The sequence below is a fragment of the Halorubrum sp. LN27 genome (genome assembly GCF_016635065.1).
GTDB classification, from domain to species: domain Archaea; phylum Halobacteriota; class Halobacteria; order Halobacteriales; family Haloferacaceae; genus Halorubrum; species Halorubrum salipaludis.
This window is the reverse complement of sequence record NZ_JAEPET010000001.1, coordinates 1,502,686-1,559,045: the sequence shown is the minus strand read 5'-3', so window position 1 is coordinate 1,559,045 and position 56,360 is coordinate 1,502,686. Positions and strand designations below refer to the sequence as shown.

The following is a 56,360-nucleotide window of genomic DNA, read 5'->3' as shown; positions in this document are numbered from 1 at the left end:
AGCTCGTCGACCTCGCGCACGGGGACCGCGTCGGCCGGGACCACGGGCACGTCGTGGTCGAACAACACCTGATCGGCCACGTCCGAGAGGTTGCCGTCGCGGATCACGGCGCGGGGTTCCGTCTCGGCCAGCCGCTCGGCGGTCCTCCGGCCCGCGCCCGAGGCGTCGCGGAGGTAGACCACATCGCCGGCGACGAGGCCGTACGCCTCGTCGGCCGCCTCGATGGCGTCGAGCGTGAACTGCTCGACGACCTTCACGCTGGCGAGCCCCTGGTCCGCGGCCACGTCGTCGAAGTTCGAGTGGTCGAGCCGCCACAGCTCCTTCAGCGTCTCCACTTTCCCCTCGAGCTCCGCGACGGTCTCTCGGGCTTCGTCGCGCTCGCGCTCCAGCCGGTCGGTCTCGCGTTCGAGCCGCGAGACGGCCCGCCGGCTCCGCGCCTCGATTCGCTCCTCGCGCCGCGCCTCCTCAAGTTCGCTCTCCAGCTCCGCGATCCGCTCGTCGCGCTCGGCGAGGTCGGCCTCCAGCGACTCCGCGTGCGACTCCAGCCGCTCGACGCGCTCGCGGAGCCGCCGGATCGTCTCCTCCTCCTCGGTGCGCTCGGGCTCGGTGGGATCGGTCTCGTCGGTCCCGTCCTCGCCGTCGCCGCCGTCACCGCCGTCGTCGCTCAGATCCGCGATGACGGACTCCACGGATGCGTCACCCGCGACGACGCCCGCGATCACCGCCTCGCGGTCGAGCCGCGGCGGGGTCTTCGCCGCGATGCGCTCGAACTGGTCCTCGTGGTCGTCGTAGGCGTACAGCGCGGCCGCCAGCGCGTCGCGCTCGTGGTCGTTCTGGTAGCTCGCCTCGCGGGTCCGGTGGAGCTTCTCGTCGACCGGGAGGTCGGTCGTGGGGCGCCACCCGGCGGCGTCGAACGACCGCCGGAACTTCTCGACGGTCTCCGGCATCGGCTCCACGTCGGCGGCGACGATGATCGGGCGGCCCTGCTCGATGATCCACTCCGTCACGTCGGCGGTGTCGGCGGTCCGCGAGGAGTAGAGCGCGTGGACGGTGCCGTCGAGCCCGACGACGGCGGCCGCGGTCGTGGTTCCGGGATCGATGCCGACGATCACCCGGTCGCGCCGCTGTACGAGCGGCTCGTACTCGATCCCGTCGCGGCGCTCGCGCTCGACCTCGACGCGCACGTCCCCGGCCCGCGAGTTCGACACCGGGATCTCCTCGGGGCGCGCCTCGACCGTGAACGTCGCGTTCGCGTAGCCGCCGTACTTCTCGGTCACGTCGCGCTCGAACGATAGGTTCGCCTCCTTCAGCTTCGACTGGACCTGTCGGGTCCGCTTCCGGACGTTCCCGTGGATCCGCCGGGTGTAGCGGTCCTGGCTCCACCCGCCCTTTCCGGTCGAGCGCCCGCGGGACACCTTCACCCGCGTCTCGTCGGTGAACGCGGTCACCTCGTGGCCGACGTTGGCGGCCGCGAGTCGGGCCGACGCCTCCGCCTCCTTCATCGGATCCTTCCCGTACGGGATCCCGTGGCGCGAGGCGACCCGCGAGAGCGGTTCGGGGCGCTCCGCGCCGGTCACCTGCACGAGCCGCGTGCCGTCGGGGAGCGACCGCAGGAACCCCACGAGCTCCCCCTTGTCCGCCGCCAGCTCGTAGGCGTTGTCGGTGGCGACGTACAGGGGTTCGCGGTCGTCGATCAGCCGGCAGAGCTTCCGGAACGACACCACGTCGCGGGTGACCCGCGCCATCGGGCCGTCCGCGTCGGGGGCGTCCGGGTCGTCCTCGTCGACGGGGTCCAAGATGACGAGGGCGTAGGAGGGGTCGTCGCCGCGAACGTCGCCGCTGTGCACGTCGACGCCGAACACCGGCCGGTCGCGGGCGCGGATGGTCCGGGTTGTCACACACTCACGTAGGCCGTTGGCGCGTATATACCCCACGACGGGACTGAGACTGATCCTGATCGACAGCGGGAGTGAGCCTCGTAAGATGGTGGAGGTGTTATTTATAAGTCGGATTGTGGTGGTGCTGGCGGGTGTTTATAAGCGATTGGCGATGTTGCGGTGAAGACCTGCAAAGCCCCAGCCGCGAGGGCGGCGCACGCTCGCTGCGCGCTTCGGTCGCTCGCGTTGCTCGCTCCCTGCAGTGCTTACATCGTCATCAGAACGCGAAGCGTTCTGATTGGCTCACGAGAGCTCCGCTCTCGTGAACGCCTGCGCCCGCCTCGCGGCTGCCCCTTTGAGTCCCGCCCCGCACAACACCGCAGCCTCACGCCTCCCCAGCCTCGTCGGCCGGCGCTTATAAGCGCCAGCGACTCCCTCGCGCGTGCTGCTCGGCCGCAGGGCGGCCTCGCAGGCACGCGCCACCGCAATTTTGTTTATAAGTAGTGCTGCGCCGTCACTCACACTTGTTTAAATACTCTATCACCACCGCCGATCTGCGAGACCCACTCCCACTATCGTCCGTCACCGTCTCCCCGTCACACCGACAAACTACTTATCGGGTCGGCCGTAATCGCACCTATGCGACGGGTTCTCACGTTCTCGGTCGTCGTCGCCGCGATAGCCCTCCTCTCGTTCGGCGTCGGCGGGGTGGTCGCCGCCGGGCCCGCGACCGGACCGTCGGCGGCAATTTCGAGTGACGCGCCGGCCAGCGCGACCGCCGCGGAGTGCGACGCGGGCGCCGGCACCGACCTCGTCGGCTGCTGGAACGGGACTCACTACGAGGAGGATCTCTCGTTCAACCAGTCTGACGGCCTGACGGAGGCGGAGCTGGAAGCGCTGACCGACCTGACGATGGCCCGCGTCGAGCACGTCCGCGAGCGCCCCTTCCGCGAGGACGTGCCGGTCGAGACGGTCGCGCGCTCCGAGTTCATGAACGACTCCGCGGGCGGCGGCGCGGGCGGCTCCGGCGCCGAGTTCCAGCGCTGGAACGACCAGGTGTGGAAGGCGCTGTTCGTCGTCGGCGAGGACGAGAACGCCTCGGACGCGATTGACGGCGTCTTCGGCGGCGCGGTCTCGGGGTTCTACTCCCCGGCGGAGGACCGGATCGTCCTCGTCGTCCCGGAGGGCGAAGACCCGCAGATCGACCCGTCGACGCTGGCACACGAGCTGGTCCACGCGATGCAGGACCAGTACCACAACCTCTCGAACCCCCGCTACGTCGGCGCCACGCAGGACGCCGACCTCGCGGTCGACGGGGTCGTCGAGGGCGAGGCGGTCCACATCGAGGAGCGGTACGACGAGCGTTGCGCCGCCAACTGGAGCTGTCTCGCGCCGCCCGACTCCGGCGGTGGCGGCGGGACGACGCCCGACTACAACTTCGGCATCCTCCAGACCGTGCTCCAGCCCTACGGCGACGGGGCGCTCTACGTCGAACGGCTCGTCGACGAGGGGGGGTGGAGCGCCGTCAACGAGACGATGAACGAGCCGCCGGCCGCGACCTCCGAGGTGATCCACCGGGAGCCCGACTACGAGACCCGCGAGGTGTCGTTCGAAGACGCGGCCGAGGGCGGCTGGGAGACGTACCCGAACCAGGGCGTCGACGGCGCCGACACCGCCGGCGAGGCGTCGATGTTCGTGATGTTCTGGTACCAGAGCTACGAGTACCGGCACGCGGTGTTGGACCCGGACGCGACGATTCGGGAGAACGTCCAGATCCACACGCAGACGGACGAGCGGCTCCGGACCCGCATGAACTACAACTACGCCCACGAGTCGACCGACGGCTGGGCGGGCGACGAGCTGTATCCGTACCGGAACGGCGGGAACGCGACCGACGGCGAGGACGGCTACGTCTGGGTGACCGAGTGGCAGACGACCGCGGACGCGGCCGAGTTCCGCGAGGCGTACCTGCGCATGCTGACCGCCCACGGCGACGACGAGTACGCCGACGGCGTGGTGTACGAAATCGAGGACGGCGACTTCCGCGGGGCGTACGGCGTCGAGCGCGACGGGACCACGGTGACGGTCGTGCACGGCCCCGAGCCCGCGGACGTGCTCGAACTCCGCCCCGACGCCGGGTTCGACCTCCCCTCGACCGACGACGGTGACGGGGACGAGACTGACGGCGGCGACGAGACTGACGGGACCGACGGCGACGACGAAAGTGACGGGACCGACGGCGACGACACCGACGAGACCGACGACGGGAGCGACACCGGCTCCGACGGCTCCGGCGGCCCCGACGCCGCCACCGACGACGGCACGCCCGGGTTCGGCGTCCCGGTCGCGGTCGGGGCCCTGCTCGGGGCGGCCCTCGTCGCGCGTCGCGTGCGGTCCTGAACCGCCGGGCGACGACAGATACCTTTTGGCGACGACCGCGCATCCGCCGGAGGCGACCGCACAGCGGTCGAAGCGAAATCCCGCCCGACTCGGGTGGCTTTTCCTCCCCGGCGTCCGAACCGTCGGGTATGACCGAGTTCGACATCGTCGACGCGCCCGCGATCCGCGGGGGGCGGGCGACCGACGCGTACTTCGAGCGGACCGAGGCCGCCTTGGAACACGCGGGGCGGAACCCCCGCGTCGTCGCCGAGGTCACCGCCGACCAGTTCCCCGACGGCGACTTCGAGCTGTTCGCCGGGCTGAAGGACGCGGTCGCGCTCCTGGAGGGCCGCGACGTGGACGTCGACGCGGTCCCGGAGGGCCGCCTGTTCGACGGCGGCCCCGTGATGCGGATCGAGGGGCCGTACCTCGCGTTCGCCCGGCTGGAGACCTCCCTGCTGGGCTTCCTCTCGCACGCCTCGGGGATGGCGACCGCGGCCCTCGACGCCCGGGTCGCGGCGCCGGACTCGCAGGTCCTCTCCTTCGGCGCGCGCCACGTCCATCCGTCGATGACCGCGGCGGTCGAGCGCTCGGCGCTGGTGGCCGGGTTCGACGGGTTCTCGCACGTCGCCGCCGGCGACCTGATCGGCCGGGAGGCGTCGGGGACGATGCCCCACGCGCTCGCCATCTGCTTCGGCCGCGGCGAGCAGGAGGCGGCGTGGCGCGCCTTCGACGAGGCCGTCGACGAGTCGGTCCCGCGGATCGCGCTCTGTGACACCTACTCCGACGAGGTCGACGAGGTGCTCCGCGCGGTCGAGACGCTCGGCGACCGGCTCGACGGCGTCCGGCTCGACACCACCGGCTCGCGGCGCGGCGACTTCAGACACATCGTCCGCGAGGTGCAGTGGGAGCTGGACGCCCGCGGCCACGCCGATGTCGACGTGTACGTCTCCGGCGGGCTCGGTCCGGACGACCTCCGGGCGCTCCGCGACGTGGTCGACGGCTTCGGCGTGGGCGGCCACGTCTCGAACGCCGACCCGGTCGACTTCGCGCTCGACGTGGTCGAAGTCGAGGGGGAGCCGGCCGCCAAGCGGGGCAAGCTCTCCGGCGCGAAGGCCGTCTACCGCACCGCCGACGGCGCCCACGCGGTCGGGCTCGCGGAGCGTGAGGGCCCCGCGGGCGCCGAGTCGCTCATGGAACCGGTGATCCGCGACGGCGAGGTGGTCGACGGCGCGGCGTCGGCGTTCGACCTCGACGCGGCGGCGGAGCGCGCCCTCGCGGACGCGGAAGCGGTGGGGTACGGGGCAGTAGAGGGCGGCGAGTAGAGCGACTCAGGGACCCGCCGTCGGTCCCGCCGCTTTCTCGCTCCCCCCGCCGAGCGCCTCGGGGTAGTCCTCCCGGAGGGCCGCCGCCGCGTGCTCGCCGCTGATGAGGCACATCGGCATCCCGATCCCGGGCCCCGTGTACGAGCCGACGTAGTAGAGCCCGTCGAGCCCGGCGCGGTGGCCGGGGCGGAGCGGCCCCGTCTGGAAGAGGGTGTGCGCGAGCCCCAGCGCCGTGCCGTCGGGGTCGCCGAAGCGCTCGGCGAACTCGCTGACGCAGGCGGTCGTCTCGGAGACGATCCGCCCCCGGAGGTCGACGCCGGCGTTGGCGGCGAGGTCCTCCAACACCGTCTCGCGGTAGCGCTCGCGCACCTCCGGCCCGTCGTCGAGCCCCGGCGCGATCGGGACCAGTGCGACGACGGCGTGGTGGCCCTCGGGGGCGACCGTCTCGTCGGTCTCGGAGGTGACCGAGAGGTAGTACGCGGGGTCGTCGGGCCAGCGCGGCTCCTCGAAGATCGCCTCGAAGTGGTCCGACCAGTCGGTCGGCAGGACGAGCGAGTGGTGCGCGAGCGGGTCCACGTCGCCCTCGACCCCGAGGTACAGCATGTACGCAGAGGGGGCGTACGTCCGGTCGCTCCAGTAGCCCGGATCGCGGTCGCGGTCGCTCGGGTCGAGCAGCTCCCGCTCGACGTACGCCGGGTTCGCGTTGCTGACCACGAGATCCGTGCGGCGCGTCCCGGCGTCGGTCGCGAGCTCGAACGCGCCGACCCGGCCGTCGATCGATTGCACCTCGACGCCGGTCTCGATGTCGACGCCCCGTTCGCGGGCGAGTGCCGCGAGCCCGTCGACGACCCCGGCGATGCCGCCCTCGGGGTAGAAGACGTTCATGTTCAGGTCGACGTGGCTCATGATGCTGTACAGCGCCGGGGTGTTGTACGGCGATCCGCCCAGGAAGACGAGCGTGTACTCCAGGAGCTGCTTGAGCTTCGGGTGGTCGACGTACCGCCCGACGTAGTCGTCCATGTTTCCGAACAGGCGGTACCGCGGAGCCATCGGGAGCAGGTCCGTGTCGACGTAGTCGCGCAGCCGGTCGCGCCCCTCGTACACCACTCGGTCCATCGCCAGCTCGTAGTTGCGCTCGGCGCGGTCGAGGTACTCGGCGAGCGCGTCGCCGGCGCCCGCCTCGTACGACTCGAACACCTCGTGAACGTTCTCGCGGTTCGGGCCGATCGTGACGCGGTCCCCGTCCTTCCAGAACACCCGGTACTGCGGGTCGAGCCGCTCCAGCTCGTAGTAGTCCTCCGGCTCGCGGTCGAAGTGCCCGAAGAACCGCTCGAACACGTCGGGCATGAGGTACCAAGACGGCCCCGCGTCGAACCGGAACCCGTCCCGCTCGATGACTCCCGCGTGACCGCCGACCCGGTCGTGGCGTTCGAGCAGCTCCACCTCCCCGCCGGCGTCGGCGAGGTACGCGGCCGCCGCGAGGCCGCCGAACCCCCCGCCGACGACGGTGATCGTCGGGTCGTCGCCCGGCTGGTCCGCCATGTCGATCCCGAGGGGCTCTCGGGCCTTGTCAACGGGTCGCGTTCCCGGGGCGTGAGATTCCGCCCCGACGGGTTTTGTCACGGGGGCCGTAGGTGCCGTGCGATGTCCCTGCCCGTTCGGAAGCGCGTGTGGCGGTCGGTCGGCGGCGGGAGCGTTCACCCCTCGCTCGGGCTCTCGCGGGCGGCGCTCGCCGCGCTCGTCGTCGGGTTCGGCGCGCTCGCGCTCGCCGGGGTCGCGGTCCCGATCGAGGCGCAGATGGTGGTGTACCTCGTCGGGATGATCGCGTTGAACCTCCCCCACGGCGGGTACGAGCACTTCGAGAACCTCCGGCGGCGCCGCCCGTCGTTCCGTGGCCGGTACGTCGCCGCCTATCTGGCCGCGATCGCCGGGTTCGTCGGGCTGTTCCTGCTCGCGCCGGCCGCCGGGCTCGCGCTCGCGCTGGTCGTGGCGATGGCGAAAGGCGGGATCGGCGGGCTCAGCGTCCTCGACGCGACCGTCGGGACCGAGCACCTGCGGACGCGACCCCAGCGCGCCCTCGCCGCCGCGGTCCGCGGCGGGGCCGTCATGCTGGTCCCGATCGCCTTCCACACCGACACGTTCTACGCGTTCAGCACGCTCATGGTCGGCCTCGTCGACGCGGGGGCGCTGGCGGGGGTCGGCGAGCACCTCGATGCGATCCGGACCGCGGTTCTCGTCGGCTACGGCGCCGCGCTCGCCGCGCACGTCGCGCTGGGGTACGTCCGCGGCGGCGAGCGGTCGTGGCTCGTCGACGCCGGCGAGAGCGTCCTCCTCGCGGCGTACTTCGCCGTCGTCCCGGTGCTCGTGGCCGTCGGGCTCTACTTCCCGTTCTGGTACTCCGCCAGGCAGGTCGCCCGGACGGCGACCGTCGAGGCCGCCCCCGTCGGCGACGACGAGTGGGACCTCGCGGGCGGTGACTCCGCCTCGGCGACCGCGCTGCGGGCGTGGGCGCTCATGGTTGCCGGCGCGCTCGCCACCTTCGCCGTCGTCGCCGCGCTCTACTGGGCGTTCCCGAACCCGTTCGCGTCGTCCGGGCTGCTCCCCGGCGCGGTGGCGTTCTGGAGCGTCGCGATCAGCATCATCGCGCTCCCGCACGTCGTCGTCGGGGAGCTACTCGACCGAGAGCGGGGGATCTGGTACGTCCCGTGAGGCGTCGCGGAGACCGGACCCCGAGTTCGGGGATCCGTCGGCGAGGCTCGAGGTGAGAAGCGAGAAGTGAGTCGATCCGTCGGCGACCGGAAACCCGACCGGTCGCGCGTCCCGCCCGCTACAGCTCTTCGACGGCGCCGCCGTCGGCGCGCTCTCGGAACACCTGGCCCTCGATGAGCGTCACCATCGTCTCCTCGTCCTCCCACGCGTTCGGCGCGAGCTTGGCCTTCCGGCAGGCGCGCGAGAGGAACTCGGCGCCGGACCAGCCGTTCTCGACGGGGACCGTCGGGTAGAGCCAGCCGTGCGAGTTGCCGCCGTCGACGGCGACGCCGTGGGTGCCGACCTCGAGGTCGGCGAGGGGGTCGTTGGTGAGCACCGTGTTCGAGACGACGAACACGGAGACGGTGATGTTGTCGAGCTCCTTCGGCTCGACCTCGGAGCCGCAGGAGTCGTCGGAGGCGGCCTTGATGGCGGCCTCGACGATGGCGTGACCGAGCTGGTCGGAGGTCTCCCACGCGCCGGCGCAGCCGCGGAGCCGCCCCCGCCCCCTCGTGGACTCCAGCCGGACGAACGCCCCGGTTCGGGCGTAGAACGCCTCGCGCATGCTCCCGGGTTGTTCGCGCTGTCCGTGTCGGACGAACGACTCGACCGCCTCCCGCGCGAGTTCGACCGCTCGTGCACCGTCGTCGTACGACAGCTGAACGGTCTGAGCCTCGGACATGATAGTCCCTTACGTTGCTGACGACTTGAACGCTTCCCTTGCGAACCCGGCCGCTCGCCCCCGCTCGCCGGGGGGATCAGGCCGGCGGGTGAAGGCGATCGGCCCGGTGGATGAAACCGATCGGGCCGGCGGATGAAACCGATTGGGCCGGCGGGCGAGGGTGATTGGGCTGGCGAGCGATCGGGATAGAGGCGGTCACGCCCTTCCCGACCGAACCCCTTATTCGCGGGCGGCGGCTAGGCGCGACCGGACAGAGGGAGCCCGACTCCCGTGCCTCTGGCATGAGGAAAGTCCCCCCACCGGCCGGACGGGCGACCGGGCACACGCCCGGAGTCGGAGACGGCTGGCTCTGGAACAGCAACGACACCCCCCACCCCGACCCGTGATTCGCGCGAACCGACCCGCAAGGGAAGGGAGTTAACCCGATGAGGATCGACGGGTGGGAACGGATGGAACGGCGAATCCTCGCCGGTGCAAGTCCGCGCCACAAGGTAGTCCGGCCACGGCGCGGACGCTCAGCCGAATGTCGGGACGAACCGAAGGGGGCTTACTCCCCTCAGTCCGCTTGTACTCGGTAGCGACCGGTACATCGTGTTGTGTCGGCTCTTCGAGTTCGATCCTCGATATTCGGATGGCAGTGGATCGGCGACGAAGACCTCCAAAGCCCCAGCAGTTCGCTTATAAGCGGTTATCTGCGGGTTCACGGTGAAGATCTCCAAAGCCCCAGCCGCGAGAGTGGCGCACACTCGTTGCGCGCCTCGCTCGTTCGCATTGCTCACTCGCTGCGGTGCTTACGTCGTCTGCGCCACTCTCGCGGCTGCCCCTTTGAGTCCCACCCCACACAGCACCGCAGCCTCACACCTCCCCAACCTCGTCGGCCGGCGCTTATAAGCGCCGGCCGACTCCCTCGCGCGTGCTGTCTCGCGCCCTTATCAGGGCGCTCGCAGGCACGCGCCACCGCCTCTTTATAAGGTATCTATAAGGGCAGCAGCGACAGCGCCGCGGTCGCCTGTCCCGCGCCCTCCATCTCGGGGCCGTACGTGATGACGATGTAGCCGATCGTCAGGAGGAGGCTGTTGTACAGCCCGTGCATCACGGCGACGACGACGAGGTTCTCCGTGTACTCGTACACCGCGCCGAAGATCAGGCTCGGGACGAAGAGGAGACTGATCGTCGTCAGCATCGCGCTCACGCCCCCGGACAACGAGACGATGTGAGCGGGCGCAAACACGGAGGCCGCGAGGAGGATAGCCGGAACCGCGGAGAGCGTTTCCCGCGCGCGGCTCTGGATGACGCCGCGGAACAGGAGCTCTTCGCACGGTCCCACGACGAGCAGCATGGCGACGATCATGATCGGAATGATCGACGGGTTCTCCAGGGTGGTCTGGGCGCCCTGGTTCTGGGCCGGCTCCGGTCCGACCAGCAACACGACCGAGCTAACGACGAGCACCGTGACAATCACGAGTATCGGGCCGATCAGGGCGATCACGGATTCGACGATGCTCGGCCGCCGGACGCCGAGGTACGCCATTATCGCCTCGCGGTCGAGCCCCCGGTACCGAAGGTACCCGAGCGAGACACCGACGAACGCGACGACCTGCCCGACGACGAACGGCGCGACGAACGAACCGAGAAGCGACGGCTCCCGTCCGGTGACGGTCGAGACGAGGTAGACGACAGCCCCGGCGATCGTGGTGACGGCGAGAAGCCCGAGGATGCCCGCGATCCCCAGCCCGAAGGCGACGCCGACCGTTCGGAGCGGGGACCCCGTCTCCCGCCCGTCCGGCGAGTCGGCGGCGTCGACCATCGAACGGGCCTCGCCGGGCTCGCCCCCGTCGCTGGCCGCGGCGTCTCCCGGAGCGCCGCGCTCCCGCTCGCCGGCGTCTGACTCGGCGTCGAACTCGGAGGGATCGCTCATTGCCCCCCGTTCGAACCGATCGGTCAAAGGCCTGTCCGTCGTCAGCGATACAGCAGCTCGTACCACAGCACGGCGGTCACGGTCCGGCCGTCGCGGAGCCCCTCGTCGACGACGGCCTCGAGGAGGTCGTCGTACGGCACCGTCTCGACCGCGATCGACTCGTTGTGGTCGAGGTCCCGCTCGGCGGTCGGCTCGCAGCCGGTGGCCAGGAAGTGGTGGTGGACCGAGTCCGCCATCCCGTTCGTCGGCTCGACGGTCGTCAGGCGCTCGAAGGCGTCGGCCTCGTACCCCGTCTCCTCGGCGAGCTCGCGGGCGGCGGCGCGTTCGAGGTCGTCCGCGTCCTCCGGCTCCACCGACCCCGCGGGGAGCCCGCGGTTGACCCGCCCGACCGCCTGCCGCCACTCGTCGATGACGACCGCGTCGCCGTCGGGGGTGAGGGGAAGCACCACGACCGCCGGCGCCTCGTCGACGTAGTGGTACCCGTCGGTCTCGCCGTCCGGGAAGCGGACCTCGTCGCGTCGCACGTCGAAGCCGGGACAGCGGTAGTCGATCTCGGTGTCGAGCGTCTCCCACGCGAGCTCGTCGGCGGAGTCGGCGTCGTCCATGCGTCGGGGTCGGCGCTCGGGGACCTAAATCCCCGCACTCGGCCGGCGCCGGGGCCGACGTCGGCTCCGGCGTCGCTCCGTGGGCGCCCGCGGCCGCCTGACCGTCACCCGCGGAGTCGCTCGACCGCGATCGCGGCGAGCGTCCCGACGGCCCACGCGATCGTCCCCAGCGCGACGGCCTCGACGCCGAGGAAGACGAGCCCGTCGGGCGAGAGGAACGCGACGACGCGCTCGCCGAGCGACCGCCCCGAGAGGCCGAGCAGGTAGTGGTCCGCGGTGGAGCCGAGGAGCGCGCCGTAGACGCTCGCCCACGCGAGGACCAGCCCGCTCCGTCTGGCGGCGAGGACCGCGGCCGCGAGAACGCCGAGCGCGGCGGCGTCGACCGGGAGGAACACGACGCCGCCGGAGACCGCGAACAGGCCCACCGCGTAGGCGGCGAACGAGGCGAGGAAGACCAGCGGCGGGACGAGGAGCCGTCGTCGGTGCGAGCGGGTCCGCTCCGAGCCGAGGAGGACGCGGCGAGCGAGGGACATGCCTCCCGATGGTCGCGATACGGCAATAAAACCGGTCGCCGGTCGCGGCGCCGCCGACCGTCCCGGGGATCGGCGGCGGACGCCCTCAGGCCCAGTCGCCGAGCGACGCCTGGCCGTCCCCGCGCTCGCCTGTCCGTCGGCTCCCGTTCTCGTCCGATTCGTCCCCGTCGTTCGCCGGCGGATCGCCGCCGACCCAGTCGGTGAGCTTTCCGCCGTCGCCGGCCGCGGGCGCCGAGCGTCCTCCGGCCGTCCCGCCCTCCTCCCCCTCGGCCGCGTCGAACCCGCCGAGCGTCGCCTGGTCGCTCTCGGCGAAGTCGAGCTTCGAGACGCGCACCCCGAGCTTGCGGACCCGGTCGCCGGCGAACTCGTCGAGGAGGTCCAGCGCCGTCGACTCCACGAGGTCGGGGTCGTCGACGGGACCGGGGAGACTCCGGGCGCGGGTGTTCACCTCGTAGGGGGGCTCGACCGCCTTGATCCCGATGGTGCGGTACAGGCACCCCCGCTCGCGGGCGCGGCGGGCCACGTCGGCGGCCAGCGCGCGCACCGTCTCCCGCTTCGCCGCCTCGTCGGCGGTCGCCGACAGCGACGACTCCCGCGACAGGCTCTTCGGGAGCCCCGTGGGCGTGACCTCCCGGTCGTCCTCGCCCCGCGCCCGCCGGTACAGCTCCCGGCCGCGGTCCCCGAGCTCGTCGCCGAGCCGGTCGGGGTCGGCGGCGGCGAGGTCGCCCGCGGTCTCGATCCCCAGATCAGCCAGCGTCCGCTCCGTCACCGGGCCGACGCCGTGGATCTCCGCGGTCGGGAGGGGCGCGAGGAACGACTCGACCTCGCCCGGCGGCACGACGACGAGCCCGTCCGGCTTGTCGGCGTCGCTGGCGACCTTCGCGGTCGACATGTTCGGCGCGACGCCGACGCTCGCGGGCACGCCGGCCTCGCGCTCGATGCGCTCCTTGACGTGCCGGGCGTACCCCTCCGCCAGGGTCCGGACCTCCGCGGGGCCGGCCGCGGCGCTCGGCGGGGGGCCGGCGGGGTCGTCGCCGGAATCGGTCGGGCCCCCCGCGGCGTCCCACGCGGTCCGGTCGGTGACGTCGAGGTACGCCTCGTCGACGCTCACCTCGCGGAGGGTGTCGGCGCAGTCGCGGAGGACGCTTTTCACGTCGCTCGCGACCTCCTTGTAGTAGTCGAGGTCGACGGGGAGGTAGCGACCCGCCTCCTCCGGGTCGGGCGCGTCCGGGTCGTCGGGGTCGGCGTCGGCCCGCCGGGGGAGCAGGTCGAGCGCCTCCGAGATCGGCATCGCGCTCTCGACGCCGAACGCGCGCGCCTCGTAGCTCGCGGTCGCGACCGCGCCGATCGTCTCGCCCGCCTCGTAGCCCATGCCGACGACGAGGGGCTCGCCCGCCAGCTCGGGGCGGCGCAGGCGCTCGCAGGAGGCGTAAAAGCAGTCCATGTCGACATGGAACACGACGCGGTCGCTCCCCGCGTCCTCGTCCGCGTCGGTCCCGGGGAGGGTTCCGCCCGCCATCGCCAGAGGCTCCGCGCCGCGCGGCCTTAAGAATCAGCCACGCGCGGCGGTAGTGGAATCTCCCGGAATCATCCCGTGGTGAACCACCCGGAATCACCCCCGTCGTGAGCGGACGCCGGAGCGGCAGCGGCGCTCACGTCCTCAGAACTGATATCGGAGGCGGTATTCGTTTATCCGGGGGGGACCAAGACCGTGTCATGTCCGAACGGATCGACGTGTTACACGTCGACGACGACCCGTCCGTGCTGGACCTCACGGAGGCGTTCCTCGAACGCGAGCTGGCGTCCGTCGCGGTGACGAGCGTCACGGACCCGTCGGCCGCGCTCGACCGGCTCGACGACGGCGAGTTCGACTGCGTCGTCAGCGACTACGACATGCCCGGCACGGACGGGCTGGAGCTCTTCGAGACGATCCACTCGGAGCACCGCAAGCTCCCCTTCGTCCTCTACACCGGGAAGGGGTCGGAAGAGATCGCCAGTCAGGCGCTCAACGCGGGCGTCACCGGCTACTTCCAGAAGGGCGGCCCCGAGCAGCTCCGGCGGCTCGCGAACCGCGTCCAGCAGGCGGTCGACGAGCACCGGACCCGCGAGATCGCGGACCGCTACTCGACGGTCATCGACGCGCTCGGCTACCCCGTGTACGTCGTCGACGAGACCGGCGTCTTCCGGTTCGTCAACGAGCCGTTCGCGGAGCTGACCGGCTACGACCGCGAGGAGATAATCGGCAGCAAGCCGGGGTTCATCAAGGACGACGAGGCGGTCGCGGAGGCCGAGCACCGGCTCGGCCGGGTGCTGTCGAGCGACGGCCCCGACGTGGAGCGCTTCTCGGTCGACATCGTCCCGAAGGAGGGCGAGCCGATCCCCTGCCGGGACCACATGGCCGCGCTGCCGTACGAGGGCGAGTGCTTCGAGGGGAGCGTCGGGATCCTCCGGGACGTCTCCGACGAGCGCGCGCGCCGTGAGGAGCTGGAGACGAAGACGCGGGCGCTCGACGAGGCGCCGGTCGGCATCACGATCACCGACCCGGACCTGCCGGACAACCCGATGGTGTACGTCAACGACCGGTTCGTCGAGATGACCGGCTACGACCGCGGCGACGCGGTCGGCGTCAACTGCCGGTTCCTGCAGGGAGAGGACACCGACGAGGAGCCGGTCGCCCGGCTCCGCGAGGCGATCGACGCCGGGGAGCCGGAGAGCGTGGAGCTGTTGAACTACCGGAAGGACGGCACGCCGTTCTGGAACCGCGTCAGCGTCGCGCCGATCCGCGACGACGACGGGTCGGTCTCGGAGTGGGTCGGCTTCCAAGAGGACATCACGGCGTTCAAGCAGCGCGAGGCGGCGCTCCAGCGCCAGAACGAGCGGCTCGACGCCTTCGCGGGCATCGTCTCGCACGACCTCCGGAACCCGCTCAACGTCGCGCAAGGACGCGTGGATATGGCGCGGGAGCTGGCCGAGGACCCGTCGCACCTCGACGCCGCGGCCGACGCGCTCGACCGCATCGAGTCGATCGTCGAGCACACCCTCACCCTCGCCCGGGAGGGCGAGACCGTCGGCGACCCGGAGCCGGTCGCGATCGGGCGGATCGCCGCCGACAGCTGGGAGACGGTCGACACCGGGTCGGCGTCGCTGTCGAACGAGGCGGACGGCGAGGTGCTCGCGGACCCGGACCGGCTCCGGAACCTGTTCGAGAACCTCGTCCGCAATAGCGTCGAACACGCCGGCGACGACGTGCGGATCCGCGTCGGCGACCTCCCGGACGGGTTCTTCGTCGAGGACGACGGCCCCGGCATCCCCGATTCGATCCGCGACGCCCTCTTCGAGCCCGGGGAGAGCGGGATCGAAGGCAACACCGGGTTCGGGCTCGCGATCGTCCAGGAGATCGCCACCGCCCACGGGTGGACCGTCGAGGCGGTCGACGCGGCCGACGGGGGCGCGCGGTTCGAGATCCGCGGGGTCGAGCGGCCCTCGTAGCCGGAGCAGTCGAGCCCCTCCGACGGCTGAGGGCGCCCGGCGACGGAACCGGATCGATCCCCGCCGTTCGCAAACGCCTTTGTGCTCGCGGGCGAATCCGCCCTCGATGGGAGTTCTCTCGGGCATCGTCGACACCGACCGCCGGGTGATCGTGCTCGCGCTCGCCCGGATGGTCGGCGCCGCCGGCAACTCCTTTCTCATCGTCGTCCTCCCGCTGTACGTCGCCAGCGACCTGGTCGACATCGAGCCGCTCCTCGGGGCGTCGGTCGGCGTCGGCGCGGCGTCGGTGACGCTCACCGAACCGCTGCTCATCGGGCTCGTGCTCTCGCTTTTCGGGTTCCTCAACAGCCTCTCGCAGCCCCTGACGGGGCGTCTCTCGGACCGGATCGGCGTCCGGCGACCCTTCGTGCTGATCGGGATCCTCCTTCTGGGGACCGCCAGCGGGCTCTACACGGTCGCGGACGCCTACTGGCAGCTGATCGCGCTCCGGGCGGCCCAGGGGTTCGGGGCGGCGCTCATCATCCCGGCGACGGTCGCGCTGGTCAACGAGTACGCCGCGAGCGACGACGACCGCGGCGGCAACTTCGGCGTGTACAACACCTTCCGGCTGATCGGGTTCGGCTTCGGCCCGGTCCTCGCCGGCGCCGTCGTGGAGCGCGGTCCGTACGACCTCTCCGCGGTCGGCCTCCCGGTCCTCGACGGGTTCGACGCCGCGTTCGCGGCGGCCTGTTTCGGCGCGTACCTCAGCTTCGCCCTCGTCTTCCTCCTCGTTCGCGACGCCGCCGAGTCGAGCGAGGCGAGCGACGACCTCTCGATCCGGGTCCGCGGCGAGGGGCGCCTGCTCGACCCGGTGTTCGCGCTCGGGCTGGCGACGGTGGCGATGGGGATCTGCATCGCGCTGTTCGCGACCCTCCAGAACCAGGTGAACGTCCGGCTCGATCAGGCGCCGGTGTGGTTCGGGCTCCAGTTCGCGGCAGTCACCATCGCGAACGTGCTCCTCCAGGTCCCCGTCGGGCAGGCCAGCGACCGGATCGGGCGCCGTCCCTTCCTGTTGGCCGGATTCGTGCTGCTCGCGCCCACGACCCTCTTACAGGGGATCGTCACCGACCCGGTCGTGATGACGCTCGTCCGGCTGGGACAGGGGGTCGCCGTCGCGTGCGTGTTCGCGCCGTCGCTGGCGCTCGCGGGCGACCTCGCGCGGGAGGGCGAGTCCGGCACGACGCTGTCGGTGCTCACCATGGGGTTCGGCTTCGGCGTCGCGGTCGGGCCGCTGGCGTCCGGCTGGCTCGTCGGCTTCGGCTTCGTCGTCCCCTTCGCGGTCGGCGCCGGGCTCGCCGTCGTCGCGCTCGTCGGCGTCGTGACGCAGGTCGAGGAGACGCTCGGGGCCGGCGAGGAGGCCCCGGCCTCGTCCGCGGCGGACTGACGGTCGCCGGTACCCACGATCGGCGGGCGCCGACGACCCCCGCGGACTGAACCCTATAAGTCCCCGACGGCCGAACCGGCGCCCGTGCCCCGCGACCGCGTCCACTGCGTCGACTGCCGGGAGCCGATCCCGAGCGACGCGCGGATCTGCCCCCACTGCGAGACCGTCCAGCCGTCGCCGCTCCTCGACGTCGGTGTCGTCGTCGCCGGCGTGTTCGCGTTCGTCTTCGGCGCGATCCTCGCGCTGATGACGCTCGGAACGACCCGCATGCTCGGGTTCCTGCTGATCGTGGTCGGATTCGGCCTCGCCGTCGGCGGCTACACCAGGTACATCGACCGGCAGGCCGGGCGTCGGGGGCGGTGAGGACGCGGAGGCGGTGAGGACGCGGAGGCGGTGAGGACGCGGAGGCGGTGAGGACGCGGGGGCGACCGGCCCGCCGCGGCTGTCGTCGTTCTCGTCTCGCGACCTTTTAAGTCGGACCGCATAGCACGTGGAGACATGATCACGCCACTCTCCGCCGGGCTCGTCGTCGCGGGGCTGCTCCTCGCGTTCGTCGGGGCCGCGGTGTCGGTCTACGCCGTCACGCTGACCGGGGTCCTCGTCGGCGCCGGCGCGGGGTACCTCGCCGCGCCGAACCTCGCCGGACTGATCGCGGTCGACGGGCTGGTTCTGACCGGCGCGGCCGCCACGATCGGCGCCGCGGTCGGCGGGTTCCTCGCGTACGCCGGGCTCTCCTTCGCGGTCGTCGCCATCGGCGGGCTCGTCGGCGGCTTCGCCGGGCGGTTCGCGGTCGGCCCGATGTACGCGGCTGACGCGGCCGGGATCGAGGGGACGCTCCTCCTCGTCGGCGCCACCCTCGCGGGCGTCGCCGTCGGCGCGCTGTTCGGGTTCGTGATGAGCCGGACGACGCTGGTCGTCTCCACCGCCTTCATCGGCGCGGCGTTCGCGTCGCGGTCGATCACGCCCGCGACGCTGGACGCGGCCGCCGCGGAGACGACGGTCCAGCCGCTCCTGTTCGACGTGACCGCGCCCGCGTTCCTCGCCGTGTTCGCGCTCGGCGCGCTCTCCCAGCTCGGGCTGTTCAAGTTCGGCTACGTGACGAAGCTCGTCGCCCTCCTCCCCGGCGCGCGGCGGTGGACGGCGAGCGACGACGACGACAAAGGCGCAGAGGGCGCCTGACGCGTCCGACGGCGCCGCCTCGGCGAGAGCGCGCTACTCGTACTCGTAGAACCCCTTCCCCGTCTTCTTGCCGAGGTCGCCGGCCTCCACCTTGCGCTTGACGAGGTAGGCCGGCTTGTAGCGGTCACCGAGCTCCTCGTGGAGCGTCTCGCTGGCGTCCAAGACCACGTCGAGCCCGATGTGGTCGGCGAGCTCGAGGGGCCCCATCGGGACGTTCGTCCCGAGCTTCATCCCGCGGTCGATGTCCGCCCTGTCGGCGACACCCTCGTCGTACGCGCGGACGCCCTCGTTGATCCACGGCATCAGGATCCGGTTCGTGACGAAGCCGGGCTTGTCGTCCGACTCCCACGTCTCCTTGCCGAGGGCCGCCGCGAAGGCGTGCGCGAAGTCGACGACCCCCTCGGCGGTGCGCTCCCCGACGACGACCTCCACGCCGTCCATGATCGGCACCGGGTTCATGAAGTGGAGCCCGATCACGTCGCCCGCGCGGTCGGTGGCGCTCGCGATGCTCGTGATCGACAGCGTCGAGGTGTTGGTCGCGAGGACGACGTCGTCGTCGGTCACCGAATCGAGGTCGGCGAAGATCGCCTGCTTCACGTCGAGGTCCTCGACGGCGGCCTCGACGACCACATCCGCGGCGGCGAGGGCGTCGAGGTCGGTGGTGCCCTCGATCCGGTCGCGGATCGCCTCGGGATCCTCGTCGAGCCGAGCCTTCCCGTCGAGCCGGGCGAGGCTGTCGTCGATGCTCGCGAGCCCGCGCTCGACGTACTCCGGCTCGATGTCGCGCATCACGACCTCGTAGCCGGCGGTCGCCGCGACCTGTGCGATCCCGTTGCCCATCGTGCCGGCCCCCACAACGCCGACGGTCTCGATGTCGGATAGTTCCCGCATGCGAGACGCTGTCGCGGCGGCGGTGGTAAGTATTGCGACTCCGGTGGCGGCCCCGCGACCGATCTGGGAAGCGAGTCCGCGCTCGTCGACCCGCGGAGAGAATTAACTATTTGAGTAGTAATACTAGTGGATCGCGGATCGGTCGCTGGGGCGGTCGACGCGGGTGCTACACACCCGATATCGATCTCGGCGACCCTCCGAGTTACCATAGTGTTTTTTACCGATGTAACGGGAGTACGAACTGATGCTTCCTCACGCCGACGACGCCATCTCGCGGGACGGTAAGACGCTCATCCTCGCGTACGACCACGGGCTCGAACACGGGCCGGTCGACTTCGAGCCGAACCCGTCGACCGCCGACCCGGAGCGGCTCTTCGAGCTCGCCACCCACGACGCGGTCACCGCGCTGGCCGTACAGAAGGGGGTCGCGGAGGCGTACTACCCGGACTACGAGGACGACGTGAACCTCCTGTTGAAGCTGAACGGCACCTCGAACCTCTGGATGGGCGAGCCCGACAGCCCCGTCAACTGCTCGGCGGAGTACGCCGCCGAGCTCGGCGCCGACGCGATCGGGTTCACGCTCTACGGCGGCTCGAACCACGAGGTCGAGATGGCCGAGGAGTTCCGCGAGGCGCAGGAGGGCGCCCGCGACCACGACATGGGCGTCGTCATGTGGTCGTACCCCCGCGGGCAGGGCGTCAAGAACGACACGAGCCCCGACACCATCTCGTACGCGGCCCGGCTCGGGCTGGAGCTCGGCGCCGACGTGGTGAAGGTGAAGTACCCCGGCTCCGCCGAGGCGATGGGCGAGGCCGTCCGGATGGCCGGTCCCACGAAGGTCGTGATGTCCGGCGGCACGATGCGCGACGACAAGGCGTTCCTGCGGAACGTCGCGGACGCGATCGACGCGGGCGCGACCGGGCTCGCGGTCGGCCGGAACGTCTTCCAGCGGGACGACCCCGAGCGCATCCTCGACGCCCTCGAGGCCGTGGTCTTCCAGGAGGTCGACCCGGCCGAGGCGCTGGCGATCGCCGAGAGCGACGACTGATGACCGACGCGGACCCCGCCGCCGACGGCGGCGTCGCCCCGGGAGACACCGATCCCGCCGTCGAGGCGATCTTCGACGCGGTCGCGGCCACGGCGCCCGAGATCCGCGCCGCGCTCCCCGGCCGGCGCGTCGAGAGCGGGACCGACAACCCCTCCGGCGAGAGCGTGATGGCCGGCGACCTGTACGCCGATGAGCTGCTCGGCGACGCCATCACCGCGGTCGACGGCGTCGGCTCGTTCGTCAGCGAGGAGCGCGAGACCGCCGTCGACGCCGGCGGCGCGGTCGGGGAGGCGGACGGAGAGCCGCCGTACGCGGTCGCGATCGACCCCCTCGACGGCTCCTCGAACCTCCGGTCGAACAACGCGATGGGGACCGTCGTCGGGGTGTACGACGCCCCGCTCCCCGCGACCGGGCGCGACCTCGTCGCCGCCGGGTACGTGCTCTACGGTCCGATCACGACGATGGTCGTCGCCGACGACGCCGGGGTCCGCGAGGAGGTGGTCGAAGCCGACGCCGACGGATCCGTCTCCCGCACCGTCGTCGAGGACGACCTCCGGCTTCCCGGCGACCCCCTCGTCTACGGGTTCGGCGGTCGCGTCCCGGACTGGCCCGACGACTTCACCGCCTACGCCCGCGAGATCGAAGACGAGCTGAAGCTCCGGTACGGCGGCGCCATGGTCGGCGACGTGAACCAGGTGCTCACCTACGGCGGCGTCTTCGCGTACCCCGCCCTCACCAGCGCGCCCGAGGGGAAGCTCCGGCTCTCCTTCGAGGCGAACCCCATCGCCTACATCGTCGAGCGCGCTGGCGGGGCCGCGACCGACGGGGAGGTCGACATCCTCGACGTCGAGCCCGAGGGCGTCCACGACCGCGTGCCGCTGTACGTCGGCAACGAGGCGCTGATCGAGCGGCTGCAGGCGGCGCTGGACTGAGCGGATCGGGCGGATTCGATGTCGGCGGCCCCGTTAAAATCCGGTTCTTCAGACACAAACTACGCTGAAACAGCCGATCGCTGAAGGCTACGTACTTATCGATGAACATCACCACGTAAGGGCGTCCGGGAGGTCTCCGAACCCTTGGCCGTGGTATCGGTAGGCCGTCCACTCTGCCTTCTGCGCTCCTTCGATGTCGGCGTCGTCATCGCCGACCATCGCGTAGTCGTCTGCTGGGAGCCGTTTCTCGGCAAGACGGAACGGTTCGGGGTCGGGCTTGTGGCCATTCGCATCATAGGACGTGATAACGGCATCGAAGTATTCAGCAAGATTGTACGCTTCCAGCTTGTGTCGCTGCCACTCCTGTACCCCATTCGTCAGCACCCCCAGTTTGTAGTCTTCGCCCAGCCGGGCAAGGTCGGCCTCAGCATTTTTCGGCGGCTGGCAGGCATCAACTTCCCGAGTACGGAGGGCCTCGACAAGCGCCTCGGCGTCGGGGTCCTCCCCGACGGTGGCAAACGCTCGCCGGTATGGCTCAGGCCGACAGTCCATGAGAATGTCGAAAAACGTCTCGTTATAGGTGTCAATCCATTCGTCGCGGACCTCACCCTCGACCGTTCGGATTGCGTCGGTCAGAATAGCACGATACGCTCGGGTGTAATGGAGGGGGGTTCCGTCTAAGTCGAAAAAGATAGCTCTCGTACACCCGATTTTCACCCTGCCTCGAAAAGGCTTGGTACGTGTAGACTCTGTATTGAGCGATCCGTGAGTCCCCTGTACTGGCCGCAGGGGAGACGAACGCGTCCTCGCCCTGAACTTCAACAGATCTGTGTCGCCCAAACCCACATGGAAAACTGTTTAGGATCTACCGCAAATCTTGCGTCCATGAAAGTCCACGTCGGCGCGGCGGCGACGCCGGAGGAGGCCGAGGCGATAGCGAAGTCGCTCGCGGAGCACCTCGGGGTCGACGTCGACGTCCACGTCGGAGAGAGCGCGGAGCCCGCCGCGAGCGCGTCCCCGCCCGAAGTCGACTACCCCCTCGACGACGACCTCGGGCCCACGGACCGGGAGCGCGATCTGCAGGCCGAGATCGACGACATCCTGCAGGGGGGCCCCGAGAAGTACCGCGACCGGCTCCCCGAGCAGGGGAAGCTGTTCGTCCGCGACCGCCTCGACCTCTGGTTCGGCGGCGAGGGCGGGACGCGCGGCGCGGGCGACGCGAGCGCCGCGGACGGCGACCCGGCCGGGCTCCACTTCGAGGACGGGAAGTTCGCCGCGTTCGACGACTGGCACCCGAACGCGCCCGGGCGGGCCGGGCGGGGGGAAGACGGTGAGGACGGCGAGGGCGGGGGCGACGGCTCCGGCGACCGCCTCCCCGGCGACGGCCTCCTCACCGGCGCGGCCGAGTTCGAGGGGCGCGACGTCCACTTCATGGCCAACGACTTCACCGTGAAGGCGGGGTCGATGGCGGCGAAGGGCGTCGAGAAGTTCCTCCGGATGCAGCAGCGCGCGCTGAAGACGGGCAACCCCGTGCTCTACCTGATGGACTCCTCCGGCGGCCGGATCGACCAGCAGACCGGCTTCTTCGCCAACCGCGAGGGGATCGGGAAGTACTACTACAACCACTCGATGCTGTCGGGCGCGGTCCCGCAGATCTGCGTGCTGTACGGGCCCTGTATCGCCGGCGCCGCCTACACCCCCGTCTTCGCCGACTTCACCGTGATGGTCGAGGGGATGTCCGCGATGGCGATCGCCTCCCCGCGGATGGTGAAGATGGTCACCGGCGAGGAGATCGAACTGGAGGAGCTGGGCGGCCCGCGGGTCCACGCCGAGGAGTCCGGCTCCGCCGACCTGGTCGCCCGCGACGAGGAGCACGCCCGCGAGCTCGTCGCCGACCTGATCGGCTACCTCCCAGACAGGGCGGGCGAGAAGCCGCCGAAACGCGAGACGAAACCCCCAAAGTACTCGCCCGACGGCATCGACGAGCTGATCCCGGCGTCGCCGAACCGCCCCTACGACGTGCGCGACCTGCTCGACCGGATCGCCGACGCGGAGTCGGTCTTCGAGCTGAAGGAGGGGTACGGCGAGGAGATTCTCACGGCGTTCTGCCGGATCGACGGGCGGCCCGTCGGCGTCGTCGCCAACGACCCCGCGGTCCGGTCGGGCGCCATCTTCCCCGACGCGGCCGAGAAGGCGGCCGAGTTCATCTGGACCTGCGACGCCTACGAGATCCCCCTGCTGTACCTCTGTGACACGCCCGGCTTCATGGCCGGTTCGCAGGTGGAGACGGACGCCATCTTGGAGAAGGGGAAGAAGATGATCTACGCCACCTCCTCCGCGACGGTCCCGAAACAGACCGTCGTCGTCCGGAAGGCGTACGGCGCGGGCATCTACGCGATGGGCGGGCCCGCCTACGACCCCGAGAGCGTCATCGGGCTCCCCTCCGGCGAGATCGCGATCATGGGCCCGGAGGCCGCGATCAACGCGGTGTACGCCCGGAAGCTCGCCGCGATCGACGACCCGGAGGAGCGCGCGGCCGAGGAGGAGCGCCTCCGCGAGGAGTACCGCGAGGACATCGATATCCATCGAATGGCCAGCGAGGTCGTCATCGACGAGATCGTCCCGCCCTCGACGCTCCGCGAGGAGCTGGCCGGCCGCTTCGCCTTCTACGAGGACGTGGAGAAGGACCTACCGGACAAGAAACACGGGACGGTCCTGTAGTCGCACCCGCCCTCACAGCGCCGCCAGCGTCGCCAGCGCCTCGGCGCCCAGCAGCCCGAGGGCGCCGCCGAACCCGAGCGCCACCGCGACGCCGATCGCCGCGAGCGCGCCGACGTACGCGGCGGAGCCGACGAGCGACGCGGCGGCGAACCGCGGCGCGGAGACGGAGGAGGCGTTCGCGGTCGGGACGGCGAGCCACCCACGCGTCCCGGGGACCGCGTTCGAGGCCGCCACCGCCGGGAGCCCCCACCGGTCGAACCAGCGTCCCGCGCCGTCGAGCCCCCCGTCGCCGACCGGAACGAGGGGGAGCGACGTCGGATCCACGTCGAACCGACGGACGGCCGCGAAGATCGCTGACTGGCCGACGGTCGCGCCGATCACCGCCGCGGCGAACACCGGGAGGACCGCGACCGCCTCGACGCCGACGGCGACGACCGCGGCGACGAACAGCGTCCGCGCCGGGAGCACCTTGCCGACGAGCGCGCCCTCCAGCGCGAACACCACGAAGACCGCGAGGGCGCCGTAGCTGTCGACGAGGGCGAGCGCGGTCGCGGCGTGGGAACCGAACACGCCTCTCCTCGGTCGTCACCACGTAAAACGTTTACACCGTGAAACGTGCTCTCAGCCCCCATAACGAGATTTAATCGGATTTGTTTCCCGTGCGTGTCCCGTCGGGAGCGATCCGTCGGGCTCACCCCGCCGGGGGTGGGTATTTACCGGTCGCACGCGCATGTGTCACGCATGATAAACGTCGGCGTCAAGGCCCCCGACTTCATCGCGCCCGCGGTCGTCGGCGGCACGGCCACCGAACTGGAGCTGTTCCGGCTCGTCGACCGACACGAGGCGGTCGTCTGCTGTTTCGCGCCCGCGAACTTCGTCCCGACCTGCACCGCCGCGTTCGCCGCGGTCCGCGACGCGGGCTGGCACGACCGCGACGACCTCGCCGTCGTCGGGCTCACCGGCGACTCGCTGTACGCGGGGTTCGCCTACGCCGACCGGTTCGACCTCCCCTTCCCGATCGTCTCCGACTTCCACGGGGGCGTCGCGGAGTCGTACGACCTGCTGGCCGACTCGTGGGAGGGGCACTCGGACATCCCGCGCCGGGCGGTCGTCGTCGTCGACGGCGACTGGACGGTGCGGTTCGCGGAGGCGACGACCGACGCGCTCGACCGCCCGGCGCCCTCGCCCGTCCAGAACGCGACCGCGGCGCTCCGTGAGGTCGGGGTCGACGTCGACCGGCCGCGGGTGAACTACGACGGCCCCTGGTAGCTCCGTCGCCGGCTCCGTACCGCCGTTGTCGAGGTTATTTGGCGGTCCCCGGCCGAGGGTCCGACATGGAAGCCGACTTCGCGGAGTACCTCGACGAGTTCGCGCGGCGGGACTGGGAGACGCTCGATCCGGACGCCGTCACCGACCCCGTCCGGGTCGCGGTCGTCGGCCTCGGCTGGTTCGCCCGCGACTGGGCGCTCCCGGGGATCGCGCGGTCGGCGTACACCGAGGCGACCGTCGTCACCGACATCGACGCCGACGCGGTGGAGGCGGTCGCCGCCGAGCACGACCTGACCGGGGTCACCCCCGACGAGTTCCGGTCGGGCGCCGCCGCGGACGCGTACGACGCGGTGTACGTCGCGACACCGAACGCGACCCACCTGGAGTACGTCGAAGCCGCCGCGGAACAGGAGAAGGCGGTCCTCTGCGAGAAGCCCCTCGAGGCGACCCTCGACCGCGCTCGCCGGCTCGTGGCCGCGTGCCGGGACGCGGACGTTCCCCTGATGGTCGGCTACCGGATGCAGACCGACCCCGCCGTCCGGCGGCTCCGCGAGCTCCTCGACGCCGGCGTCGCCGGCGACGTGATCGGCGTCCACGCGACGATGTCGCAGACGATGCTCGGCGAGCTCGGCGGCGAGGCGGACCAGTGGCGCCTCGACCCGGAGCTGTCCGGCGGCTGCGCGCTCATGGACCTCGGCGTCTACCCGCTCAACACGACCCGGTTCGTGCTCGGCGCCGACCCGGTCCGCGTGTCGGGTCGGACCCAAACGAACCACGAGGCGTTCGCCGGCGTCGACGAGCACGCCACGTTCCGGTTGGAGTTCCCCGGCGGCGTCGACGCGCTGTGCTCGGTGAGCCAGAACGCCCAGCACGCGAGCCGGCTGGAGATCACCGGCACCGACGCCAGACTCATTCTGGACCCCGCCTTCTACGAGCGCGAGGACCGCGGGTTCGCCGTCGTCCGCGACGGCACCCGCGTCGACGTCGACTTCGACCAGGTCCACCAGATCGAAGAGGAGTTCGCGTACTTCGGCCACCAGCTCTTGGCCGGCGAGCCGTTCCACCCGGACGGCGAGCACGCCCTCGCGGACGCCCGCGCGCTCGACGGCATCTACGAGTCGGCCGAGACCGGGCGGCCGGTCGACCTCGGGGACGGCGACGCGGCCTGAAGAACGGGGGTCGCTACTGTTCGATCCCGTACACGTCGCTCGTCCAGTCGCGGGCCGGCGTGTCGTACACCGGCTCGTTCCGGTCCCGCTCGTCGAGCCGCCGGCGGTCGGCCGCGTCGAGCTCCCAGTCGAGGTCGGCGTTGGCCCGGACGTGGTCCGGGGTCGACGACCGCGGCAGCGCGACCACGTCGTTGTCGAGCGCCCACCGGAGCACGACCTGCGCGGGATGTTTGTCGTACGTCTCGGCCAGCTCGGCGACGACCTCGTCGCCGAACACGTCCGTCCGCGCGAGCGGCGCCGCCGCCTCGATCACGGTGTCGGACTCGCGGCAGTAGTCGACCAGGTCGGGGCGCTGGAACCACGGGTGGTACTCGATCTGGTTGACCGCGATCGGCACGTCAGAGACGTGGTGCGCGCAGCTCAGCTGGTACGCGCTGAAGTTCGAGACGCCCACGTCGCGGACGAGCCCCCGATCGCGGAGCTCGGCCATCGCCCGGAGGGTCTCGCGCAGCGAGATCGCGGGGTTGGGCCAGTGGATCAGGTACAGGTCGAGGTAGTCGGTGCCGAGCCGGTCGAGCGACGCCTCGCACGACTCGATCACCGACTCGTAGTTGAGGTTCTTCGCGAGCACCTTCGAGGTGAGGAACACGTCGTCGCGGTCGTACTCGGCGAGCGCCTCGCCGATCGCCGCCTCGTTGTGATACCCCTCGGCAGTGTCGATGTGCGCGTACCCGGCGTCGAGCGCCGCGCGGACGCTGTCTGCCGTCTGGTCGCCCAAGTCGTACGTGCCCAGCCCGAGCGCCGGTAGCTCCGCGCCGCTCGGGAGCGTCTTCGTTGGAACGGTCACACCGCACGGTTCGGCGGATCGCCGATTGAAAGTACCGGTCGGGGAACCGCGCCGCTGCGGACACCTCGATACGGACCCGGCAGCGATCGGTAGCGGGAGTGAGTGTTGCAGATCGGTGGTGGTAAGATGGCATTTAAATAACCGTGAGAGACGGCGACGATCGCTTATAAAACCGGGCGGTGGCGCGTGCCTGCGAGCGGTCGCCCTCGGCGACCGCGAGACAGCACGCGCGAGGGAGGCGGCCGGCGCTTATAAGCGCCGGCCGACGAGGCTGGGGAGGTGTGAGGTGCTGTGCGGTTCCGGGTGGGAGGGACTCAAAGGGGCAGCCGGGAGGACGGCTTAGGCGACGCAAGCACCACAACGAGGGAGCGGTAGCGACCGAGTGAGGAGCGTGGTTCGAGACGCCTCTGGCGTCTCGTCATCGCCAGAAATCGGAGATTTCTGGCTAGCAGTCAGAACGCTTCGCGTTCTGACGACATCACGAAAGGCGCTTCGCGCCTTTCGAACGACAGCAAGCGTAAGCCGTCCTCCCGGCTGGGGCTTTGGAGGCGTTCACCGTCGATCCGCAGTCAACCGTTTATAAGTAAACGACTGGGGCTTTACAGATTCTCACCCCATATCCGTCGATCACGTATAAACACTCGCCAGAAACACCACAATCCGACTTATAAACAACCGACCCACCGAAATGATTCACCTACTCCCGATATCGCTCACCTGTACGTCCGTATCGCACCGAAAAAGCCGCGTCGCGGATCGCTCGTTATCGACGCCGATCCGGCCCGTCTAACACTCCGACCAGCCGCACGACTCGCACGTCTTGCAGCCTTCGGAGTAGTAGAGGTTCATCCCGCCGCACTCGGGACACTCGGGCGACTCGCCCGCCGCGATCAGCTCCTGCATCGCGTCGTCGGCGCCGGCCGCGTCGTCCGCGGCGTCGGGGCCGCCGGCGCCCGAGACGTCCGTCGCGGCGCCCGCATCGACCGCGCCGCCGTCGGTCTGGCTCGGCGTGTCGACGGCGCCCTCGACGTCGTCGAGGCTCTGCTGTTGGGGGATCCCCTTGTCGATCTCGTCGTCGAGGTAGCGGCGGAGCGCGGTGCCGATCGCGTCCGGGATCGACTGGATCTGCTCGCCTTTGTCCCACGCGACCTTCGGGCTCCGCGTGCCCTGCAGCTCGTCGACGATCTCTTCGGGGTCGACGCCGGAGCGGAGCGCCGTCGAGATGACCTTCGCGAGCGCCTCCGTGAAGGAGTTGGTGTAGCCGCCGGAGTGGCCGATGTTCGCGAACAGCTCGAACGGCAGCCCCTTGTCGTCCTCGTTGATGGTGACGTACAGCTTGCCGTAGCCTGTCTCGACCCGCTGGGTGACGCCGTTCAGGGAGTCGGGGCGCGGACTGCGCTCGCTGTAGTCGATCCGGGGCTGCTCGCTGGCTTCGAGCAGGTCCGAGATCTCCGCGTCGATCGCCGCCTGCACGTCCTCGTTGTCGAGGAACGACTCGATGCCGCCGAACACCTCGCCGATCTGCTCGACGATCGCCTCGGCCGCCTCGCTCTCGTCGGCGAACTCCGTGTTCTTCGCGCGCGTCGTGAGCACCTGCTTCGAGCGGGTGCCGTCGCGGTAGACGGTGACGCCCTTCCCGCCGTGGTCGTAGATGTAGCGGTACACCTCTTCCATCTCCTCGGCGGTGGCGTCGTTCGGGAAGTTACACGTCTTCGAGATGGCGGAGTCGACGCCCTCCTGGCAGGCGCACTGGACCGCCGCGTGCTGTTTGCCCGAGAGGTCGCCGGTGACGACGAACAGCTCGCCGATCGCGTCCGGGACCGTCTCCAACCCGTCCACGCCGTCGAACTCGTTTTCCGCCATCTGCTCTTGGGCCTCCGCCTTGACGGCGTCGACGTCGACGTCGTTCTCCTCTAGGGTGCGCAGGAAGTAGTCGTCGAACTCGACGAGCATCTCGTCGCCCTGCACGTCGTCGGAGACGTTCTTGTAGTAGGCGACGTTGTAGATGGGCTCGCAGCCGCCGGTGGTGTTGCCGATCATCGACGTCGTGCCCGTGGGCGCGATCGTCGTCGTGTTGTGGTTGCGTACGGGGAAGCCGTCCTCCCACTCGTCGGCGTCGAGACCGGTGTAGTGCTCGAACCACTCGCGGTACTCGGTGGGGTTCGCGTACTTCGAGTCCTCCCAGTCGTTGAACGTCCCGCGCTCCTGCGCGAGCTCGTGGGAGGTCTGCTTCGACGCGTGGTTGATGTGGGTCATCAGCTGGCGGGCGACCTCGTTGCCCGGCTCGGTGCCGTACTGGATCCCGAGCTGGATGTACAGCTGCGCGAGCCCCATGACGCCGAGCCCGATCTTCCGCATGTCGCGGACCTTCTCTTCGATCTTGTCGACCGGGAAGTCCGACATCGTGACCACGTTCTCGAGGAAGCGGGTCCCGTAGTCGATCCGCTCGTCGAACTCCTCGAAGTCGATCGCCTCCTCTAAGAACGCCGACATGGCGGCCTCCTGCGAGTCGTACTCGTCGGCGTGCTCCGCGGACCAGACCCGCCAGTCCGGCGCGTCCTGCGCCGCGAGCGTCGAGAGGTTGATATGACCGAGGTTACACGCCTCGTACTCTTCTAACGGCTGCTCGCCGCAGGGGTTCGTCGCGAGGATCCGGTGGTCCGGGTTCTCTTCCACGTCGAACGAGTGCTCCTTGTTGACGCGTTCGAGGTAGATGACGCCCGGCTCGCCGTTCTCGTGGGCGCCCTCGATCATGTCGTCCCACAGCTCCTGGGCCGGGATCGACAGCTCCTCGCCGACCTCGACGTGCTCGCCGAGGCCGAACATGTCGTAGATCTCCTTCGTCTCCGGCGTCGCGATGTGAGGCTCCTCCGTGCGCGGGTTGGTGAAGGTGAACTCCTCGTCGTTGTACAGCGCCTCCATGAAGTCGTCGGTGACGCCGACGCTGATGTTGAAGTTCGACAGGTGGCCCTCGACCGCGTTCCGGAGGTGTTCGGGCACCTTCCCGTCCTCGTCGATGAGGTCGCGGGCCTCCTCTAGGGCGTCCGCGAAGGAGTTGTGCGTGAAGTCGTCGGGGTCGTTCAGCCGCAGCGAGTGGGCCAGCGAGACGTCCTTGTTCTTCGCGTGGATGAACTGGATCACGTCCGGGTGCGAGACGCGCATGACGCCCATCTGGGCGCCGCGGCGCGCGCCGCCCTGCGCGATCGTCTCGCACATCTGGTCGAACGTCCGCATGAACGTGATCGGGCCGGAGGCGATGCCGCCGGTCGAGCCGACGGAGTCGCCGTAGGGGCGGAGCTTCCAGAACGCGTACCCCATGCCGCCGCCGGACTGGAACACCTCGGCCGCCTCCTTGGCGGTCTGGTGGATATCCGTGATGTCGTCGTCGGGGGAGTCGACGAAGCAGGCGGAGAGCTGCTGGAGCTCGTCGCCCGCGTTCATCAGCGTCGGCGAGTTCGGCATGAAGGAGAGCGACTCCATCCCGTCGCGGAACCGGTCCGCGGTCGCCTCGACGTGCTCGCGCACGCTCTCGGGGAGCTCGGGGACGACCGTGTCGTACGCGAACTTGTTGACGTTCCGCTCCGTGAGCGTCGTCTCCGCGTCGTCGTCGGCGGTGGTCCCCGCGCCGAAGACCTCCGCGGCGAGCTCGTCGCGCCGCGGGTGATCGGGCTTGAGCTGGTCGGGCGTGACCGTGACCTCGACGTCCTGTTTCTCCGCCTCGAAGACCGCCTCCGCGAGCGCGACGTTGCGCGCGACGCGGTCGAACAGCTCCTCGGGGTCCTCGATCGGCTCCCCGTCCGCGTTCTTCCGGAGGTAGCGCGCGGGCAGGATGTTGTGGTAGGCGTTGGCCGTGAGGCGCTCCTCCATCGTCTCGCCCGTGGTGCGTTTGATCGGCAGTTCGAGTTCGTCGGCGGCGACGCCGTCGCTGCTCATTCGACGGCCACCCCGCTCGGTTTGCGTGGGATACGGATCATCTGTAGTGTTGGTGTACTGGCGAGGCGGGCCCTTGTACGTTCGGATGTTCGGACCCGACAGGCGTCTATATGTACGATTCGTTATGCAACGTCGGTTCCGCGCGTCTGACGCTGGATTCCGGTACGTCGGCAACGAACGGACTCCGGACACATAAGCGTAGCCAGACCGGAGTGAAACTGATCGCTGATCGACGAAACCGCATCACAGAGGCGTCTCCCCACCGGAACAGAAGGGGGGTCGATCGGCGGCGATTCGGGCGGCAGCCGCGGGCGTCGGCGCCCTCGGGGCGATCGCGCCGGTGATCGATCGTCTGACTTCGCCGCGGTTCTTGCCGTGAACCTATCAAAATTCGAGAACCGGTCGGCGCCCCCCGCGTCCGCTCCGTCCTCCCACAAGCTTATGCCCGGCCTCACCGTGGGCCCGGACATGACCGCTTCGCTCGCCGCGCTCGCCGCGTCGGTACCGCTTCAGGCCGGCATCCTCGCCAGCCCGACCGGACAGCTGCTCGTCGCACTGGTCGCCGTCGCGGTCGTGATCGTCCTCGGGAAGTTCGTGTTGAAGCTCGCGTGGCGGCTCGTCACGATCGGGATCGTCGTCGTCGCCGCGCTCTACCTGCTGTCGACGCTCGGCGTCGTCTGAAAAAAACCGCGGCCGCACCGGTTCGACTCCGGCCGGCGATCCGACCGCTACCGGCGGTCCGTCGCTCCGACTACTGGAACGCCGTGCCGGGCTCGGTCTCCGCGCGGTCGACCTCCGACCGCCGGAACTGCTTTTCGATCTCCTCGTAGCGCTCCCGCGTCTCGGGGGTGACGCTCGGATTCACCTCGCTCAGGGCGTCCTCGAAGTGCTGCATCGTCACGCGGACGTTGCCCACGGACTCGCCAACCTCCTCGCGCGAGACGCTGCCGATGAACTCCCGGGAGGCGTTCATCGACGCCTCGCGGGCCACCGCCTCGATGTCGGCGCCGACGTAGCCCTCGGTCTTCCGGGCGATGGCGTCGAGGTCGACGTCGTCGGCCAGCGGCTTGTTCCGGGTGTGGACCTCCAGGATCTTCCGGCGCGCGTCCTCGTCGGGCACGGGGACGTGCACGTGGCGGTCCAGCCGGCCGGGGCGGAGCAGCGCCGAGTCGATCAGGTCCGGGCGGTTCGTCGTCGCGATGACGACCACGTCCTCCAGCGATTCGAGCCCGTCGAGCTCGGTCAGCAGCTGGGAGACGACCCGCTCGCCGACGCCGGAGTCGCCGGAGTTCTGGCCGCGCTCGGTCGCGATCGAGTCGATCTCGTCGAAGAACACGATCGTCGGCGCGTTCTCGCGGGCCTTGCTGAACACCTCGCGGACGCCCTTCTCGGACTCGCCCACGAACTTGTTCAGCAGCTCGGGCCCCTTGATCGAGATGAAGTTCGACTCGCTCTCGTTGGCGACCGCCTTCGCGAGCAGGGTCTTCCCCGTGCCCGGCGGGCCGTACATCAGGACGCCCTTGGCGGCCTGCATGTCGAGCTCCTCGAACACCTCGGGGTACTCAAGCGGCCACTGGATCGTCTCGCGGAGCCGCTCTTTGGTGTCCTCCAAGCCGCCGACCTGGTCCCAGCTCACGTCGGGCACCTCGACGAACACCTCGCGGAGCGCGGAGGGTTCGATCCCCTTCATCGCCTCCTTGAAGTCCGTCTCGGTGACCTGGATGCTGTTGAGCACGTCGGCGTCGATCTCGTCGGATTCGAGGTCGATCTCGGGGCGGATGCGCCGCAGCGCGTGCATCGCGGACTCCTTCGCCAGCGACTCCAAGTCCGCGCCGACGAAGCCGTGAGTGTTCTCGGCGTACTCGTCCAAGTCGATCTCCTCGACCAGCGGCATGTTCCGCGTGTGGACCTGCAGGATCTCCTTGCGGCCGTCGCGGTCGGGGACGCCGACCTCGATCTCGCGGTCGAACCGGCCGCCGCGCCGGAGCGCGGGGTCGATGGCGTCGACGCGGTTCGTCGCCCCGATGACGACGACCTCGCCGCGCTCCTCGAGCCCGTCCATCAGCGAGAGCAGCTGGGCCACGACGCGGCGCTCCACGTCGCCGCCGGCCTCCTCGCGTTTGGGCGCGATCGAGTCGAGCTCGTCCATGAAGATGATCGCGGGCGACTCCTCGGACGCCTCCTCGAACACCTCGCGGAGCTTCTCCTCGGACTCGCCGTAGTACTTCGACATGATCTCCGGACCGGAGATCGTGTGGAAGTTCGCGTCGATCTCGTTGGCGACGGCCTTGGCGATCAGCGTCTTCCCCGTGCCCGGCGGACCGTGCAGGAGCACGCCCTTCGGCGGGTCGATGCCGAGCCGCTTGAACAGCTCCGGGTGCCGCATCGGCAGCTCGATCATCTCGCGGACCTGTTCGAGCTCGCTGTCGAGCCCGCCGATGTCCTCGTAGGTCACGTCGGGGCCCTCGCTCGCGCCCTCGCCGGCCTCGCTCCGTTCGGTCAGCTCCTCGGCCGGGACCTCCGAGATCTCGATCTCGGTGTCGTCGGTGATGACGACGGTCCCCGAAGGGGTCGTCGAGGCGACCTTCATCGGCACCGCCTGCGACTGGCCGCCCATCAGCCCGAAGCCGAGCGACGTGCGGATCGTCTGCCCCTCGGTCACCGGCTGGCCGGAGAGCTTGTCGCGGATGAACGGGGCGATCTGCCCGCGGACGCGGAGCTGGCTCGGGAAGGCGATAGTGACCGACTCCGCCCGCGAGACGTCGACGTCCTCGACGGTCACGCGGTCGTCGATCCCGACGTTGGCCTCCTGACGGAGGCGGCCGTCGATACGCACGACGCCGGTCCCGTCGTCCTCGGGGTAGCCGGGCCAGACGCGGGCGATCGCGGCCCCGTCCGGTCCCTCGACGCGGACGATGTCCCCGCCGGAGAGCCCGAGCTCCTCGGCGGCGACGCGGTCGATCGCCGCGAGGCGGCGCCCGGCGTCCTTCTGCTTGAGGGGCCTGACCGTGAGCTTCATCGCTGCCCCTCCACGGTGACCACGCCGTTCTCGATGGCGACCGCGTCGGCCTCGCCCGGGAGCTCGAACTCCGACTCGACGGGCTCGCCCTCGCCCTCGATCACGACGATCGCGGTCTCGCCGACGGTGTCGACGGAGACGTTCTCGGCGTCGGCGCCCAGATCGGCGGCGACGACCCACCCGTCCTCGTACTCGTACCGGCGGAGCAGCGCGCCGTCGCCGGTCGATCGGGTCTGTTGGTGATTCATGCTAACTACAAGTTAGGCGCGAGAGTATATAAATCTGTCGCCAAAAATCGCATGACGTGAGATACCGGCGGCGTATCGGTGGTGTTGCGGTTCGGGGGAAGGCAGCGGGAAGCGGCGGCTCGCGGGACGGCGGAAAGCGGCGGAAGCGATCGCGGTGCGGCGGCGACCTTTATGAGCTCGCGCGGGGGAGCAACGCCCATGGAACTGGTCACCCACCACGGCCGCGACACCGCCTACCGTGTCTCCGACCGCGGCGGCGACGGTCCGACCGTCTGTTTCGTCCACGGGAGCGGCGGGAGCAAGGACATCTGGAAGGCGCAGGCGCGCGTGAGCGACCGGTTCCCGGTCGTCGCGCTCGACCTGTCGGGCCACGGCGACAGCGGCGATCTCGACGACAGCAGCCATCTCGACGACATCGAGAGCGACACCGGCGACAGCGACACCACCGCCGCCCCCGGAGCGCTCGACGCGTACGCGGACGACGTGGTCGCGGTCGCCGAGGAGACGGGCGCGACCGTGCTCTGCGGCAACTCGCTCGGCGGGGCCGTCGCACTGTGGGTCGCCTTAGAGCGCGACCTGGCGCTCGACGGGCTCGTGCTCGCCGGGACGGGCGCGAAGCTGGCGGTCGCCGAGCCCCTCCGCGACGCGCTCGCGAACGACTTCGCGGAAGCGATCGACCTGCTCCACGAGCCCGACCGGCTGTTCCACGACGCGCCCCCCGAGTACGTACAGCTGTCGCGCGCAGGGATGCGCGACTGCGGACGGGCGGTCACCGAGCGGGACTTCCTCACGTGCCACGCCTTCGACGTGCGCGACCGGCTGGGCGAGATCGCGGCCCCGGCGCTCGCGGTCGTCGGCGAGCACGACGCGCTCACGCCCGTCGAGTATCACGACTACCTCGCGGACGGGATCGACGACTGCGAGCGCGCGGCGATCGAGGGCGCGGCGCACCTCGCGATGCTCGAGCGGCCGGCGGCGTTCAACGCGGCGCTCGCGGCGTTCTGCTCGCGGATCTCGACGGCGTCGACGTAGCGGTCGCTCGTCGCGCGTTGTGCGTCGTGCGCTTTCGGTCGCTCCGCCGTCCCACGTCGTCTTAAAAAGCTGCGGCGAGCGAAGCGGTCGTCCGAGGCGCGTCCCGAGACGGGGACGCGACCCGTGCCTGGAAGCCGGTTGGACAGAACTCGATTCGATGCGACTCGGTCGTCGGCCGCTGTCGGGTTCGGTCCTCGATGTCTGCTGTACTCACCTCGTGTTATGCGTTAACACACGACAGTACTTAAATCGTTCGGCGATCGCTGGCGTCGGTACCCGAGACGACCGGCGTCGATACCGCGGACAACGGATCCCGACCGAGCGGGAGCGTCCCCCCTTTCCACACCTTTTTCGCCGCGGCGACCGTATCCGTGTCCATGTCAGCGTTACGCGACGCGCTCCGGGACCTCCCGGACGCGGTGTTTGCGGACCTGCTCGAATCCGACGAGGGGTACGTGCTCGTCGTCGACCTCCCGGGCGCGACCGCCGAGACCACCGAGGTCCTGGCGGAGGACGGCCGGATCGTCATCGAGGGGCGCCGCGAGAAGGAGGTCCCCGAGGGGTTCCGGTACGTGCGCGAGGACCGGCCCCTGTTCCTCGACGCGGAGCTCCCGCTCCCCGGCGACGCGGACGGCAGCGGCGCCGACGCCGAGATGGACCGCGGGGTGCTCGAAGTGACGATCCCCAAGCGGACCGGGGGCGCCTCCCGCACGATCCCGGTCGACGAGGCCGAGGAGGGGACGGAGGGCGACGGCGGCGCCGCGGCCGAGAGCGATCGGGACGACGACGGGACGCCGAGCGACGGTGACGAGGCCGGCGCCTGACGGGTGGTCACGCTGGTCAACCTCCGCGCCTACTGGCGATTCTTCGTGGTCATGCGGCGCTTCTCGCCGCTGATCGTCGCCTACTGGCGAGACCGGAAGCGGTACTTCCTGTTCGGCGGGGGCCGCGAGGTCGACGCCGAGACCCAGCGCGAGCGCGCCGCCGTCCTCCTCGACATCCTGCTCACGCTCGGGCCCACGTTCATCAAGCTCGGCCAGATCCTCTCGACCCGCCCAGACATCCTCCCGCCGGCCTACATCGAGGTGTTGGAGGGGCTCCAAGACGACGTGCCGCCCGCCCCGTGGGAGGAGTCGAAGACCGTCCTCGAAGACGAGCTCGGCCCGGTCGGCGAGACGTTCGACGACTTCGACCGGGATCCGATAAGCGGCGCGAGCCTCGGGCAGGTGTACACCGCCCGCTACGAGGGGACGGACGTGGCGGTGAAGGTCCGGCGTCCCGGGATCGAATCGCTCGTCGAGGCCGACCTCCGGACGATCCGGTGGTCGATCCCGCTGGTCCGCCAGTTCATCGGCAGCGGGCGGGCGTTCTCCTTAGAGAACCTCGCCGACGAGTTCGCGAAGACGATCCGCGAGGAGATGGACTACAAGCGCGAGCGCGAGATGCTCGAGGAGATCCGCGCGAACTTCGCCGACGAGGACCGGATCCGGATCCCGACCGCCTTCGAGGCGGTCTCCGGGCCCCGCGTGCTCACGATGGAGTACGTCCCGGGGACCAAGATCAGCGACGTCGACGCCCTCGACGAGGCGGGGCACGAGCGGAACGCCATCGCCGAGACGCTCCAGGAGGTGTACCTCCAGATGATCATCGAGGACGGCGTGTTCCACGCCGACCCGCACCCCGGAAACCTCGCGGTCGACGACGCCGGGGCCGTGATCTTCTACGACTTCGGGATGGCGGGCCGGGTGGACCCGTTCATCCAGGAGAAGATCGTCGACTTCTACGTCGCGGTCGCCCGCCAGGACATCGATGGGATCCTCGACACGCTGATCGCGATGGGCACCCTCTCGCCGGAGGCCGACCGCGAGGTGATGGGCAACGTGATGGAGCTGGCCATCGCGGACGCCAGCGGCGAGGACATCGAGCAGTACCAGGTGAACCAGATCATCGAGCAGGTGGAGTCGACCATCTACGAGTTTCCTCTCCGGCTCCCGCCGAACCTCGCGCTCGTGTTGCGCGTCGCCACCGTCGTCGAGGGGGTCTGTGTCACCTTAGACCCCGAGTTCGACTTCATCTCGACCGCGACGGAGTACCTCAAGGAGGAGGGGTACTACGAACAGACCGCCCGCAACCTCGCCGAGGACGCCGGACGGCAGGCCCAGAAGACCGCGGAGGCGCTGTTCACGGTCCCGCCGAAGGCCGACGACTTCCTCGAGCGGGCGAACCGCGGCGACCTCCACGTCGACGTCACGATCGACGACGGCTCGAACGTCCTCGATAAGCTCGCGATGCGGATCGCCTACTCGGTGCTGCTCGCCGTCGGCGTGCTCTCCGCGACGATCCTCTACTCGTTCGCCCAGTCGTGGCGGCTCGCGGCGATCGTGCTCCTGCTCGCCGCCCCGCTCGCCGTCGCGCTCTACCGGTCGTTCCGGAAGAAGCGCGGGATCCGGGCGACGCCCCAGTTCACCAGACAGGGGATGAAAAAGCGGCGCGAGGACTGACGCTGCTGTCAGCACCGCTCACGCCGAGACGACCTCGATCGGAACGAGGAGGAAACAGAGCGCGCCGACGGCGAACGTCCCGAGCCCAATCGCGAGCCGCGGCCAGCCGAGCCGCTCCTCGTCGGCCGGGTCCGCGGGGCCGTTGAACGCGATCACGAGCGCGAACACGCCCCAGAACGCCCACAGCCCCACCGACTGGTCGAGCCCGAAGCCGCGCCAGAAGTAGAGGTACCCGGCGATCGAGAGGAGCGCGCCCGGGACCAGCGCCGCGATCGTCTCCTGTCGCGGACCGACCATCGCCCGGACCATGTGCCCCCCGTCGAGCTGGCCGACCGGCAGGAGGTTGAGCAGGGTGAAGAACATCCCCACCCAGCCGCCGATCACCACCGGATGCGCGGTGAGGCTCGGGTCGTCGTACGCCGTCGGCTGACCGAGGAGATCGGCGATGATCCCGAGAAGCGGCGGGTTGTTGAACCGGATCATCGTCCCCCCCGACGCGTTCGCGATCTCGGCCGGAACCCGGAGCGGGTCGAGCGAGAGCCCGATTGCGGTGACGGCGACGGTCGCGACCAGCCCCGCGATCGGGCCGGCGACGCCGATGTCGAACAGCGCCCGCCGGGAGGGCATCCGCCCACGCATCCGGATGATCGCCCCGAGCGTCCCGAACGGGAAGACGAACGGGATGACGTACGGCAGGGAGACGTCGACCCCGTGGTACCGGCCGGCGGCGTAGTGGCCGAGCTCGTGGGTCATCAGGACGCCCAACACCGCGGCCGTGAACGGCCACGCCCGCAGCATGACCAGCGGGTTCGCCGCGATCTCCTCCCAGCCGATGTAGTACCACCCGTACGCGCCCACGAACAGCGTCGACAGGACCGTCGCCGCGAACATGGCGACGTTGACCCACGGGATCCCCTCGCGCCCGCGGTCGAAGGGCGTCGCGACGACGACGTGGCCGTCTTCGACCGTCTCCACGTCAACGTCGTACCCGGCGTCGCGGAACTTCGGGACCAGCTTCCGCAACAGCGTGCGCTCCGGGACGTACGACTCCCCGACGTACCGAACGCGGCCGTTCTCCCGGCGGACCTCGTCGATCCGGAAGAACGTCCGGAGCGGCTCCGGACGCGGAACGTCGGACCCCCCCGACAGCTCCCCGTCCTCGTGTTCTGGCATCGTCGGTCGTAGCTGGTCGGCGAGTATAAACCCCGCGTCGGGCGGAGCGCCCGCGGATCGCGTCGGACGAGAGCCCGACCCGCGGATCGCAAGGTATTGTCCGTCAGCGAGACCGGACGGAGGGGCCGGTCGTCAGCGGAGAGAAGGGGACCGGAGGGCAGTCGTGGGCCGGTTCGAGTGGGAGTCGTGGGCCGATGCAAGCGGGAGTCGGCGGAGCGGTGCGGGGACACGCGCGAGCGCGTCGTCAAGCGGCGGTTCTTCGGGCGTTCAGGGGGGGGCTAGCGGCGCTTCGGGCGGTCAGGCGGGCTCGACGCGCCAGGTCGTCGCGCCCGTGTACGACCACTTCTCGACGGTGAGCTCCGTGGCGGAGTCGCGGAGCTTCACCATCAGGGCGCCGATCTCCTTCGGCGAGAGGTCGACGTCCTCGGAGATGAACTTCCCTTTGAAGTACATCTCGCCGTCCTCCGCGCGGTCGAGCAGGTACCGCTTCAGCCGCTCTTCCTTGCTGAGGTCGTCGGTCGGTGTCGCGGTCGTGGAGGGGTTCGCAGTCGCGCTCATGGTACACTCACCGCTTGCCGCCGGAGGGTGTTATAAAGGTACCACCGTTGGGTGACGTTCAGGGGGTTTCAGGGCGTTTCACGGTCGGTCGGCGGGCTAAAACGTGTCTGACAGACGTTTCATAGAACCCTCAGAAACCGCTAGACGTTTTATAATTGATTCTAAAGAGTTTCTGGATGGCGTCGAATCTTCGAACGGTCACCGACGGTCAGCCCATTGATCCGGCAATTTTTGACACAATCATGTCGGAGTCGCGCGCATCCGCACGCGACGACGCCGCCCCCGCGGCCGAGAATCTCGTCTCGCGCGCCAACGGATCGCGGCTCCTCAGTCCCGGCGATGGACCCAGAACGTCTCCGATTCCGTCGCCTCCTTTTTGAAGATCGGCACCTCGTCTTTCAGGCGGTCGATTCCGTCTTCGACGGCGCGGAACGCCTCCCGGCGGTGCCCCGCGAGCACGACGACGAACACGATGTCCTCGCCGGCCTCGATCACGCCGGTCCGGTGGTGCATCCGCACGTCGAACACCCCGTCGCGGTCGGTGATCTCGTCGGCGATGGCGTTCAGCCGGTCCTCGGCGACGCCCTCGTACTTCTCGAACGCGAGGTGCGTCGTCGGGTCGTCGTCGGGCGCGTCCCGCGCGCGAACGCGGCCGGTGAAGCTGGCTATCGCACCCGACCGGTCCGCGTCCGCCGACGCCTCGACGCGCCGCACGAGCGTCTCCCGGGTGATCCACGGCTCCGCGTCGGCCAAGTCCGCGACGAGGCGGTCGAGGTCGACCCCGTCGGGCGCGTCGGCGGCGGCGAGGACCGACCCGGGAACGTCCGACGGCTCCGCGTCCGCGCCGAGCAGGACCGTCGGGACGCGCAGACGCGACTCGCCGACAGCGACGAGGTAGTCGTGCTCGGGCGCGAGCCCGTCGAGGAGGTCGTCGAGCCCGTCGACGCGCCCCCGACCCGTCCACGAGCCGTCGGGGCCGAGCGCGAGCGTCGTGTCGGCGGCCGTCGCCGTCCGCCCCGTTCGCTCCTCGCCGTCGGGGTCTCGTTCCAGCGCGACGCCCCCGTCGGTCGCCTCGGAATCGGCCGTGCGGCCGGCGGCTCCGTCTCCCGCGCCGGCCGCCTCGCAGTCGACGACCGCCACCCGCCCGTCGAGCCGGTCCGCGAGGGGTCCCGCGAGGTCCGTCGCCCCCGGGCCGACGATCGATATCGGTTGCATACCCGAACGCGGGCTGCGAGGGGCTTAGGCGTTTCCCGGGTGCCGCGGGCAGCCGGGAGAGTCCGGTTCCGCTTGATAATCCTTAAGAGCGCGACAGGGGTATTCGACCGTAATGAGAGTCGTCGTTTCTGTCGGCGGGAGCGTGCTCGCGCCCGATCTGGACTCCGGCCGGGTGGCCGCGTACGCCGAGGCGATCGAGCGGCTGGCGGCGGACGGCTGCGAGCTCGGCGTCGTCGTGGGCGGGGGCGGCGTCGCGCGCGAGTACATCGGAACGGCGCGCGAACTGGGAGCGAACGAGGTCGAGCTCGACCAGCTCGGCATCGGGACGACCCGGCTCAACGCCCGGCTGCTGATCGCCGCGCTCGACGGGGCCGCGAACCTCTCGCCGGCGACGGGGTACGACGAGGCGGCCGCCGCCCTCCGCCGCGGAGAGGTGTCGGTGATGGGGGGCGTGACTCCCGGCCAGACCACGGACGCGGTCGCCGCCGCCCTCGCGGAGTCGATCGACGCCGATCTGCTCGTCTACGCCACGAGCGCCGACGGCGTGTACGACGCCGACCCCAACGCCGATCCGGACGCGACCCAGTTCGAATCGCTGTCGCCGTCGGAGCTCGTCGACATCGTGCTCCCGATGAGTCGGGACGCGGGGTCGTCGGCGCCCGTCGACCTGCTCGCGGCCAAGCTGATCGACCGCGCCGGGATTCGCTCGATCGTCCTCGACGGCACCGACCCGAGCGCGGTCGTCGACGCCGTGCTCCGCGGGGAACACACCGGGACCGACGTGATTCCGACCGGCACGGACGAGCCGACCTACTGGACGGGGGCGAGCGACGCGTGAGCGCCGACGACGACGCCCCGGACGCGGAAGCGGACTCGACGCCCGCCGACTCGCCCCACATCCTCTCCGAGCAGGCGCGCGGGGCCGACGGCGAGGCGGGCGCCGGAGACGAGACCGGCGAGGGCGGCGGCGAGGGGTTCCGCGCCTTCTGGGCCGACGTGGTCGCCGACGAGATCGAGGCCCGCGACCCCGACGAGCCGATCGTGATCAAGGGCGGCGTCTCCCCCTCCGGGGTCGCGCACCTCGGGAACTTCAACGAGATCATCCGCGGCTACTTCGTCGCGGCGGTGCTGCGCGAGCGCGGCCACGAGGTCCGGCAGGTGTTCACCTCCGACGACAAGGACCCGCTCCGCAAGCTCCCGCGGAAGCTGGCGAACGCCGACGGCGAGATCGTCGGCCTCGGCGAGGTCGACGCCGGCGCGCTCGGCCGGAACCTCGGCAAGCCGTACACCGCGATCCCAGACCCGTTCGGGGAGCGCGAGTCGTACGCCGCCCACTTCGCCGCCCTGCTGAAGGCCGACGCCGACCGGCTGTCGATTCCGGTCGAGATGGTCTCGAACACGGAGCTGTACGCCGACGGCGCCTTCGACGAGGTGACCCGGACCGTCCTCGCTGACCTCGACGGCGTCCGCGAGGTGCTCTCGGAGTACCAGGACAAGGTCGACGGCGAGTACGTCCCGTTCAACCCGGTGTGTTCCGAGTGCGGAAAGATCACGGAGACGGTGACGAGCGTCGACCTCGACGCCGAGACCGTCGAGTACGTCTGTACCGACATGGACGTCGGCGACAACACCATCGAGGGCTGCGGCCACGAGGGCACGGCCACGTTCCGCGAGGGGAAGCTCCCGTGGCGGCTGGAGTGGCCCGGCCAGTGGGACGTGCTCGGCGTCGACTTCGAGCCGTTCGGGAAGGACCACGCCGAGGGCTCGTGGCCCTCCGGCGTCGATGTGGCGCGGAGGGTCTTCGGGACCGAGCCACCGGTGCCGATGGTGTACGAGTGGTTCACGCTCAACGGCGAGCCGCTCTCCTCGTCTGCGGGGAACATCGTCACGGTCCCCGAACTCCTGGAGCTGCTCGAACCCGCGGTGCTCCGGTACTTCTTCGCGCTCCACCCGAAGAAGGCCCGAGACCTGGACATCGAGCGGCTCGACCAGCTCGTCGACCGGTTCGACCGGTTCGAGCGCGCGTACTTCGGCGAGGTCGACGACGAGGATCTGACCGCCTTCGCCGAGCGCGCCTACCCGTTCGTCGTCGGCCGCGCCGACGACCCGCCCGAGGAGAAGCCCGTGCGGCTCCCGTACACCTTCGCGGCCGTGCTCGGGATGGTCGACGACCCCGACTTCCGCGAGCGGCTCGCCCGCGACGAGGGGCACATCCCCGAGGACGCCTCGGACGAGGTCGTCGAGGCCGCCTTGGCCCGCGTCGAGAAGGCGCGCAGCTGGGCGGAGCGCACCGGCAACGAGTACGACTACCGGCTCCAGACGGAGCTGCCCGACGCCGACTTCGACGACGACGTCGCGGCCGCGCTCGACGACCTCGCCGACTTCGTCGCGGCCGGCCACGACGGCGACGCGATCCAGTCGGAGATGTACGAGACGGCGCGCGCGCACGACGTGGAGGTGAGCGACTTCTTCGCCGCGGGCTACCGGCTCTTCTTCGACGACACGCAGGGGCCGCGGCTCGGCGAGTTCCTCGGCGAACTGGAGCGCGACTACGTCGTGGCCCGGCTCCGTCGGGAGGCGTAGATGCCCGAGGACCGCTCACTCGACGAGTTCGGGGGGTCGGACGCGGCGACCGATCGCGTCGAAACCGAACCCGCGGAGACCGATCCCGGCGAAACCGAACCCGCGGACGACGACTCGGCGGCCGCGGAGTCCGACGGCGACGCGGTCGAGGGCGGTGATGGAGACGACGGTAGTGACCGCCACGAGGGCGGCGACGGCGACGAGGTGACGCCCGCGACCGCGACCGCGACGTGGACCGCCGGGGGCGCCGACTGCGAGCGGTGCGGCGACCGCGTCGAGCGGCGCTGGCTCGACGACGGGGACCGCGTCTGCCCCGACTGCAAGTCGTGGTGATTCCTGTCAAAGTTTAATACGTCTCGGAGACTGCCGTTACGTACGCTAAAAATCGGCCGAGGATTAGTGAAATATAAATGAAACTAGAATCCGCTCTCGTCTTCGACCGCTCCCCCCGAGAGATCGCCGTCGCCTACCTGTGTCTCGGGGCGTCGTTCGTCGTCGCAGCCGATCTCGCGGTGGCGTCGGCGGTCGGGACGCTGTCGGCGTGGACGCCGGTCCGCGCCGTCGGCGGGTGGACGGTCGTCGCCGCCTCGTCGCTCGTCGTCTACGGCGCGACCGCGCATCACCGACGGCGAGCGGCGACCGCCCGGAGCAATCTCGAGACGTCGAACCAGCAGCTCCAGGTGTTGAGCCGGGTGTTCCGACACAACGTGCGGAACGACCTCAACATCATTCAGGGGTACACGGACCTGCTCGTCGACCGGGTCGACGACGAGCGGAGTCGAGAGTGCCTGGAGACGATCCGGGAGACGACCGACGACGTGGTCGAGATCAGCGAGAAGCTGCGCGTCATCGAGGACGCGTCGCCCGCCGCACCGGAGGGGCGGGTCGACCTCGTCGACACGGTCAACGAGGCGGCCGCGGAGATCGACCGCGCCGACGTCGCGCTCACCGTCGACGCGCCCGCCGAGGCGTGGGTCCACGCGGACGAGTCGATCGAGTACCCGGTCCGCGAGGTGTTCGAGAACGCCGTCACGCACAACGACGAGTCGGTGCGTCGGGTCGACGTCCGGATCACCGAGACCGGGTCGACGGTCTGTCTGGAGGTCCGCGACAACGGACCGGGGATCCCCGAGGACGAGCGGGCGGTGTTGCGTGCCGAGGAGGAGACGCCGCTGTCGCACGCGAGCAGCATCGGGCTGTGGCTCGTCAAGTGGATGTGCGAGACGCAGGGCGGCACCGTCGGGTTCGAGACGAGCGACGGCGGGACGACGGTCCGCCTCCGGTTCGAGTCGTTCGACGATCCGACGGAGGCGGGAGCCGACAGCGCGCCTGCGAGAGAGAGTGGGCGAGAGGGATCGCGAGCGAGCGGAACCCCTGAGGGCGACGCCGTCGCGGACGGAATCGGTAAAGGGGCAGCCGACGACGACTGAGGAGAAAACGCAGTCGGGCCAAGACGGAGGGACGGTGAGACGGGGGAGGGCGAGCCGCGACGCTAGTCGAGCTCCGTGATCGTCACCGCGTACACCGCGCCGCAGTTCCCGCATTCGACGTGAACCCCGCGGCTCGTCTCGCCGCGGGTGAACTCGGAGATCTCCTCCGAGCACGAACACTCGAACTGAACTTTCATTACTTCCAATAGCGCGTACTAGTATTTAAAAGAACCCGTCTCAAAATCGCGTCTGAAAATCGGTGTGGCGCGACCGGATCCGATCGCCGGAGACCGACGGCGATCGCCCGGTGGCGGCGATCAGTTGGCGGTAGCGATTGGTCGGTGACGCTCAGTCGTCGTCGACGATCACTTCGACCGGCTCGTCGTCCGCGGCCGCGTCGTCGTCGGACGCGCCGCCCGCTCCGGCCGACTGCGTCTGCTGGTAGTAGAGCCCGCCGGCGACGGCGAGGACGATCCACGACCGCCAGTTCGCGAGGTTCAGCGTGTAGCCGATGCCGAACGGCTTCTCCACCAACATCCCCTTGCCGGGCTGCCAGTACGACGAGAGCAGCCGACCGAGGCTCGGCCGCTCGAAGTTGTACGGGATCCCGAGGATCTCCCCCGAAGACGGTTTGTCTGCCATACCGGCACATCGCCCGCCGGGCATATAAAGCGTGGCGCAACGCGGCGTCGCTCGGGAGGGCCGGCCACCCAGCTCCCCCGCCGACCGCTCACCGATACCGTCCGCGGCCCTGCACGTCGCGGAGCCGGTCGAGAACGTCGTCGTCGCCGAGTTCGGCGTAGCCGGCCTCGAACGCCTCGATCAGCGGGTCTGGATCGGTTGCGGTCGCCCGAACGGACCCCTCGAACACGTGGAGGTCCATCGCGTGGTCCTCGACGTGACCGGTGTGGTAGGCGAGGCCGAAGTCGATGAGCGCGGCCCGGTCGTCGGGGGCGAACACCTCCTCCCCGGTCGTCGCCCTCTCCTCGGTCGTCGCTCCCTCCCCAAGCGCGTCGGTCCACACCCGCGCGTTCCGCGTCGTCGGATCGCCGTGAACGATCCCCGCGTCGTGGAGCCGCGCGAGGTGCCGGCCGACCGCGGCGGCGCGCTCCGTCCCGTCGTCGAGCGCGGCGGCGAGGTCGCGGTCCCCGACGTGCTGGAGGGTCAGCGTCGCGTTCGGCACGTCGGCGTCGTACACCAGCGGGGTCGGCACCCCCGCCCGGCGCGCCTCGCTCGTCAGCCGGGCCTCCGCGACGGTCCGGTCGCGCCTGAGCGTCCGGTCGAGCTCGGGGTGGCGGTACTCCTTGGGGACGCGGCGCTTGATCACGCGGCGGTCGGCGGCGTCACCGTCCTCGGCGCCGGCCCCGGCCTCGGCGCTGTCTCCCCCCGCCGCGACGATCTCCACCGTCGCCTCGGCGCCTCGCCGGTCGGCGTCCGTCCCGTCGTCGCTCCCGGGAGCGCGCCCGCGAGCGACCGACTCGCCGTGCCGCCACGTCACGGGCACCTGATCCGGGCGGAAGTTCGGGTCGATCGCGGACTCCCGGACGGGGAGCGTGTCGCCGGCCGCCGCCATTTTCGCGCCCAGCACGGCGATCATCCCGGCGTTGTCGCGGAGGAACCGCGGCTCCGGAGCGTGGAACCGCGCGCCGCGGGCGTCGCACATCGACGCCAGCATCTCGCGGAGCCGGTCGTTCTGCGCGACTCCGCCGCCCAACACGAGCTCGTCGGCGCCCGTGAGCGAGAGGGCGCGCTCCGAGACCTCCGTCAGCATCGCGAACACGTGCTCCTGCAGCGAAAAGCAGATCTCGTCGACCGGAACGCCGTCGTCGTACGCGTCGTTGGCGGCGGAGCTGATCCCGGAGAACGAGAAGTCCATCCCCTTGACGACGTACGGGAGGTCGAGGAGGCCCCCCAGCCCGTCGCTCCCCTCCGCGTACCGCCGCGCCGCCGCCTCGACCTTGGGGCCGCCCGGGTGGTCCCAGCCGACGTGGCGGGTGAACTTGTCTATCGCGTTGCCGACGCCGGCGTCCATCGTCTCCCCGAGCACGCGGTAGCGCCCGTCGTGGTAGCCGAGCAGGTGGGCGTTCGCGCCGGAGGCGTTCAGACACACCGGGTTCTCGAAGCCTGACCGGTGGCGACCGATCTCCAGGTGCGCCACCATGTGGTTGACCCCGACGAGGGGCACGTCGAGCGCCCCCGCGAGCGACCGGGCGGCGGTGCCGACCGTGCGGAGACAGGGACCGAGTCCGGGACCCCTGGAGAAGGCGACCGCGTCGACCGCGTCCGGCCCGTACTCCTCCTCGGCCGCGGTCAGCGCCGCGTCGACGACCTCGGGGATCGCCTCGGACATGTGCTCGGCGGCCTCGCGCGGGTGAATGCCGCCGCTGTCCGGCTCGTAGGGGTTCGATTCGATGAGAACGGAGTCGGTCTCGGCGTCGTACAGGGCGGCGCTCGCGCACCACGCCGTCCCCTCGATGCCGAGAACGCGCATTCGGCCGTTAGGCTTCCTCGGCGTCCGCGTCGCCCTCGCCGCCGATCTTGTTGCGTTCGAGCATGTGCTCCTGCTCGACGTCGAGCGCGTCCTCCGCGCTGTCGTACACCTTCGCGTAGCCGACCGTCTTCCGCATGCCGAACTTCGTGTCCAGCTCGTGAACGACGACCTCCTCGGAGGCCTTGTCGAGCTTGGCCGCGAGGGAGTCGCGGACCGACAGCCGCGAGGGGGTCGCCTCCTCGTGGGTCGTCTCGAAACGGATGTCCGTGCGGTGCAACATCGGGTTCTCCTCCTCGGAGATGATATCGACGTCCATGGTTCAGTTAGGGGTATATCCCCTCGAAAGCTGTAAAAGGATTTCGAAGCGGGGGTGTCGTCGGCGACGAGCGTCCGGCGGTCTCAGCCCGATCCTCACCGATCGTCGTCCGGGATCCGACCGAGCGCCTCGTAGGCGGCCTCGACGTCGCCGTCGAGCGCCTCGAACAGCTCGCGCGCCTCCGCGCGAGATTCCGGCGTGACCGGGACGCGGACCATCCCCTCGCCGGGCTGGCCGTAGACGACGCTCGAACCGTCCGGCGCGGCGAGGATCGCCGGCAGGGCGGCCAGGTCCTCCTCGCCGGTCACCTCGATGATGACCGGGTCGGCGTCGGCGAGCGCCGCGGCGAGCGCGGAGAGCAGCTCCGCCGACAGGGACGCGGCGGGGTTCTCCACCCGTATCCGGCGGTCGTCCGCGGCCGCGAGTGCGGACTCGATCGCGGCGTCGACCGCCTCGCGCTCGGTCTTCCCGTCGATCAGCGCGACGTCGGGGACGCGGCCGGCCTCCCGCAGGTGGTACGTGACCACGTCGCCGACCGCGACGATCGGGGCGTCGGGCGCCACCCGCTCGCCGCGGGTCTCCGCGGCGCCGGCGAGCAGTTCGGCGGCGTCGGTCGTCACCGGACCGAGCGGCTCCTTGAAGGCGTCGCGCAGGGAGTCGGGGAGCGTGAGCATAGTGTGGGTCGGGGACCTCGGGGGAACCGCTTCTGCGCCGTCAGCGGACCTTCAGCGCGTACGAGCCGGGCTTCGTGACGTTCATCTCCTCCGCGATCTGGCTCTCCTCGGGCTGGGTGATGATGACGTAGCCCGCCCAGTCCTCGGTGAGCGACGACGACCCGCAGTGCTCGCAGGTCTGGGAGTCCGGGTCGTTGACGTGGTGGCACTCACGGCACGCCAGGCGGTCCTCGGCCATCAGTCGGCCTCCTCACCGGTCTGTTCGCGGTGTTGTCGCTGGCCCTCCAGCCACTCGTGTTTGCCGAGCCCGGGCTGTTTCGCGGTGAGCCCGATCTTCGAGTCGCGGGGGTTGCGCTCGTCGATGCTCTTGGTCACCACGCGCACCCGGACGGCGTCGTCGACGCCGAGGGTCTTGTCGGAGTCCGAGGAGGCGAGCTGCTGGTTCGCCCCGTCGAACGTGAGGTACTCGTCGGTGATCTGGGAGACGTGCAGCAGGCCGTCGACCGGCCCGATGCCGACGAAGGCACCGAACTCGACCGTCTCGACGACCGTGCCGTCGGCGACCTCCTGCATGTCGGGGTCGTAGGTCAGCGCGTCGAACTCGGCCTCGTAGTAGACGCCGGGGCGGTTGTGCAACACCGCGCCCTCGCCGATGTCGTGGACCTCGATGACGCTCACGACGCTGCCCACGTCCTCGTCCATTCGTCCTTCCAGTTTGTCCTGCAGCAGGGCTTTCACCCGCTCGTCGGTGACGTCCGCCAGGTGTTTCGGCGGCACCTCGACCGTATCCTTGAGTCGAACTCGTTTGTACATGATTGGTTGTCCGCGTCCGCTAGGGTTCCGTTATCGCCAGTGTGTTCCGACCCCTTAAACCGATTACTGGTGCGCCCGCCTCCAGCACCCGGTTCGCCAGCGGTCGATCGTTGGTGACGACGCCGTCGACCCGGCCCTCGGCGGCCAGCTCGACCAGCGCGTCGTCGGCGTACGATTCGTCCGTTGCCACCGTCTCCGCCCGCGTCGCGAGGTCCGCGCCCACGCTCGCCGCGGTCGCCTCCTCGCCGTTCCCGCCCTGCAGCCGGTCTAACTCCGAGACGACCGCGGCCGGGACGACGGCCTCGTAGGCGCCGAGAAGCCGATCGAGCTCCTCGAACAGCCGCAGGTCCGCCTCGACCGGCGCCATCAGGGCGCTCGCGTCGAGCGCGACGACCTCGATGTGGGCGGTCCCGTCGGCCTCGCGGGCGGCGTCGGTCACGCTACGAGAGCGTCCCGACGCCGATGAGCCGCCAGCGCGCGCCGACGCGCCGGTTGATCGCGATCTGCGCGCCCTCCTCGGCGCAGACCGGTCGCTTGAGGCTCACCTCGCACTCGCCGTCGCGCGCGCTCGTCACCGCGCCGACCGTCGTCGCGGTGCCGACCGTGAGCATCAGCGGCTCGCCGGTGCTGATCTCCTCGATGTCGCTCTCGCCGCTCTCGTCGTCCTCCTTCCCGACGACGCGGTCGAGGAGGTCGACCTGCATCTCGAACTCGTTGCGGGTCGGCGGGAGCGTGCCGGGCTCGCCGGCGACCTGCCCGGCGAGCGCGTCGCCCTTCGTCAGGCTCGGGTCGAGTCCGGTGCCGACGCCGAGCAGCCCGCCCGGCCGGGCGGACTCCACGTCGTTGCTGCCGGCCTGCAGCGAGCGCACCGTCGTCTCGAGGGGGCGCCACTCCGTCTGGCCCTCCTCGTCGACCTCGCGGCCCGGTCGGATCTCCAGCCCGTCGCCGACCGACAGCTCGCCCGCGACGAGCGAGCCGCCGACGACGCCGCCCTTGAGGTCCGCCGCGGTCGCGCCCGGGCGGTTGATGTCGAACGAGCGGGCCGCGTACATCCGCGCGTGTTCCGACGGGTCGCGGTCGGGGGTCGGGATCTCCGACTCGATCGCGTCGATGAGGAGGTCGAGGTTGACCTCCTGTTGCGCGGAGACGGGGACGATCGGCGCGTCCTCCGCGACGGTGCCCTCGACGAACTCCTGAATCTGCCGGTAGTTGTCGACGGCGCGGTCGCGGTCGACTAAGTCGACCTTGTTCTGCGCGATGACGATGTTCTCGATGCCGATGAGATCGAGCGCCATCAGGTGCTCTTCCGTCTGCGCCTGCGGGACGTCCTCGGTCGCGCTCACGACCAAGACGGCCCCGTCCATGATCGAGGCGCCGGAGAGCATCGTCGCCATCAGCGTCTCGTGGCCCGGCGCGTCGACGAACGAGACCGTCCGGACCGGCTCGCTCGCGGAGCCGTCCTCGCACTCCTCGTCGACGGTGTAACACTCGGGCGCGTCGACGCCGGGACAGCGCCGGAACGTCGCGTCCGCGTACCCCAGCCGGATCGAGATGCCGCGCTTCATTTCCTCGCTGTGCTGGTCGGTCCACGAGCCGGACAACGCCTGCACGAGCGTCGTCTTCCCGTGGTCGACGTGACCGACGAGACCGATGTTCACCTCCGGTTGTGTGTTGGCTTCAGTCACTGTTGGACCTCCTAACGGAGTAGTCTTATGCGAAATTCGCCCCGTGCGAGTGATAAAGTTGCTGTTATAGGTGCGGTGGCGTGCGCGGTGAGGCGGCGACGAGGGGCCCGGAGCCACCGACACGGTGCGGTGGCGCGTGCCTGCGAGGCCGCTTTGCGGCCGAGCAGCACGCGTGAGGGAGTCGGCCGGCGCTTATAAGCGCCGGCCGACGAGGCTGGGGAGGCGTGAGGTGCGGTCGCTGTGCGGTGCGGGGTGGGACTCAAAGGGGCAGTCGAGAGGACGACGCTCGACGACCAAGCACCGCAACGAGAGAGCGAACAGCGTGAGCGACCGAGTGAGGAGCGCAGCGAGTCATGCGAGTCCTCCCGACTGGGGCTTTGACGGAGTTAGCCGTCCAGTGCCGATCGTGTACAGGAAAGCAGCCGTAACCAGATCCGCGTTCACCGTGTCGGCGTCAGCGACGACCCTCAGACGAATCGGTGATCGCGAGCGACCCACGTCCGACGCGGCTTTACGCCTCACGACCGAACCCACGTCCGACATGGGATACGCCTGCCCCGTCTGCGAGACGCCCCAGCGCGACGGCGAACACCTCGCGCATCACCTCGCGTTCACGGCGATGCTACACGGCGGCGACCACGAGGCGTGGCTCGACGACCACGCCCCCGACTGGAGCGATCGGGAGCCGGCGACGCTCGCGGCCGAGGTGACGCCCCACGCCGAGGACGCCGAGTACCACGAGGTGTTCGAGGACACCGTCGACCGCGGTCGTCCCGACGTCGACCTCGGAGCGCACGACGGCGTCGGGTCGGGCGGTCACGACCACGCCGGTCACGGTCACAGCCACGACCATGCCGACCACGGCCACGCCGCTGGCGGCGGCCGGGGCGCCGTCAACCCGACCGGCGGAAACGGCGGAACCGATCCGGCGGTCGCCGACGCGATCCGCGAGGCCCGCGAGATGGCGCGGGAGGCCGGGGAGAGCGAAGGCGACGCGAACGACGGGGACAGCGAGAGCGACGGCTCCGACGGCTCCGACGACCGCGACGACTCGTCCGCGTAACGGAACGCCCTTTTCAGTCGGCGGCGAACGACGGGTATGGAGACCAGAGGGACGTTCGCCCCGGAGACCCGCGCCGACGCGCTCGAACGCTACGAGGAGGTCGGCCCGGTCGCGCAGGTCGTCGTCCGCGAGGCGACGAAGGCGATGTCGTTCGACGCCGACGAGTACGACGAGCGGGTCACGCCCGAGGTGATCCGGACCGCCCGCGACGCGACGTTCGCCGAGCTGCTCGCGGTCCACGTCGGCGAGGCGGGGGAGTTCGACGAGTGGCTCGCCGAGAGCGCGTTCGACGAGGACGAAGTGGTCCAAATCGGGTCCGAAAACGTCGACAACGTGGTGTGGCACCCGATCCCCTTCGCCGACACCGTGATCGCGGCGACGTATCAGGAGGAGCCCGACGCGGCCGCCAGCACCCTGCGCCGGAACGCGTTCGGGCGGGTGTACCGCGAGGAGTTCTACGAGTCCGGCCGGTAGGCTGGCCAGTTACAAACCGCACGGCCGCCGCTCGCAGGAGAGAAAACGAGGGAATTCGAGGCCGCAAACGGAGAAGTCGCTACCGCGAGACCCTCAACGCCTAGTCGAGCGTGCCCTGGCTGACGAGGGTGTCGTCCTCCAGGTAGTGCTCGATGTGGTGGCCGTGTTCCTCGACGCCTTCGAGGATCTCGCGGAGCTGCTCTTCGGTGGTGTAGTCGCCGAGGTTGTTGGCGAGCTGGATGTGCTCGCGGAGCTGCTCGATGATGTCGCCGAAGATCTCCAGGTCGTTCTCCAGCGAGGTGCGGATGTCGTAGGCGTCGGCGTCCTCGGCGCTCACCGGCGCGTGCTCCTCGTAGTTCGCGCCGCCCGAGAGCGGCACGCCCCCGAGCGCCTGCGCGCGCTCGGCGATCACGTCGGCGCCCTCCTCGAGGTCCGCGGCGACCTCGCCGAGGTACTCGTGTATGTCGTGGAACTCCGCGCCCTCGACGAGCCAGTGGTGCTTTTTCACCTGGTGGTAGAGGACGTACGTCGCGGCGAGATCGGAGTTGAGCGCGTCGACGAGCTGCTCCGCCTTCTCCTCGGGGATGCGCAGCGCTTCGCTCTCGTGGACGTCGCCGTACCGCTGTCGGGCCTCTTTCTGAGTGCTCATGTCTATCTACACGTACACGCGCAGACCACTTAATAGTTTTCACAATAACAACCAGATTTTTTGATGTGGAAAACTATTTTTCCATATCTGACACGGCGCCGACGAGGTCGCGCTGATCGGCGAGCAGGTCGCGGTCCAGCGTCGCGACGAGGTCCCGCTCGCCGCGACCGAGTTCCGCGGCGACCCGACCGTCGGGTCGCGCAACGAGGGAGTTGCCGGCGTACCGGCGACGCTCGCTCCGGTCGCCGCGCTCGCCGTCGCCACCACCGTCTCCGTCGCCACCACCGTCTCCGTCGCCGTTCCCGCCCGCGCTCCCCGTCCGACCAGCGCCGACGACCCACCGCACGCCGTCGAGGGCGCGGGCCCTGAGGAGGAGCCGCCAGTTCCGGACGTGCGCCGCGGGCCACGCGCCGGGGACGAACAGCGCGTCGACCAAGCGGTCGGCGAACCACGCGCTCTCCGCCACGAAGTTGAGGTCGTAACACGTCAGCAGGCCCGTCCGGCCCGCGGGCGTGTCGACCACGACACGCTCGGACCCCGCCGCCATCCGCTCCGCCTCCTCGCCCCAGAGGTGCCGCTTCCGGTAGACGGTCGCCTCCCCGTCGCGGTCGCTCGAACCGCCGGTGAACGCCTCCGGCGGCACGTACGCGGTCGCGTTGAACAGTTCGTCGCCGTCGCGCTCCGCGTACCCCGCCGTCAGCGCCACGCCGGTGTCGTCGGCGATAGCGGACAGTCGGTCGAGCGCCGCGTCCCTGTCGAGCGCGACCGCCCGGATCCGGTCGTCGTCGACGAACCCCGTGAGCGCGTACTCGGGAAGGACGGCGATGTCAACCCGGTCAGGGAGGGCGGCGACGCGGTCGCGGATCCGGTCGAGGTTCCGTTCGACGGCGCAGTCGTCGACGGGGATCTGCGGCACGGCGACCGTCGGTCCCGCGCCGGTGTCGTCGGTCTCGGTCACGGGGAGACGTTGGCGAGGCGGGGGCTAAAGGGCGGGGTCGTCGCGTCCGGGCGAGCGCGACCTCGTCGTCTCCGCGACGTGGTCGCGCTCGCCCCGCCGGCGAAGGGAAACGTCTTAATGGATTACGCGCGCAGTTCGTGGTGTATGAGCAACGGCGACGACGACCCGGCCGACGCCTCCGAGGGGGCCGACGCCGCGGACGACGCGGAGGAGGCGGGCGGCGCCGGCGAGTCGACGGACGCGGCCGCCGCGCCGACGCTTCCCGACGAAGTGACCGAGGACTCGTTGAACGAGTACCTCGACGAGATCGCGGGCCGACTCGACGGCGCCGAGACCGAGGCGGATCTCGACGACGTCGAGGCGCTCCTCGACGACGCCGAAGCGGGGCTCGACGAGGCCGATCTCCCGAAACCGGACGAGGACGACGACGACGCCGACGACCCGCGCGGCGACCTCGAAGACCGGATCGCGGAGCTCCGCGACGGCGTCGAGGAGGCGCGAGGGCCCTACGCCGAGGACGTGATCGACGCGATCGAGGCGGCCGCGTCGACGCTCGAAGACACCGAGTGGACCGCGGACGGGCGCGACGACGCCGCCGACGCCGTGGACGCCTTCGTCGAGGCGGCGTCCGAGTCGGTTTCCGTCGATTCGTTCCCCAGTCACGAGGGGATCGACGACCTCGTCGAGGCGCTCGACGCGGTGGCCGAGGCGGTCGCGGACGCTGGTCTCGACCCCGACGACGACGCCGAAACGATCGCGGCGCTGCTCGACGCGACGGACGGTCTCGAGGCGGGGCTCGACGACGCGGAGGAGTGGGACGACCTCGAGACGCACGAGCAGCTCCGCGCACAGGGGTACTACGACGTGCTCGGCCACTACAAGGACTACCCGGTCGAGTGGGCCGCGCTGAAGGAGCACGAGAAGCGCGGCAACGTCGACATGATCCTGCTCGCGCTCGACTCCCTGCAGTCCGACTTCATGGAGCGCCACTGCCTCGAGGCGTTCGAGCGGATGGGGAAGCGCGGGAAGACCGAGGCGTCGGTCGAGGAGCTGCTCGGCCGCGCCGAGAAGCGCGACCAGCCGTCCGTCCGCATCCTCGGGAAGATGGCGGCCGCCGAGGCGACGGAGACCCTCGTGGAGTACGTCTCTGAGGACTCGAACCCGCAGCTCCAGAAGGTCGTGTTCAAGGCGCTCGGCGAGATCGGCGCGACGGAGGCCGTCCAGCCGCTCGCGAACCAGCTTGACCCCGAGGGCGACACCGAGGATCTCGTGCGCCCCCACGCCGCCCGCGCGCTCGGGCTCATCGGTGACACGCGCGCGATCGATCCCCTCGCCGACGCGCTCGCCGACGACGCCTCCGACGACGTCCGGGCCGCCGCCGGGTGGGCGCTCCGACAGATCGGCACGCGCGAGGCGCTCGAAGCGGTCGCCGAGTACGGCGACGAGCACTCCTTCATCGTCTCCACCGAGGCCGAGAAGGCCGAGCGCGCGCTCGACGAGGCGGCGCCGACCGCCTGACGGCGACCCCGATCCGAGCGACCTTTCTTATCTGATGCCGCGGGCAGACACTCCGTGTCGCCCGAACCGTCCCGTCTCGCGAGCGGCTCGGTTACGAGCGCCGCCGCCGTCGCGCTCGCGCTGCTCGTCCTGACGACCGCCGTGCCGGTCGCCGCTGCGGCGGGCACCGAGATCGGTTCAGAGGCCGCGGGAACCGATCCGGGAGGCGCCGTCGCGCAGTCGAGCGACGGGACGGCGAACCGAACGCTCGTGGCGGAGCAGCCGCGGATCCTCGAGCTGTTCCCGAATCCGACAGCGGCGGGGAACCGCGGCGAATACCTGGTCGTTCGACTCCCCGAGCGCGGGAACTGGTCGCTCTCCGACGGCTACTACGAGGCGGATATTCCGGCGAACGCGAGCGGCGTCGTCGCCCTGTCGATGGATCCCGCGAACTCGACGCCCCTGCTCGACGACGGGACCACGGTCGCCGGCACCGGCGGCGTCGGCGACCCGGAGCTCCGGACGCTCGACGACCACTTCCCGCTCGCCGCGTCCGGCGACCGGATCGAGCTCAGGCGAAACGGGACGGCGGTCGCCGCGGTTGAGTACGACCGCGCGCCCGAGGGGCACCGCTGGCGCGCGGACTGGGGCGAGTGGCGGCCACGCGGCCACGAGCCGCGGGCGGCGATGCGAACCGCGAACGCGACCGTGAGGCCGTTCGTGTTGCCGGACAGCCCGGACGTTCCCGTCGAGCCGCTCCGCGCGGCCGACGACCGGCTGCTGCTCGCCGGCTACACGCTCGAGTCGGAGCGCGTCGCCGACCTGCTGGTCGCGGCCGCCGACCGCGGCGTCGAGGTGCGGGTCCTCGTCGAGGGGTCGCCGGTCGGCGGCTTCTCCGCGCGGAGCGCGCGGCTCCTCGACCGGATCGCGGCCGCCGGGGTCGAGGTCCGGGTGCTCGACGCCGACCCCGAACGGTTCCGCTTCCACCACGCGAAGTACGCGGTGACCGACGA

52 protein-coding genes and 1 other RNA gene (2 of these 53 only partly in view) are annotated in these 56,360 nt (G+C 70.3%); 25 read left to right on the top strand and 28 right to left on the bottom strand.

All coding sequences use genetic code 11. From position 1 onward, the window contains the following. Positions 1–1,898 carry the 5' portion of a DUF460 domain-containing protein gene (locus JIN95_RS07690; RefSeq protein ID WP_200531009.1) on the bottom strand. 151 nt of this gene lie to the left of the window's left edge, so the window shows 1,898 of its 2,049 coding nt (coding positions 1–1,898); its start codon is at positions 1,896–1,898; its stop codon lies beyond the left edge, outside the window. A 618-nt stretch (positions 1,899–2,516) separates the two neighbouring features. On the opposite strand from JIN95_RS07690, the gene JIN95_RS07685 reads away from it, so the two are divergent. Then, a complete protein-coding gene (locus JIN95_RS07685) occupies positions 2,517–4,277 on the top strand; it encodes an Hvo_1808 family surface protein (protein ID WP_200531008.1) in 1,761 nt (586 codons plus the stop codon). 128 nt (positions 4,278–4,405) lie between these two features. Beyond that, positions 4,406–5,581, top strand: coding sequence for a nicotinate phosphoribosyltransferase (locus JIN95_RS07680; protein ID WP_200531007.1), 1,176 nt, complete (start codon positions 4,406–4,408; stop codon positions 5,579–5,581). A 6-nt stretch (positions 5,582–5,587) separates the two neighbouring features. Here the strand turns inward: JIN95_RS07680 and crtI are convergent, their stop codons facing one another. Beyond that, on the bottom strand, positions 5,588–7,123 hold the full coding sequence (gene crtI, locus JIN95_RS07675) for a phytoene desaturase family protein (RefSeq protein ID WP_200531006.1): 1,536 nt from the start codon (positions 7,121–7,123) through the stop codon (positions 5,588–5,590). Between the two features lie 102 nt (positions 7,124–7,225). On the opposite strand from crtI, the gene JIN95_RS07670 reads away from it, so the two are divergent. Continuing rightward, on the top strand, positions 7,226–8,290 hold the full coding sequence (locus JIN95_RS07670) for a Brp/Blh family beta-carotene 15,15'-dioxygenase (RefSeq protein ID WP_200531005.1): 1,065 nt from the start codon (positions 7,226–7,228) through the stop codon (positions 8,288–8,290). A 118-nt stretch (positions 8,291–8,408) separates the two neighbouring features. Here the strand turns inward: JIN95_RS07670 and JIN95_RS07665 are convergent, their stop codons facing one another. Then, positions 8,409–9,011 carry a TIGR00296 family protein gene (locus JIN95_RS07665; protein ID WP_095636784.1) on the bottom strand — a complete coding sequence of 201 codons (603 nt, stop codon included), beginning with the start codon at positions 9,009–9,011 and terminating at the stop codon, positions 8,409–8,411. 249 nt (positions 9,012–9,260) lie between these two features. Here JIN95_RS07665 and rnpB point away from each other — a divergent pair. Further along, an RNA gene (gene rnpB / locus JIN95_RS07660) (RNase P RNA component) lies at positions 9,261–9,573 on the top strand. A gap of 414 nt (positions 9,574–9,987) precedes the next feature. On the opposite strand, the gene JIN95_RS07655 is transcribed toward rnpB, so the two are convergent. From JIN95_RS07655 to JIN95_RS07640, 4 genes are all read right to left on the bottom strand, one after another. Beyond that, positions 9,988–10,929, bottom strand: coding sequence for a type II CAAX endopeptidase family protein (locus tag JIN95_RS07655; protein WP_200531004.1), 942 nt, complete (start codon positions 10,927–10,929; stop codon positions 9,988–9,990). Positions 10,930–10,970: 41 nt separating this feature from the next. Then, positions 10,971–11,534 carry an NUDIX hydrolase gene (locus JIN95_RS07650; protein ID WP_095636786.1) on the bottom strand — a complete coding sequence of 188 codons (564 nt, stop codon included), beginning with the start codon at positions 11,532–11,534 and terminating at the stop codon, positions 10,971–10,973. A gap of 104 nt (positions 11,535–11,638) precedes the next feature. Continuing rightward, entirely contained in the window at positions 11,639–12,067 is a 429-nt protein-coding gene (locus tag JIN95_RS07645; protein WP_200531003.1) for a hypothetical protein, read from the bottom strand. Between the two features lie 85 nt (positions 12,068–12,152). Further along, positions 12,153–13,586, bottom strand: coding sequence for a DNA polymerase IV (locus tag JIN95_RS07640; protein ID WP_200531002.1), 1,434 nt, complete (start codon positions 13,584–13,586; stop codon positions 12,153–12,155). Between the two features lie 197 nt (positions 13,587–13,783). Between JIN95_RS07640 and JIN95_RS07635 the strand changes: the two genes are divergently transcribed. From JIN95_RS07635 to JIN95_RS07620, 4 genes are all read left to right on the top strand, one after another. Then, positions 13,784–15,556, top strand: coding sequence for a PAS domain-containing protein (locus tag JIN95_RS07635; RefSeq protein WP_200531001.1), 1,773 nt, complete (start codon positions 13,784–13,786; stop codon positions 15,554–15,556). Positions 15,557–15,662: 106 nt separating this feature from the next. Beyond that, entirely contained in the window at positions 15,663–16,979 is a 1,317-nt protein-coding gene (locus JIN95_RS07630; RefSeq protein WP_200531000.1) for an MFS transporter, read from the top strand. A gap of 84 nt (positions 16,980–17,063) precedes the next feature. Then, entirely contained in the window at positions 17,064–17,342 is a 279-nt protein-coding gene (locus tag JIN95_RS07625) for a zinc ribbon domain-containing protein (protein ID WP_095636797.1), read from the top strand. Positions 17,343–17,477: 135 nt separating this feature from the next. Next, positions 17,478–18,158: a phosphate ABC transporter permease gene (locus JIN95_RS07620; RefSeq protein ID WP_200530999.1), complete on the top strand. Its 681-nt coding sequence runs from the start codon at positions 17,478–17,480 to the stop codon at positions 18,156–18,158. A 33-nt stretch (positions 18,159–18,191) separates the two neighbouring features. Here JIN95_RS07620 and JIN95_RS07615 read toward each other — a convergent pair whose 3' ends face one another. After that, entirely contained in the window at positions 18,192–19,049 is an 858-nt protein-coding gene (locus JIN95_RS07615) for a 3-hydroxyacyl-CoA dehydrogenase NAD-binding domain-containing protein (protein WP_200530998.1), read from the bottom strand. 244 nt (positions 19,050–19,293) lie between these two features. Between JIN95_RS07615 and JIN95_RS07610 the strand changes: the two genes are divergently transcribed. Beyond that, entirely contained in the window at positions 19,294–20,097 is an 804-nt protein-coding gene (locus JIN95_RS07610; protein ID WP_095636800.1) for an aldolase, read from the top strand. Next, positions 20,097–21,029: a class 1 fructose-bisphosphatase gene (locus JIN95_RS07605; RefSeq protein ID WP_200530997.1), complete on the top strand. Its 933-nt coding sequence runs from the start codon at positions 20,097–20,099 to the stop codon at positions 21,027–21,029. Before JIN95_RS07610 ends, JIN95_RS07605 begins: the two co-directional genes overlap by 1 nt. 108 nt (positions 21,030–21,137) lie before the next feature. Here the strand turns inward: JIN95_RS07605 and JIN95_RS07600 are convergent, their stop codons facing one another. Continuing rightward, positions 21,138–21,746, bottom strand: a complete 609-nt coding sequence (locus tag JIN95_RS07600; RefSeq protein ID WP_200530996.1) for an HAD family hydrolase — start codon at positions 21,744–21,746, stop codon at positions 21,138–21,140. Between the two features lie 168 nt (positions 21,747–21,914). Between JIN95_RS07600 and JIN95_RS07595 the strand changes: the two genes are divergently transcribed. After that, positions 21,915–23,750, top strand: a complete 1,836-nt coding sequence (locus JIN95_RS07595) for an acyl-CoA carboxylase subunit beta (RefSeq protein ID WP_200530995.1) — start codon at positions 21,915–21,917, stop codon at positions 23,748–23,750. Between the two features lie 12 nt (positions 23,751–23,762). Here the strand turns inward: JIN95_RS07595 and JIN95_RS07590 are convergent, their stop codons facing one another. Continuing rightward, positions 23,763–24,320 carry a hypothetical protein gene (locus JIN95_RS07590; RefSeq protein WP_095636803.1) on the bottom strand — a complete coding sequence of 186 codons (558 nt, stop codon included), beginning with the start codon at positions 24,318–24,320 and terminating at the stop codon, positions 23,763–23,765. A gap of 171 nt (positions 24,321–24,491) precedes the next feature. Between JIN95_RS07590 and JIN95_RS07585 the strand changes: the two genes are divergently transcribed. Together JIN95_RS07585 and gfo6 are read left to right on the top strand one after the other, a co-directional pair. Beyond that, complete coding sequence (locus tag JIN95_RS07585; protein ID WP_200530994.1) at positions 24,492–25,019, top strand: redoxin domain-containing protein; 528 nt, start codon at positions 24,492–24,494, stop codon at positions 25,017–25,019. Positions 25,020–25,084: 65 nt separating this feature from the next. Further along, the gene (gene gfo6 / locus JIN95_RS07580) at positions 25,085–26,188 is read left to right on the top strand and encodes a D-xylose 1-dehydrogenase Gfo6 (protein WP_200530993.1); all 1,104 of its coding nucleotides are present in this window, start codon (positions 25,085–25,087) and stop codon (positions 26,186–26,188) included. 13 nt (positions 26,189–26,201) lie between these two features. Here the strand turns inward: gfo6 and JIN95_RS07575 are convergent, their stop codons facing one another. Both JIN95_RS07575 and JIN95_RS07570 read right to left on the bottom strand, forming a co-directional pair. Then, a complete protein-coding gene (locus tag JIN95_RS07575; RefSeq protein ID WP_095636806.1) occupies positions 26,202–27,035 on the bottom strand; it encodes an aldo/keto reductase in 834 nt (277 codons plus the stop codon). Positions 27,036–27,821: 786 nt separating this feature from the next. Beyond that, a complete protein-coding gene (locus JIN95_RS07570; protein WP_200530992.1) occupies positions 27,822–30,968 on the bottom strand; it encodes an adenosylcobalamin-dependent ribonucleoside-diphosphate reductase in 3,147 nt (1,048 codons plus the stop codon). Positions 30,969–31,409: 441 nt separating this feature from the next. Here JIN95_RS07570 and JIN95_RS07565 point away from each other — a divergent pair, with 441 nt between their 5' ends. Beyond that, the gene (locus tag JIN95_RS07565) at positions 31,410–31,649 is read left to right on the top strand and encodes a hypothetical protein (RefSeq protein WP_200530991.1); all 240 of its coding nucleotides are present in this window, start codon (positions 31,410–31,412) and stop codon (positions 31,647–31,649) included. A gap of 70 nt (positions 31,650–31,719) precedes the next feature. Here the strand turns inward: JIN95_RS07565 and JIN95_RS07560 are convergent, their stop codons facing one another. Further along, positions 31,720–33,987: a CDC48 family AAA ATPase gene (locus JIN95_RS07560; RefSeq protein ID WP_095636809.1), complete on the bottom strand. Its 2,268-nt coding sequence runs from the start codon at positions 33,985–33,987 to the stop codon at positions 31,720–31,722. Continuing rightward, on the bottom strand, positions 33,984–34,235 hold the full coding sequence (locus tag JIN95_RS07555) for an Hsp20/alpha crystallin family protein (protein WP_200530990.1): 252 nt from the start codon (positions 34,233–34,235) through the stop codon (positions 33,984–33,986). The genes JIN95_RS07560 and JIN95_RS07555 overlap by 4 nt, the downstream gene beginning before the upstream one ends. Positions 34,236–34,433: 198 nt before the next feature. On the opposite strand from JIN95_RS07555, the gene JIN95_RS07550 reads away from it, so the two are divergent. From JIN95_RS07550 to JIN95_RS07540, 3 genes are all read left to right on the top strand, one after another. Further along, positions 34,434–35,267 carry an alpha/beta hydrolase gene (locus tag JIN95_RS07550; RefSeq protein WP_200530989.1) on the top strand — a complete coding sequence of 278 codons (834 nt, stop codon included), beginning with the start codon at positions 34,434–34,436 and terminating at the stop codon, positions 35,265–35,267. Between the two features lie 377 nt (positions 35,268–35,644). Then, positions 35,645–36,091, top strand: a complete 447-nt coding sequence (locus tag JIN95_RS07545) for an Hsp20/alpha crystallin family protein (protein ID WP_095636812.1) — start codon at positions 35,645–35,647, stop codon at positions 36,089–36,091. A gap of 3 nt (positions 36,092–36,094) precedes the next feature. Next, positions 36,095–37,768 (top strand): AarF/ABC1/UbiB kinase family protein, encoded by a 1,674-nt coding sequence (locus tag JIN95_RS07540; RefSeq protein ID WP_200530988.1) that lies wholly within the window; start codon positions 36,095–36,097, stop codon positions 37,766–37,768. An 18-nt stretch (positions 37,769–37,786) separates the two neighbouring features. Here the strand turns inward: JIN95_RS07540 and JIN95_RS07535 are convergent, their stop codons facing one another. The 3 genes from JIN95_RS07535 to JIN95_RS07525 form a co-directional block, all read right to left on the bottom strand. Further along, positions 37,787–38,941 (bottom strand): site-2 protease family protein, encoded by a 1,155-nt coding sequence (locus tag JIN95_RS07535; protein ID WP_200530987.1) that lies wholly within the window; start codon positions 38,939–38,941, stop codon positions 37,787–37,789. Positions 38,942–39,238: 297 nt separating this feature from the next. Next, positions 39,239–39,499 (bottom strand): hypothetical protein, encoded by a 261-nt coding sequence (locus JIN95_RS07530; RefSeq protein ID WP_095636815.1) that lies wholly within the window; start codon positions 39,497–39,499, stop codon positions 39,239–39,241. A 327-nt stretch (positions 39,500–39,826) separates the two neighbouring features. After that, positions 39,827–40,714: a molybdopterin synthase gene (locus JIN95_RS07525; RefSeq protein ID WP_200530986.1), complete on the bottom strand. Its 888-nt coding sequence runs from the start codon at positions 40,712–40,714 to the stop codon at positions 39,827–39,829. Between the two features lie 112 nt (positions 40,715–40,826). On the opposite strand from JIN95_RS07525, the gene pyrH reads away from it, so the two are divergent. The 4 genes from pyrH (at position 40,827) to JIN95_RS07505 (ending at position 44,727) form a co-directional block, all read left to right on the top strand. Continuing rightward, a complete protein-coding gene (gene pyrH, locus JIN95_RS07520; RefSeq protein ID WP_095636817.1) occupies positions 40,827–41,552 on the top strand; it encodes a UMP kinase in 726 nt (241 codons plus the stop codon). Then, positions 41,549–43,297 carry a lysine--tRNA ligase gene (lysS, locus tag JIN95_RS07515; RefSeq protein ID WP_200530985.1) on the top strand — a complete coding sequence of 583 codons (1,749 nt, stop codon included), beginning with the start codon at positions 41,549–41,551 and terminating at the stop codon, positions 43,295–43,297. The genes pyrH and lysS overlap by 4 nt, the downstream gene beginning before the upstream one ends. Further along, positions 43,298–43,630, top strand: coding sequence for a hypothetical protein (locus JIN95_RS07510; protein WP_095636819.1), 333 nt, complete (start codon positions 43,298–43,300; stop codon positions 43,628–43,630). A 77-nt stretch (positions 43,631–43,707) separates the two neighbouring features. Then, complete coding sequence (locus tag JIN95_RS07505; protein ID WP_200530984.1) at positions 43,708–44,727, top strand: HAMP domain-containing sensor histidine kinase; 1,020 nt, start codon at positions 43,708–43,710, stop codon at positions 44,725–44,727. 62 nt (positions 44,728–44,789) lie between these two features. Here JIN95_RS07505 and JIN95_RS16405 read toward each other — a convergent pair whose 3' ends face one another. The 9 genes from JIN95_RS16405 to JIN95_RS07465 form a co-directional block, all read right to left on the bottom strand. Further along, the gene (locus tag JIN95_RS16405) at positions 44,790–44,924 is read right to left on the bottom strand and encodes a hypothetical protein (protein WP_006114415.1); all 135 of its coding nucleotides are present in this window, start codon (positions 44,922–44,924) and stop codon (positions 44,790–44,792) included. Positions 44,925–45,075: 151 nt separating this feature from the next. Then, positions 45,076–45,369 (bottom strand): DUF5808 domain-containing protein, encoded by a 294-nt coding sequence (locus JIN95_RS07500; protein WP_095636821.1) that lies wholly within the window; start codon positions 45,367–45,369, stop codon positions 45,076–45,078. A gap of 88 nt (positions 45,370–45,457) precedes the next feature. Further along, positions 45,458–47,218 (bottom strand): bifunctional N(6)-L-threonylcarbamoyladenine synthase/serine/threonine protein kinase, encoded by a 1,761-nt coding sequence (locus tag JIN95_RS07495; protein WP_200530983.1) that lies wholly within the window; start codon positions 47,216–47,218, stop codon positions 45,458–45,460. A gap of 7 nt (positions 47,219–47,225) precedes the next feature. Continuing rightward, the gene (locus tag JIN95_RS07490; RefSeq protein ID WP_095636823.1) at positions 47,226–47,534 is read right to left on the bottom strand and encodes a 30S ribosomal protein S24e; all 309 of its coding nucleotides are present in this window, start codon (positions 47,532–47,534) and stop codon (positions 47,226–47,228) included. A gap of 95 nt (positions 47,535–47,629) precedes the next feature. Beyond that, positions 47,630–48,208, bottom strand: coding sequence for a DUF359 domain-containing protein (locus tag JIN95_RS07485; RefSeq protein ID WP_095636824.1), 579 nt, complete (start codon positions 48,206–48,208; stop codon positions 47,630–47,632). A 40-nt stretch (positions 48,209–48,248) separates the two neighbouring features. Beyond that, positions 48,249–48,446: a transcription elongation factor subunit Spt4 gene (gene spt4 / locus JIN95_RS07480; protein ID WP_004047158.1), complete on the bottom strand. Its 198-nt coding sequence runs from the start codon at positions 48,444–48,446 to the stop codon at positions 48,249–48,251. Continuing rightward, the gene (locus JIN95_RS07475; RefSeq protein WP_095636825.1) at positions 48,446–49,021 is read right to left on the bottom strand and encodes a DNA-directed RNA polymerase; all 576 of its coding nucleotides are present in this window, start codon (positions 49,019–49,021) and stop codon (positions 48,446–48,448) included. The genes spt4 and JIN95_RS07475 overlap by 1 nt, the downstream gene beginning before the upstream one ends. A 19-nt stretch (positions 49,022–49,040) precedes the next feature. Continuing rightward, positions 49,041–49,460, bottom strand: coding sequence for a DUF188 domain-containing protein (locus JIN95_RS07470; RefSeq protein WP_095636826.1), 420 nt, complete (start codon positions 49,458–49,460; stop codon positions 49,041–49,043). Between the two features lies 1 nt (position 49,461). Then, positions 49,462–50,706, bottom strand: coding sequence for a translation initiation factor IF-2 subunit gamma (locus JIN95_RS07465; protein WP_095636827.1), 1,245 nt, complete (start codon positions 50,704–50,706; stop codon positions 49,462–49,464). A 541-nt stretch (positions 50,707–51,247) separates the two neighbouring features. On the opposite strand from JIN95_RS07465, the gene JIN95_RS07460 reads away from it, so the two are divergent. Together JIN95_RS07460 and JIN95_RS07455 are read left to right on the top strand one after the other, a co-directional pair. Beyond that, positions 51,248–51,769, top strand: coding sequence for a DUF5810 domain-containing protein (locus JIN95_RS07460; RefSeq protein ID WP_095636828.1), 522 nt, complete (start codon positions 51,248–51,250; stop codon positions 51,767–51,769). Positions 51,770–51,805: 36 nt separating this feature from the next. Further along, a complete protein-coding gene (locus tag JIN95_RS07455; protein WP_200530982.1) occupies positions 51,806–52,243 on the top strand; it encodes a DUF5809 family protein in 438 nt (145 codons plus the stop codon). A gap of 100 nt (positions 52,244–52,343) precedes the next feature. On the opposite strand, the gene dpsA is transcribed toward JIN95_RS07455, so the two are convergent. Together dpsA and JIN95_RS07445 are read right to left on the bottom strand one after the other, a co-directional pair. Then, on the bottom strand, positions 52,344–52,892 hold the full coding sequence (dpsA, locus tag JIN95_RS07450) for a DNA starvation/stationary phase protection protein DpsA (protein WP_200530981.1): 549 nt from the start codon (positions 52,890–52,892) through the stop codon (positions 52,344–52,346). 73 nt (positions 52,893–52,965) lie between these two features. Beyond that, a complete protein-coding gene (locus JIN95_RS07445; RefSeq protein ID WP_200530980.1) occupies positions 52,966–53,850 on the bottom strand; it encodes a carbon-nitrogen hydrolase family protein in 885 nt (294 codons plus the stop codon). Between the two features lie 144 nt (positions 53,851–53,994). Here JIN95_RS07445 and JIN95_RS07440 point away from each other — a divergent pair, with 144 nt between their 5' ends. Beyond that, positions 53,995–55,368: a HEAT repeat domain-containing protein gene (locus JIN95_RS07440; RefSeq protein WP_200530979.1), complete on the top strand. Its 1,374-nt coding sequence runs from the start codon at positions 53,995–53,997 to the stop codon at positions 55,366–55,368. Positions 55,369–55,422: 54 nt separating this feature from the next. Beyond that, positions 55,423–56,360, top strand: the 5' portion of a protein-coding gene (locus JIN95_RS07435) for a phospholipase D-like domain-containing protein (RefSeq protein ID WP_200530978.1). It continues 829 nt past the right edge of the window; 938 of the gene's 1,767 nt are visible here — the first part of the coding sequence; the start codon lies at positions 55,423–55,425; the stop codon falls past the right edge of the window.

Excerpts from the sequence above, each read along its gene's own strand:
- JIN95_RS07685 (WP_200531008.1), top strand. The coding sequence starts at position 2,517 with ATGCGACGGGTTCTCACGTTCTCGGTCGTCGTCGCCGCGATAGCCCTC.
- JIN95_RS07680 (WP_200531007.1), top strand. The coding sequence starts at position 4,406 with ATGACCGAGTTCGACATCGTCGACGCGCCCGCGATCCGCGGGGGGCGG.
- crtI (WP_200531006.1), bottom strand. The coding sequence starts at position 7,123 with ATGGCGGACCAGCCGGGCGACGACCCGACGATCACCGTCGTCGGCGGG.
- JIN95_RS07670 (WP_200531005.1), top strand. The coding sequence starts at position 7,226 with ATGTCCCTGCCCGTTCGGAAGCGCGTGTGGCGGTCGGTCGGCGGCGGG.
- JIN95_RS07665 (WP_095636784.1), bottom strand. The coding sequence starts at position 9,011 with ATGTCCGAGGCTCAGACCGTTCAGCTGTCGTACGACGACGGTGCACGA.
- JIN95_RS07655 (WP_200531004.1), bottom strand. The coding sequence starts at position 10,929 with ATGAGCGATCCCTCCGAGTTCGACGCCGAGTCAGACGCCGGCGAGCGG.
- JIN95_RS07650 (WP_095636786.1), bottom strand. The coding sequence starts at position 11,534 with ATGGACGACGCCGACTCCGCCGACGAGCTCGCGTGGGAGACGCTCGAC.
- JIN95_RS07645 (WP_200531003.1), bottom strand. The coding sequence starts at position 12,067 with ATGTCCCTCGCTCGCCGCGTCCTCCTCGGCTCGGAGCGGACCCGCTCG.
- JIN95_RS07640 (WP_200531002.1), bottom strand. The coding sequence starts at position 13,586 with ATGGCGGGCGGAACCCTCCCCGGGACCGACGCGGACGAGGACGCGGGG.
- JIN95_RS07635 (WP_200531001.1), top strand. The coding sequence starts at position 13,784 with ATGTCCGAACGGATCGACGTGTTACACGTCGACGACGACCCGTCCGTG.
- JIN95_RS07630 (WP_200531000.1), top strand. The coding sequence starts at position 15,663 with ATGGGAGTTCTCTCGGGCATCGTCGACACCGACCGCCGGGTGATCGTG.
- JIN95_RS07620 (WP_200530999.1), top strand. The coding sequence starts at position 17,478 with ATGATCACGCCACTCTCCGCCGGGCTCGTCGTCGCGGGGCTGCTCCTC.
- JIN95_RS07615 (WP_200530998.1), bottom strand. The coding sequence starts at position 19,049 with ATGCGGGAACTATCCGACATCGAGACCGTCGGCGTTGTGGGGGCCGGC.
- JIN95_RS07610 (WP_095636800.1), top strand. The coding sequence starts at position 19,294 with ATGCTTCCTCACGCCGACGACGCCATCTCGCGGGACGGTAAGACGCTC.
- JIN95_RS07605 (WP_200530997.1), top strand. The coding sequence starts at position 20,097 with ATGACCGACGCGGACCCCGCCGCCGACGGCGGCGTCGCCCCGGGAGAC.
- JIN95_RS07595 (WP_200530995.1), top strand. The coding sequence starts at position 21,915 with ATGAAAGTCCACGTCGGCGCGGCGGCGACGCCGGAGGAGGCCGAGGCG.
- JIN95_RS07585 (WP_200530994.1), top strand. The coding sequence starts at position 24,492 with ATGATAAACGTCGGCGTCAAGGCCCCCGACTTCATCGCGCCCGCGGTC.
- gfo6 (WP_200530993.1), top strand. The coding sequence starts at position 25,085 with ATGGAAGCCGACTTCGCGGAGTACCTCGACGAGTTCGCGCGGCGGGAC.
- JIN95_RS07570 (WP_200530992.1), bottom strand. The coding sequence starts at position 30,968 with ATGAGCAGCGACGGCGTCGCCGCCGACGAACTCGAACTGCCGATCAAA.
- JIN95_RS07565 (WP_200530991.1), top strand. The coding sequence starts at position 31,410 with ATGCCCGGCCTCACCGTGGGCCCGGACATGACCGCTTCGCTCGCCGCG.
- JIN95_RS07560 (WP_095636809.1), bottom strand. The coding sequence starts at position 33,987 with ATGAAGCTCACGGTCAGGCCCCTCAAGCAGAAGGACGCCGGGCGCCGC.
- JIN95_RS07555 (WP_200530990.1), bottom strand. The coding sequence starts at position 34,235 with ATGAATCACCAACAGACCCGATCGACCGGCGACGGCGCGCTGCTCCGC.
- JIN95_RS07550 (WP_200530989.1), top strand. The coding sequence starts at position 34,434 with ATGGAACTGGTCACCCACCACGGCCGCGACACCGCCTACCGTGTCTCC.
- JIN95_RS07545 (WP_095636812.1), top strand. The coding sequence starts at position 35,645 with ATGTCAGCGTTACGCGACGCGCTCCGGGACCTCCCGGACGCGGTGTTT.
- JIN95_RS07535 (WP_200530987.1), bottom strand. The coding sequence starts at position 38,941 with ATGCCAGAACACGAGGACGGGGAGCTGTCGGGGGGGTCCGACGTTCCG.
- JIN95_RS07530 (WP_095636815.1), bottom strand. The coding sequence starts at position 39,499 with ATGAGCGCGACTGCGAACCCCTCCACGACCGCGACACCGACCGACGAC.
- JIN95_RS07525 (WP_200530986.1), bottom strand. The coding sequence starts at position 40,714 with ATGCAACCGATATCGATCGTCGGCCCGGGGGCGACGGACCTCGCGGGA.
- pyrH (WP_095636817.1), top strand. The coding sequence starts at position 40,827 with ATGAGAGTCGTCGTTTCTGTCGGCGGGAGCGTGCTCGCGCCCGATCTG.
- JIN95_RS07510 (WP_095636819.1), top strand. The coding sequence starts at position 43,298 with ATGCCCGAGGACCGCTCACTCGACGAGTTCGGGGGGTCGGACGCGGCG.
- JIN95_RS07505 (WP_200530984.1), top strand. The coding sequence starts at position 43,708 with ATGAAACTAGAATCCGCTCTCGTCTTCGACCGCTCCCCCCGAGAGATC.
- JIN95_RS16405 (WP_006114415.1), bottom strand. The coding sequence starts at position 44,924 with ATGAAAGTTCAGTTCGAGTGTTCGTGCTCGGAGGAGATCTCCGAGTTC.
- JIN95_RS07500 (WP_095636821.1), bottom strand. The coding sequence starts at position 45,369 with ATGGCAGACAAACCGTCTTCGGGGGAGATCCTCGGGATCCCGTACAAC.
- JIN95_RS07495 (WP_200530983.1), bottom strand. The coding sequence starts at position 47,218 with ATGCGCGTTCTCGGCATCGAGGGGACGGCGTGGTGCGCGAGCGCCGCC.
- JIN95_RS07490 (WP_095636823.1), bottom strand. The coding sequence starts at position 47,534 with ATGGACGTCGATATCATCTCCGAGGAGGAGAACCCGATGTTGCACCGC.
- JIN95_RS07485 (WP_095636824.1), bottom strand. The coding sequence starts at position 48,208 with ATGCTCACGCTCCCCGACTCCCTGCGCGACGCCTTCAAGGAGCCGCTC.
- spt4 (WP_004047158.1), bottom strand. The coding sequence starts at position 48,446 with ATGGCCGAGGACCGCCTGGCGTGCCGTGAGTGCCACCACGTCAACGAC.
- JIN95_RS07475 (WP_095636825.1), bottom strand. The coding sequence starts at position 49,021 with ATGTACAAACGAGTTCGACTCAAGGATACGGTCGAGGTGCCGCCGAAA.
- JIN95_RS07460 (WP_095636828.1), top strand. The coding sequence starts at position 51,248 with ATGGGATACGCCTGCCCCGTCTGCGAGACGCCCCAGCGCGACGGCGAA.
- JIN95_RS07455 (WP_200530982.1), top strand. The coding sequence starts at position 51,806 with ATGGAGACCAGAGGGACGTTCGCCCCGGAGACCCGCGCCGACGCGCTC.
- dpsA (WP_200530981.1), bottom strand. The coding sequence starts at position 52,892 with ATGAGCACTCAGAAAGAGGCCCGACAGCGGTACGGCGACGTCCACGAG.
- JIN95_RS07440 (WP_200530979.1), top strand. The coding sequence starts at position 53,995 with ATGAGCAACGGCGACGACGACCCGGCCGACGCCTCCGAGGGGGCCGAC.